49 protein-coding genes and 3 pseudogenes (2 of these 52 cut by a window edge) are annotated in these 57,671 nt (G+C 27.6%); 19 read left to right on the forward strand and 33 right to left on the reverse strand.

Annotated elements, in window-relative coordinates; all coding sequences use genetic code 11:
• From B5D11_RS04145 to B5D11_RS04165, 5 genes are all read left to right on the forward strand, one after another.
• Nucleotides 1-155, forward strand: partial view of a sensor histidine kinase gene (locus B5D11_RS04145; RefSeq protein ID WP_078681797.1) — the end only. The gene continues 1,612 nt to the left of window position 1, outside the view; only the last 155 of its 1,767 coding nucleotides appear in the window; its start codon lies off the left edge, out of view; it ends in the stop codon at nt 153-155.
• 52 nt (nt 156-207) lie between these two features.
• Nucleotides 208-1,281 (forward strand): response regulator transcription factor, encoded by a 1,074-nt coding sequence (locus B5D11_RS04150; protein ID WP_164850168.1) that lies wholly within the window; start codon nt 208-210, stop codon nt 1,279-1,281.
• Between the two features lie 613 nt (nt 1,282-1,894).
• Entirely contained in the window at nt 1,895-2,785 is an 891-nt protein-coding gene (locus B5D11_RS04155; protein ID WP_078681799.1) for an ABC transporter permease, read from the forward strand.
• A 15-nt stretch (nt 2,786-2,800) separates the two neighbouring features.
• On the forward strand, nt 2,801-3,694 hold the full coding sequence (locus B5D11_RS04160) for a carbohydrate ABC transporter permease (RefSeq protein ID WP_228201977.1): 894 nt from the start codon (nt 2,801-2,803) through the stop codon (nt 3,692-3,694).
• A gap of 87 nt (nt 3,695-3,781) precedes the next feature.
• Nucleotides 3,782-5,479, forward strand: coding sequence for an extracellular solute-binding protein (locus B5D11_RS04165; protein WP_078681800.1), 1,698 nt, complete (start codon nt 3,782-3,784; stop codon nt 5,477-5,479).
• 239 nt (nt 5,480-5,718) lie between these two features.
• On the opposite strand, the gene B5D11_RS04170 is transcribed toward B5D11_RS04165, so the two are convergent.
• The gene (locus B5D11_RS04170) at nt 5,719-7,428 is read right to left on the reverse strand and encodes a hypothetical protein (protein ID WP_078681801.1); all 1,710 of its coding nucleotides are present in this window, start codon (nt 7,426-7,428) and stop codon (nt 5,719-5,721) included.
• A 318-nt stretch (nt 7,429-7,746) separates the two neighbouring features.
• On the opposite strand from B5D11_RS04170, the gene B5D11_RS04175 reads away from it, so the two are divergent.
• Complete coding sequence (locus tag B5D11_RS04175; RefSeq protein WP_078681802.1) at nt 7,747-8,523, forward strand: alpha/beta hydrolase; 777 nt, start codon at nt 7,747-7,749, stop codon at nt 8,521-8,523.
• Nucleotides 8,524-8,629: 106 nt separating this feature from the next.
• Here B5D11_RS04175 and B5D11_RS04180 read toward each other — a convergent pair whose 3' ends face one another.
• From B5D11_RS04180 to B5D11_RS04195, 4 genes are all read right to left on the reverse strand, one after another.
• The gene (locus tag B5D11_RS04180) at nt 8,630-10,138 is read right to left on the reverse strand and encodes a DUF1846 domain-containing protein (protein WP_078681803.1); all 1,509 of its coding nucleotides are present in this window, start codon (nt 10,136-10,138) and stop codon (nt 8,630-8,632) included.
• Between the two features lie 89 nt (nt 10,139-10,227).
• Nucleotides 10,228-11,499: a hypothetical protein gene (locus B5D11_RS04185; protein ID WP_078681804.1), complete on the reverse strand. Its 1,272-nt coding sequence runs from the start codon at nt 11,497-11,499 to the stop codon at nt 10,228-10,230.
• A gap of 434 nt (nt 11,500-11,933) precedes the next feature.
• Nucleotides 11,934-12,302: a phage holin family protein gene (locus tag B5D11_RS04190; RefSeq protein ID WP_078681805.1), complete on the reverse strand. Its 369-nt coding sequence runs from the start codon at nt 12,300-12,302 to the stop codon at nt 11,934-11,936.
• A 176-nt stretch (nt 12,303-12,478) separates the two neighbouring features.
• Nucleotides 12,479-13,243, reverse strand: a complete 765-nt coding sequence (locus B5D11_RS04195) for a putative ABC transporter permease (RefSeq protein WP_078681806.1) — start codon at nt 13,241-13,243, stop codon at nt 12,479-12,481.
• A 471-nt stretch (nt 13,244-13,714) separates the two neighbouring features.
• On the opposite strand from B5D11_RS04195, the gene B5D11_RS04200 reads away from it, so the two are divergent.
• Nucleotides 13,715-14,866: a GerMN domain-containing protein gene (locus B5D11_RS04200; RefSeq protein WP_242942243.1), complete on the forward strand. Its 1,152-nt coding sequence runs from the start codon at nt 13,715-13,717 to the stop codon at nt 14,864-14,866.
• A 175-nt stretch (nt 14,867-15,041) separates the two neighbouring features.
• Entirely contained in the window at nt 15,042-15,500 is a 459-nt protein-coding gene (locus B5D11_RS04205) for a DUF3231 family protein (RefSeq protein ID WP_078681807.1), read from the forward strand.
• Between the two features lie 54 nt (nt 15,501-15,554).
• Here B5D11_RS04205 and B5D11_RS04210 read toward each other — a convergent pair whose 3' ends face one another.
• The gene (locus tag B5D11_RS04210; RefSeq protein WP_078681808.1) at nt 15,555-17,111 is read right to left on the reverse strand and encodes an ABC-F family ATP-binding cassette domain-containing protein; all 1,557 of its coding nucleotides are present in this window, start codon (nt 17,109-17,111) and stop codon (nt 15,555-15,557) included.
• 247 nt (nt 17,112-17,358) lie between these two features.
• Here B5D11_RS04210 and B5D11_RS04215 point away from each other — a divergent pair, with 247 nt between their 5' ends.
• Nucleotides 17,359-18,705: a DUF346 domain-containing protein gene (locus B5D11_RS04215; RefSeq protein ID WP_078681809.1), complete on the forward strand. Its 1,347-nt coding sequence runs from the start codon at nt 17,359-17,361 to the stop codon at nt 18,703-18,705.
• 246 nt (nt 18,706-18,951) lie between these two features.
• Here the strand turns inward: B5D11_RS04215 and B5D11_RS04220 are convergent, their stop codons facing one another.
• Nucleotides 18,952-19,923: a 2-hydroxyacid dehydrogenase gene (locus tag B5D11_RS04220; protein WP_078681810.1), complete on the reverse strand. Its 972-nt coding sequence runs from the start codon at nt 19,921-19,923 to the stop codon at nt 18,952-18,954.
• A 184-nt stretch (nt 19,924-20,107) separates the two neighbouring features.
• Here B5D11_RS04220 and pdxS point away from each other — a divergent pair, with 184 nt between their 5' ends.
• The 5 genes from pdxS to B5D11_RS04245 all read left to right on the forward strand — a co-directional run bounded on the left by pdxS (nt 20,108) and on the right by B5D11_RS04245 (nt 24,542).
• The gene (gene pdxS / locus B5D11_RS04225) at nt 20,108-20,977 is read left to right on the forward strand and encodes a pyridoxal 5'-phosphate synthase lyase subunit PdxS (RefSeq protein ID WP_078681811.1); all 870 of its coding nucleotides are present in this window, start codon (nt 20,108-20,110) and stop codon (nt 20,975-20,977) included.
• 1 nt (nt 20,978) lies between these two features.
• Entirely contained in the window at nt 20,979-21,557 is a 579-nt protein-coding gene (gene pdxT / locus B5D11_RS04230) for a pyridoxal 5'-phosphate synthase glutaminase subunit PdxT (protein ID WP_078681812.1), read from the forward strand.
• A gap of 153 nt (nt 21,558-21,710) precedes the next feature.
• Nucleotides 21,711-22,394 (forward strand): ABC transporter ATP-binding protein, encoded by a 684-nt coding sequence (locus B5D11_RS04235; protein WP_078681813.1) that lies wholly within the window; start codon nt 21,711-21,713, stop codon nt 22,392-22,394.
• Nucleotides 22,391-23,254 carry a hypothetical protein gene (locus tag B5D11_RS04240; protein ID WP_078681814.1) on the forward strand — a complete coding sequence of 288 codons (864 nt, stop codon included), beginning with the start codon at nt 22,391-22,393 and terminating at the stop codon, nt 23,252-23,254. Before B5D11_RS04235 ends, B5D11_RS04240 begins: the two co-directional genes overlap by 4 nt.
• A 1-nt stretch (nt 23,255) precedes the next feature.
• Nucleotides 23,256-24,542: an ABC transporter permease gene (locus B5D11_RS04245; RefSeq protein ID WP_242942244.1), complete on the forward strand. Its 1,287-nt coding sequence runs from the start codon at nt 23,256-23,258 to the stop codon at nt 24,540-24,542.
• An 83-nt stretch (nt 24,543-24,625) separates the two neighbouring features.
• Here B5D11_RS04245 and B5D11_RS04250 read toward each other — a convergent pair whose 3' ends face one another.
• The 4 genes from B5D11_RS04250 to B5D11_RS04265 all read right to left on the reverse strand — a co-directional run bounded on the left by B5D11_RS04250 (nt 24,626) and on the right by B5D11_RS04265 (nt 28,253).
• Nucleotides 24,626-25,318, reverse strand: coding sequence for a Yip1 family protein (locus B5D11_RS04250; protein ID WP_078681815.1), 693 nt, complete (start codon nt 25,316-25,318; stop codon nt 24,626-24,628).
• A 220-nt stretch (nt 25,319-25,538) separates the two neighbouring features.
• The gene (locus tag B5D11_RS04255; RefSeq protein WP_078681816.1) at nt 25,539-26,609 is read right to left on the reverse strand and encodes a lactonase family protein; all 1,071 of its coding nucleotides are present in this window, start codon (nt 26,607-26,609) and stop codon (nt 25,539-25,541) included.
• A 20-nt stretch (nt 26,610-26,629) separates the two neighbouring features.
• Entirely contained in the window at nt 26,630-27,007 is a 378-nt protein-coding gene (crcB, locus tag B5D11_RS04260) for a fluoride efflux transporter CrcB (RefSeq protein ID WP_078681817.1), read from the reverse strand.
• A gap of 58 nt (nt 27,008-27,065) precedes the next feature.
• The gene (locus B5D11_RS04265; protein WP_078681818.1) at nt 27,066-28,253 is read right to left on the reverse strand and encodes an anaerobic nitric oxide reductase flavorubredoxin; all 1,188 of its coding nucleotides are present in this window, start codon (nt 28,251-28,253) and stop codon (nt 27,066-27,068) included.
• Between the two features lie 367 nt (nt 28,254-28,620).
• Between B5D11_RS04265 and B5D11_RS04270 the strand changes: the two genes are divergently transcribed.
• Complete coding sequence (locus B5D11_RS04270; protein ID WP_164850170.1) at nt 28,621-29,391, forward strand: N-acetylmuramoyl-L-alanine amidase; 771 nt, start codon at nt 28,621-28,623, stop codon at nt 29,389-29,391.
• Between the two features lie 102 nt (nt 29,392-29,493).
• On the opposite strand, the gene asnA is transcribed toward B5D11_RS04270, so the two are convergent.
• The 4 genes from asnA to gltB all read right to left on the reverse strand — a co-directional run bounded on the left by asnA (nt 29,494) and on the right by gltB (nt 38,517).
• Nucleotides 29,494-30,501 carry an aspartate--ammonia ligase gene (gene asnA, locus B5D11_RS04275; protein ID WP_078681820.1) on the reverse strand — a complete coding sequence of 336 codons (1,008 nt, stop codon included), beginning with the start codon at nt 30,499-30,501 and terminating at the stop codon, nt 29,494-29,496.
• Nucleotides 30,502-30,568: 67 nt separating this feature from the next.
• A complete protein-coding gene (locus B5D11_RS04280; RefSeq protein WP_078681821.1) occupies nt 30,569-32,476 on the reverse strand; it encodes a glutamine synthetase in 1,908 nt (635 codons plus the stop codon).
• Between the two features lie 38 nt (nt 32,477-32,514).
• On the reverse strand, nt 32,515-33,933 hold the full coding sequence (locus B5D11_RS04285) for a glutamate synthase subunit beta (RefSeq protein ID WP_078681822.1): 1,419 nt from the start codon (nt 33,931-33,933) through the stop codon (nt 32,515-32,517).
• Nucleotides 33,934-34,005: 72 nt separating this feature from the next.
• A complete protein-coding gene (gene gltB / locus B5D11_RS04290; protein ID WP_078681823.1) occupies nt 34,006-38,517 on the reverse strand; it encodes a glutamate synthase large subunit in 4,512 nt (1,503 codons plus the stop codon).
• 429 nt (nt 38,518-38,946) lie between these two features.
• On the opposite strand from gltB, the gene glnA reads away from it, so the two are divergent.
• Together glnA and B5D11_RS04300 are read left to right on the forward strand one after the other, a co-directional pair.
• Nucleotides 38,947-40,266, forward strand: coding sequence for a type I glutamate--ammonia ligase (gene glnA, locus B5D11_RS04295; RefSeq protein WP_078681824.1), 1,320 nt, complete (start codon nt 38,947-38,949; stop codon nt 40,264-40,266).
• A gap of 35 nt (nt 40,267-40,301) precedes the next feature.
• Entirely contained in the window at nt 40,302-40,871 is a 570-nt protein-coding gene (locus B5D11_RS04300; protein ID WP_078681825.1) for an ANTAR domain-containing response regulator, read from the forward strand.
• Nucleotides 40,872-41,027: 156 nt separating this feature from the next.
• On the opposite strand, the gene cutA is transcribed toward B5D11_RS04300, so the two are convergent.
• The 4 genes from cutA to B5D11_RS04320 form a co-directional block, all read right to left on the reverse strand.
• A complete protein-coding gene (gene cutA / locus B5D11_RS04305; RefSeq protein ID WP_078681826.1) occupies nt 41,028-41,363 on the reverse strand; it encodes a divalent cation tolerance protein CutA in 336 nt (111 codons plus the stop codon).
• 308 nt (nt 41,364-41,671) lie between these two features.
• Nucleotides 41,672-42,349 carry an ATP-binding cassette domain-containing protein gene (locus B5D11_RS04310; RefSeq protein ID WP_078681827.1) on the reverse strand — a complete coding sequence of 226 codons (678 nt, stop codon included), beginning with the start codon at nt 42,347-42,349 and terminating at the stop codon, nt 41,672-41,674.
• Nucleotides 42,336-43,832 (reverse strand): hypothetical protein, encoded by a 1,497-nt coding sequence (locus tag B5D11_RS04315; protein ID WP_078681828.1) that lies wholly within the window; start codon nt 43,830-43,832, stop codon nt 42,336-42,338. Before B5D11_RS04315 ends, B5D11_RS04310 begins: the two co-directional genes overlap by 14 nt.
• Complete coding sequence (locus B5D11_RS04320; protein ID WP_078681829.1) at nt 43,816-44,568, reverse strand: hypothetical protein; 753 nt, start codon at nt 44,566-44,568, stop codon at nt 43,816-43,818. Before B5D11_RS04320 ends, B5D11_RS04315 begins: the two co-directional genes overlap by 17 nt.
• 583 nt (nt 44,569-45,151) lie before the next feature.
• Here B5D11_RS04320 and B5D11_RS12795 point away from each other — a divergent pair.
• Nucleotides 45,152-45,319: pseudogene (locus B5D11_RS12795) on the forward strand (IS3 family transposase); the annotation flags it as partial.
• Between the two features lie 145 nt (nt 45,320-45,464).
• On the opposite strand, the pseudogene B5D11_RS04325 reads toward B5D11_RS12795, so the two are convergent.
• From B5D11_RS04325 to B5D11_RS04355, 8 genes and pseudogenes are all read right to left on the reverse strand, one after another.
• Nucleotides 45,465-45,575: pseudogene (locus tag B5D11_RS04325) on the reverse strand (transposase); the annotation flags it as partial.
• Nucleotides 45,557-45,730, reverse strand: coding sequence for a hypothetical protein (locus B5D11_RS12525; protein ID WP_180376948.1), 174 nt, complete (start codon nt 45,728-45,730; stop codon nt 45,557-45,559). The gene B5D11_RS12525 and the pseudogene B5D11_RS04325, both read right to left, overlap by 19 nt.
• Nucleotides 45,693-46,340: a family 4 glycosyl hydrolase gene (locus B5D11_RS04330; RefSeq protein ID WP_242942245.1), complete on the reverse strand. Its 648-nt coding sequence runs from the start codon at nt 46,338-46,340 to the stop codon at nt 45,693-45,695. Before B5D11_RS04330 ends, B5D11_RS12525 begins: the two co-directional genes overlap by 38 nt.
• Before the next feature lie 4 nt (nt 46,341-46,344).
• Nucleotides 46,345-46,635, reverse strand: a pseudogene (locus B5D11_RS04335) (PTS transporter subunit EIIC); the annotation flags it as partial.
• A 133-nt stretch (nt 46,636-46,768) separates the two neighbouring features.
• Nucleotides 46,769-47,533, reverse strand: coding sequence for a MurR/RpiR family transcriptional regulator (locus B5D11_RS04340; protein ID WP_078681832.1), 765 nt, complete (start codon nt 47,531-47,533; stop codon nt 46,769-46,771).
• A 188-nt stretch (nt 47,534-47,721) separates the two neighbouring features.
• On the reverse strand, nt 47,722-48,216 hold the full coding sequence (locus B5D11_RS04345) for a dihydrofolate reductase (protein WP_078681833.1): 495 nt from the start codon (nt 48,214-48,216) through the stop codon (nt 47,722-47,724).
• Nucleotides 48,217-49,011 (reverse strand): thymidylate synthase, encoded by a 795-nt coding sequence (locus B5D11_RS04350; RefSeq protein WP_078681834.1) that lies wholly within the window; start codon nt 49,009-49,011, stop codon nt 48,217-48,219. It lies immediately after the preceding gene.
• Between the two features lie 62 nt (nt 49,012-49,073).
• A complete protein-coding gene (locus B5D11_RS04355; RefSeq protein WP_078681835.1) occupies nt 49,074-49,475 on the reverse strand; it encodes a bacteriohemerythrin in 402 nt (133 codons plus the stop codon).
• Nucleotides 49,476-49,848: 373 nt separating this feature from the next.
• Here B5D11_RS04355 and B5D11_RS04360 point away from each other — a divergent pair, with 373 nt between their 5' ends.
• Nucleotides 49,849-50,796, forward strand: a complete 948-nt coding sequence (locus B5D11_RS04360) for an L-lactate dehydrogenase (protein ID WP_078681836.1) — start codon at nt 49,849-49,851, stop codon at nt 50,794-50,796.
• A 108-nt stretch (nt 50,797-50,904) separates the two neighbouring features.
• On the opposite strand, the gene B5D11_RS04365 is transcribed toward B5D11_RS04360, so the two are convergent.
• The 6 genes from B5D11_RS04365 to gtfA form a co-directional block, all read right to left on the reverse strand.
• Nucleotides 50,905-51,741, reverse strand: a complete 837-nt coding sequence (locus B5D11_RS04365; RefSeq protein WP_078681837.1) for a carbohydrate ABC transporter permease — start codon at nt 51,739-51,741, stop codon at nt 50,905-50,907.
• Complete coding sequence (locus B5D11_RS04370) at nt 51,741-52,625, reverse strand: carbohydrate ABC transporter permease (protein ID WP_078681838.1); 885 nt, start codon at nt 52,623-52,625, stop codon at nt 51,741-51,743. The genes B5D11_RS04365 and B5D11_RS04370 overlap by 1 nt, the downstream gene beginning before the upstream one ends.
• A 115-nt stretch (nt 52,626-52,740) precedes the next feature.
• Nucleotides 52,741-54,030 (reverse strand): ABC transporter substrate-binding protein, encoded by a 1,290-nt coding sequence (locus tag B5D11_RS04375; protein WP_078681839.1) that lies wholly within the window; start codon nt 54,028-54,030, stop codon nt 52,741-52,743.
• Nucleotides 54,031-54,160: 130 nt separating this feature from the next.
• Nucleotides 54,161-55,825 (reverse strand): glycoside hydrolase family 13 protein, encoded by a 1,665-nt coding sequence (locus B5D11_RS04380; protein ID WP_078681840.1) that lies wholly within the window; start codon nt 55,823-55,825, stop codon nt 54,161-54,163.
• Nucleotides 55,826-56,060: 235 nt separating this feature from the next.
• Nucleotides 56,061-57,035, reverse strand: coding sequence for a LacI family DNA-binding transcriptional regulator (locus B5D11_RS04385; protein ID WP_078681841.1), 975 nt, complete (start codon nt 57,033-57,035; stop codon nt 56,061-56,063).
• Between the two features lie 13 nt (nt 57,036-57,048).
• Nucleotides 57,049-57,671, reverse strand: partial view of a sucrose phosphorylase gene (gtfA, locus tag B5D11_RS04390; protein ID WP_078681842.1) — the 3' end only. The gene runs 847 nt beyond the window's last position; 623 of the gene's 1,470 nt are visible here — the last part of the coding sequence; its start codon lies off the right edge, out of view — the gene reads right to left on this strand; it ends in the stop codon at nt 57,049-57,051.

Below are 57,671 nucleotides of genomic sequence, written 5' to 3' on the forward strand. Positions count from 1 at the left end.
CTGAAAAAGATAATACACTGGGCGGAATTGGGCTTAAATATGTATGTTATATGCTAGAGTCGTTTTATAAAGATAAAGCTAAAATTACTATTGAAAGTGAATTAAGCCATGGAACTAAAGTAACTTTGATTATGCCAATTTATTATGAAAAATAAATTATTTAATTTATTAACATTAAAATGCATTACTAAAGGAGGTTTTATAAATATGTACAAAGTATTAATTGTAGATGATGATAGGCTAGCACGGCAAGGAATTATTTCAATGATGCCATGGGAAAAATATGGAATGGTAGTTGCAGGAGAAGCACAAAATGGTGAAAAAGCATTAGAATTTTTACAAAAAACACCAGTAGATTTATTATTCGTAGATTTGTCTATGCCAGTTATGGATGGAATTTCTTTAATGGAAAAAAGTCATATTATTAATCCAAATTTACTTTTTGTTGTATTAACATTTCATGAAGATTTTCATTATGTACAAGCAGCTTTAAGAATTGGAGCTATAGATTATATTTCTAAATTAGAAATGGAAAGCACAAATTGTGATGAACTTCTTAAACGAATAAGTGAAAAAGTTGAAAACATTATGCTAAGAAGAAATATTAATTTTAATTATAAAGAAAATATTTTAAAACCTTCTTCAAATACTATTCCTCCTAAAAATAATTTTGATGAAAATAAATGGCAGTATCTTGTTAAAAAATGGAATGAAATGTATTGGATTTACGATGATGACATTTTTGAAGAACTTATTTATCGTACAAAAGAAATTAATGTTTCTATTTGGAGAGTAGCACAAGTATTACTTCATTTAACCAGTGAAGCTGAAAAAAATATAGTTAGCATTAAAAAAAATATTCCTGAATATGAAAATATTGATGATTTCTTTAAGTGGCTTATTTCATTTAGAGAATCATTATATAAAAAAGCTTCTAAAGAAACTAATCTTGATAAAATTCAGCTTTGTATACTTAAAGCTGTAATTTATATAAAAGAAAATTTAAAAAGTTCACTTAGTACAGAAAAGACTGCTCAAATCATAAACCTTAGCAGAAGTTATTTTTCTATTAATTTTAAAAAATATACTGGAATGTCATTTAAAGAGTTCATACGCAGAGAACGTATAAGATATGCCAAAACTTTGCTTGTAAAAAAAGATGCTTTAGTATCCGATATTGCACATGATATAGGCTATGAAGATGTTAATTATTTTATAAGAGTCTTTTATGAATTAACAGGAACCACTCCTGGGGAATATAAAAAACAACTTTACCATTAAATTTTAAAATTTAATATAGTAAAAATAATAATCCTACCAGCTGATATATTTTATTTAGCCAGGGAGGATTATTATTTTTACTACACTTTAACACCATTTTAATACTTAGTCTAAGAAAATAATAATACGATAAGAAAATATCTTTTATTTGACCAGGGAGGATTATTATTTTTACTAGACTTTAACACCATTTTTAATACTTAGTCTAAGAAAATAATAATACGATAAGGGAATATCTTTTATTTGACCAGGGAGGATTATTATTTTTACTAGACTTTAACACCATTTTTAATATTTAGTCTAGGAAAATAATAATCCGATAAGGGAATATCTTTTATTTGACCAGGGAGGATTATTATTTTCCTAGACTTTAACATTAAACTTTAAATTAATAAATATAACCAATACCATCATGTTTAATATTCTCAAAATCAAAAACATTAGTGCTATTTTTATATAATCTATCAATATTAACCTAATTATATAACAAAATACCAATAATTAAACAACATATATCTATATGTACAAAAATTTAATGATGTTATACTTTAAATGTAAACGAAAACATAACTGTAATTTAATTAAACTTATATAGAAAGGAGAAAATTAATAAATGTATAATAAAAAAAATATAAAACATTATTGGATAATGATGGCCCCTGGTTATATTTGGCTGATACTATTTAGTATAGTACCTATGTTTGGAGTTATAATGGCATTTCAAGATTTTAACCCAAGTTTAGGAATTTTCAAATCCCCATTTGTAGGTTTAGAAAATTTTAAATATATGTTCAGTATGAATGATATTAAGCAGGTATTTATTAATACAGTAGTTATAGCAGTAGGTAAATTAATAGGAAATTTAATAATACCATTAATTTTTGCATTACTTCTTAACGAATTAACTGTAAAAAAATTAGTTAGACCTATTCAAACCATAGTATATTTACCTTATTTCTTATCTTGGGTTATTTTAGCAAATATTGTTTTAAACATTTTTGGAGTAACAGGTCCAATTAATAATTTACTAACATCTTTGGGAATGAAACCTATTGTATTTTTTGGTAGGCCAGATTTATTTAGGCCTTTAGTAATAGGTTCTGATATATGGAAATGCTTTGGATATAATGCAGTTATTTATCTTGCAGCTTTAACAGGAATTGATCCCGCACTTCATGAAGCTGCAGCTATTGATGGTGCTGGAAGATTTAAAAGACTATTACATGTTACTTTACCTGGAATAAAAACTACTATAATACTTTTGGCAATTCTTTCACTTGGTAATGTTCTTAATGCTGGATTTGATCAAATTTATAATTTATATAATCCTTTAGTTTATTCAACTGGAGATATTATTGATACATGGGTATATCGTGCAGGTCTTGTAGATTTACAGTTTAGCCTTGCTACTGCAGTTGGTCTTTTAAAATCTGTTGTGAGCTTTATACTTATTATACTAAGCTATATACTTGCAGATAAGTTTACTGGATATAAGATTTTTTAAAATCTAAAACGGGGGGTGAATTCTTTGGTTGAAAATAAATCTTTATCTTCTAAAATATTTAACGTTGTAAACATAGTTTTACTAATTTCAATTTCTCTTTTATGCCTAGTACCTCTTTGGTACATTTTAATGGTTTCACTTAGTGAAAAATCAGCCGTTAATGCTGGTGCTGTTACATTTTGGCCAGTAGGATTTAATCTTCTATCTTACAGCAAAATACTTAGTGAATCAGCTTTTTTCGTATCCTTTTGGGTATCAATAAAAAGAGTTGTACTTGGCACAATAGTAAGTGTTGGAACTACTTTATTAATGGCTTATCCTTTGTCTAAAACATCTAAACAATTACCTCATCGTAATGTTTATATGTGGATATTAATATTCTGTATGCTATTTAATGGCGGTACAATACCTTGGTACTTAACAGTCCGAAGTTATGGTTTAATTGACAATATATGGGGATTGGTTCTTTCAGGAAGTCTTCCAATATTTAATGTTATATTAGTAATAAACTTTTTCAAAAATATACCTTCAGCATTAGAAGAAGCAGCATATATAGATGGCGCAGGTCCTTGGCGTACTTTTATCCAAATATTTATTCCTCTTTCAGGACCAGTAATTGCAACTATTACTTTGTTTACTATAGTTGGACATTGGAATGAGTTCTTTCAAGGGCTAGTTTTAAATACTAAACAATCAAATTATCCATTGCAAACTTATATACAGCAATTAGTTGTAAATTTAGATTTTAACACCATGGATGTAGAACAGATTAAACTTGCATCACAGCTTAATAATAAATCTTTAAACGCAGCTAAAATATTTATAGCTATGATACCAGTTTTAGCAATTTATCCATTCTTACAAAAATACTTTATAACTGGAATTACTTTAGGTTCCGTAAAAGAATAATTTATATAAAATTTGCCTTGATTTTAATTGCATAATTATTTGTGCAAATAAAATATATTAAAATATGTTTAATGAGGGGGATAATAAATGAAAAAAACAAAACTTTTAACTTCTTTTTTAACTTTAACTATGCTAGCTGCAACTTTGACTTCATGTAATAAAGCTGATACAAAAGATGTGCAAAATACAGTTTCTAAAAAAACATCTTCCGAACCAGGTCCATTTGGTAAATATAATGAACCTGTTACCTTAAGACTTGTTCGTACCCTTGATCCTAATGTAAAATTTGATGAAGGACAATCCATTGAAAAAAATGGATATATTGATGAAATTAAAAAGAATTTAAACATTGATATTAAATTTGATTGGATTTGTGCACCTGGTGATTGGGATCAAAAAATCAGCTTGGCAATTTCATCAAACAATCTGCCAGATGCTGTTATTGTAGATACTACAAAATTTAATGCTATGCTTAAATTTGATCAAATTGCAGATTTAACAAGTGTATATAATGATTATGCTTGTGATTTACTTAAAAGTTTTTATAATAGCGGCGGAGAATCTCTAAAAAAACTAACAGAGAGAGACGGTAAAATTATGGGTATTCCTGCTACTTCTCCAAAGGCAAATGGTTTTAATGAAATGTGGATTCGTCAAGATTGGTTAAAAAAATTAAATTTAAAGGTTCCTACAAATATGGAAGAATTAAAAGCTACTGCTAAAGCTTTTGTTGAACAAGATCCAGACGGGAATGGTAAAAAAGACACAATAGGTATTGTTGGCCCAGCTAAATCTGGTACTTTAGCAGGAACAGATGGTAATCAATTTGGACTAGATCCTATTTTTAGTGCACATCAATCTTATCCAGGTTACTGGTTAAAAGACAGTAACGGTAAAGTTGTATATGGTTCTACTCAACCTGAAACAAAAAAAGCTTTAGAAGCATTATCAAATATGTATAAAGAAGGATTAATTGATAAAGAATTACTAGTACGTGATGACAGCATGCAGCCAGTTCTTGATGGTAAAGCTGGTATATTCTTCGGGCCTTGGTGGGAAGGTTATAACATTGCTGATGTTTATAAGCAAAATCCTGCTCCAGATTGGCAAGCTTATGCATCTCCAAGAGCTGAAGATGGAAATTACTATGTTCATTTATCTTCTCCAGCTACTAATTTCTTAGTTGTAAATAAAAATTGTAAAAACCCTGAAGCTGCTGTAAAAGTTATTAATCTTCTTTTAAGAGATGAAGCAAAATGGATAGAAAACGGCTTAAGTAAAAATACAGGTACAGGAGCTGCTTATCCTTTATTCGCTGTATTTGATAATGTAGATGAACTTGAATCCTCTTATAATATACTTAATAAATACATGAAAGGTGAAACTACTATTGAAGATGTAGATTTTAGTACTCATAAACTTCTTAAAGGAGATATGGAAGCAATTAAAAAACTTAAAAAAGAACCACTAGATGATTATTCTATAAATAATTGGGATTTAAAGAGTGATCTTGTATCTAGCAATCTACCTCGTCTTGTATCTATCATGGTTGGAGATAGACCTCTTTCAACAGAAAAGAACATTAAAGAAGTATATAGCCTTTATTACGGTCAAACAGATACTATGACTTCCAGATGGTCTAATCTTCAAAAACTAGAAAAAGAAACTTTCGCTAAAATAATTATGGGTACTGCTCCTATAGATTCTTTCGATGATTTTGTTAATAAATGGAACGCACAAGGAGGAGAAAAAATATTAAAAGAAATTGCTGAAATAAGTAAATAATATTATATACATTAAAATTATAAAATAATAGTTCATTATTCAAAATAACTATTATTAACTCACAAAATGTCTTTTATTAAATATTGACCATTATATATAATATAATAGAAATTTAAAAACACTATAAATTGTATAGTAGAAATTAATTTAAAGCTTATTGTGAGTTAATAATACTATAAAAAAGTAAAATTAGAGGATATGATTTCCTCTAATTTTATTTTAACTGTAAATATTCTTTTTTATTTTATATTATTATTTTTAAAACTTGTTGTTGAAACTATGTTATTATCTTTAATATCTAAATATTTTATTTCAACCATATCTCCTTCTTTAGTTAAAACTATATCAACTCCGGCAGATTTATTTACCATATAAATAGTTTCTAATCCATCAAGTTTAAGATAAAAAATTGTATTTCCGTCTTCAGTTATTGCATTTATTCTTGAAACTTTTCCTGTAATAGTCTTTTCCTCAGCTTTAATACTATTTGCATTTTTATCTCCTACTTCATTTATTTTGCCATAAGCAATAGCATTTTTAAATGAATCAAGGGCTGCAGTTTTATTATCTTCAAGCACTACATAACTATTTTTAGCAGAAACTATCCCTACCTTTACTAAAGCTCCATCAGTTTTATTTACCACTGGAACTACCCATGCTTCAGCACCGAAAATATTATAAAACAAAGGCTGTACAGGAGTCCAATTTGCTTTATTAGCTCCTATAGTTTTATCTACAGCATTCATAGCTCCTTTGCCATTTATATAGCCTGATGTTTTATAATAAATCATATCTCCATTTCTCATATCCATAAGAGTATATCCTGTCATAGTTGTTGAATTTTCTGATGTATTTGTATGGTCAGTAAACCACTTCATTCTTCCATCACTATCTATGACTCCAGTAACTTCAGTAGAATTTACATCAAGTCCTCCTATACTTGTTTGAGAAACCCAATTTGTAGGTACATGAACTCCTATCTTTGCAAAAATTTTATTGAAAAATCCTTTAGAAAGTGTACCAAAATATCTATTATAATCTTCAGAAATATCAGAAGGATAAACTTCATCTACCCATTCAGGAGCTTTATCTTTACTATAATCAGTAATTTTTCCATCCTTAAAAGACACTAAAAGTACACCATCAACAACTGCACCTTTACGTCCATATTTATAATGTCCATAACTTCCTACATAATAAGGATTTCCTTCTTCATCAAGTTCAGCATTTGCTTGAAACAGTATTGCTCCAGGTTTAGCTCTTCTAAGTGCCCTATAAAGATTATGCCCAAAAGATAAAGATTCTGCTTTATTAATAGGCATATTAATAATTTTTGCCTCTTCCTGCTTTTCTGCTGAAACAACCATAACTCCAGGTATTTCTTTATTTGTAAGTGATCTAAAAAATCCATCTACCTCAATTGGTGCTACATAAAAAGCCTCTCCTTTAGCCATAGTTATTCCAAGTTCACCTACTTTATAAACACTAGGATTAGGAAGTGTTCCAAGCATTTTCTGCATTTCATAATAAGCTGTTTCTGGTGATATAATAATGACATGTTCAGCATCTATTTGAGAAATTTTTTCTGTACTTTCTTTAACTGGTACCATTTGTGCAAGTTTTTTAGCATTACCTGTTATATAAGGCAGAGTATTATATAATATACTTAAAATAAAAAATAAAATCATAACTGGTACAAAGAAAGATTTAGATTTAGATTTATTCTTATATTTGTTTTTCTCGCTTGATATAGTATAAAATATAATTTGAATAATAATTGGAATATAAAGCATAGAAAAAATAAAAGAAATACTTTTATCGTATTTACAAATATAAAACACAAAAAATGATATTATCCCTCCTAAAATTCCCCTTATAATTTGTTCTTGTAAATCTTCTTTTTTAATACTAGGTTTTAAAAACAATAAAATAAGTAATAAATAATACATTTTTATCCCCCTCATATTTAATACATTTTGTATTCTGAAACACAAAATGCAATATTAATAAAATTATTATAAGTTATACAATACCATATTGCAAATAACTTTTTTATCATTTTTATCCTAATACATTTGCCTTACATCTTTAAAGCTTTATATATATTATTAAATTCTGTAATCTTATTTTTTCTTTATATTTCTCTATATTTATAATATAATCGTTAATTTTAAAGTTTTCTTTAATAAGCCGCTATTATTATCCACTTTTTTCTATTAATATGATATAATTGAAGAAAATCTATAATTTTAAAGGAGATAATAATCATGGCTTTAATTCATTGTGATTTTTTTTCTGAAGTATTAGGTTTTTCAACTTCAATGTGTGTAATACTGCCTCAAAATACAATTTCTCAAATTGGAATGAAAGGTTCTATAAAAAAGGAAAAATATCCAACTTTATATTTACTTCATGGACTATCTGATGATCATACTATTTGGCAAAGGCGAACTTCTATTGAAAGATATGTTTCTGAACTGGGAATTGCTGTTGTAATGCCAAACGCTGGAAGAAGTTTTTATACAAATATGAAGCATGGATATAATTATTTTACATTTATATCAGAAGAACTTCCTAATATAGCAAGGCAATTTTTCCCTCTTTCTGAAAAAAGAGAAGATAATTTTATTGCAGGATTATCTATGGGAGGATATGGTGCTTTTAAAATAGCTTTAAGCTGTCCTGAAAAATATGCTGCTGCAGCAAGTCTTTCTGGAGTTTTAGATATAAATAGCCGCGTAAAAAGTGATGATATTATAAGTAATAATGAATTATATAATATTTTTGGCGAGTTAGATTCTGTACCTAATAGTGAACATGATTTATTTTATTTAGCTCAAAATTTAATAAATTCAGGTTCAATTAAGCCAAAACTTTTTCAATGCTGCGGCACTGAAGACTTTCTATATGAAAATAATCAAAATTTTAAGAATTTTATAGTAAAAACTGATTTTGATTATACATATATTGAAGGACCTGGAAGTCATACATGGGATTACTGGGATAAAAATATTCAAAACGTTTTAAACTGGCTTCCATTATAATTCAAATCAATTATTAATTAATTCATATATTTAAATATAAATTAAAGGTGATTAAGCAAATTTAAATATATAATTAAATTTGTTTAATCACCTCTTCTATTTATTCTTAATTTATATAATAAAGATTTTCTGAAGGATATTGAGCATCACTAGTAACATCTATATCAAGTCTTCTAAATATTTCTTCATCTGATCTGCTTAATATTGTAGTTGAATGTGCTTGACATCCTTTTAACAGTGGAAGTTTTTGAAGTGCTACTTCTGCTATGGGATTTGTAGCAGCACATATGCTAAGTGCAATCAAAATTTCTTCACAGTTTAATGCTGTACTCTTACTTTTTAAATTTTGTGATTTTAAATTTATAATAGGCTCAAGTATTAATGGTGATATAAGATAAATATCATCATCTATATTAGCAAGATATTTAACAGCATTTAAAATTACAGCCGCAGTTGCATTCATAACATCTGAGCTTTTACCTGTTAAAATAGTACCATCTTCTAATTCAAGAGCTACAACAGAACACACTTCACTTCCATTAATTTCTCCTTTTAATTTAGATGCACGTTCTCTTGCAGGTATAACAACCTTTCTATCTTCTGGCTTAAGTTTAAGTTCTTCCATAATAATTTTAATTCTTTGAAAAGTTTCTAAATCAACATATCCTTTTTTATATTCACATGCTGTTTCGAAATATCTTCTTATAATTTCTTGTTTTGAAGCCTCTTTAACAACTTCATCATCAATAATTCCAAAACCAACTCTATTAACTCCCATATCAGTTGGTGATTTATATATAGATTCTTTACCTGTTATTTTTTCTATAATTCTTTTAAGAACCGGAAAAGTTTCTATATCGCGATTATAATTTACAGCTAATTCATTATATGCATCAAGATGAAAAGAATCAATCATATTAACATCTTTAAGGTCTACTGTAGCTGCTTCATAAGCTATATTTAAAGGATGCTTTAAAGGAATATTCCAAACTGGGAATGTTTCAAATTTTGAATATCCTGCAACTTTGCCTCTTTTATATTCATGATAAAGCTGACTTAAACAAGTAGCTAATTTTCCGCTGCCTGGTCCTGGAGCAGTTACTACTACTATAGGTTTTGTTGTTTCAATATATGGGTTTGAGCCATAACCTTTATCACTTACAATATTGTCCACATCTGTTGGATACCCTTCAATAGCTTTATGCTTATATACCTTAATCCCTCTTCGTTCAAGTTTATTTATAAAAACATTAGTAGCAGGCTGCCCATTATACCTTGTTATAACTACACTATTTATATCAAGGTCATATTCTCTTAAGTCGTCTATAAGCCTTAAAACATCCATATCATAGGTTATTCCAAAATCTCCTCTTATCTTATTTCTTTCTATATCTCCTGCATAAACGCAAATAATTACCTCAAGCTTGTCTTTAAGTTCATGAAGTACCTTTATTTTAGCATTTTCATCAAATCCAGGTAATACTCTTTTAGCATGCATGTCAAAAAGAAGCTTACCTCCAAATTCAATATAAAGCTTGTCATAATTATTAACTCTCTCTAATATATATTTTGATTGTTCTTTAAGATATTTTTCATGATCAAATCCTTTTTTCATTTTACCCACCACCAAATTATCATAAGTTTTTCTATATATAATGCTGCAATTTTCAACTTTATTATTATATCACATAGTACAAATCTAATTTACTCTTTTTTGTGTGCATTTTCAATTTCTTTTTTTAATGCTTTAAAATCTTCAAAGTTTAAAACCTCTGCATAATCATCTTCAAAATCATCTATACTTACTTCAGGTTCAACATAGTTTATAATTTCTTCATAAATATTTTTAAAATCAATTGTACCTATAAGCCTTTGAAATTCGTTTTTAGGGCTATTTCCATCTAATAATATTTCTTTACCTAAAGGAGTTATATCAAATCCATTTGCCATAATAAAATAAAGCTTAATCAAAGGAATGTTAGAAATATCTGCCTGAATAAGCTGTTCAAAACTAAATAAAAAATCAAATCTATTATTATAAATAGGCTGTATAAATTGTAAATAATGCCCAAGTGGAGTCAATAAATAAGCATCCATAATAAATGAAAACTCTACACTTAAAGCAATGCCAAAAAATCTTTCTTCAGGTATTTTATATATTTCGCTTTCACTTATAGGTTTAAAAAGTAATTCACTTAAAGATGATATATCAATATCAATATTAAATTTTTTAAATATTTTATAACTATATTCATTAAGATTTTGAGAATTACTAAACAATTCAAATAAAGCTTTCTTTGAAAAAGTACTTCTATCAAAATTAAAAGATTGCAATAAAATTTTTGAGGCATTAGAAATTATTGCAGCTACTATTTTTTTTAGTTGTTCTATTTTAGAAAGGCTGAAAAATTCATTAACATTATTTAAATTTTGCATAGCTCTATATGTACCAATTGAAGGCATTTTTTTTATTAAATTAAGTTCATAGGCAATATTAGTTAAAAAAGTTACATAAAATATTTCTTTAAAAGTTAATTTATTAATTATTTTATTTCTTTCTTCTTCTAAAAGTAATCCTGACTCATCTATACCTACATCTGGAGAACAATATTCTAAAAATAACTTAATGTCTTCTAAAACAGGATGGTTATCAATAGTAAACAATTTATATTCATATTTAAATTCCTTTAAAGTTCTGTTTTTATAAATAGGATTAATTATTGGAACTACTCTAAATTTCTCCCCAAATTTATCTTGAACTTGAAGATTTATAAAATTTGAAGGAGACAATGGAGTGTTATCTACAAGAGAAGAATAATACCATATTCTATAAAAATAAGGTATTGCTTTTACTATAATTCGTTTCTCTTTTGGAGAAAATTCATTATATTCAAAGAAAAAATCTTCTGTAAAAAGTTTGAGTATATTATTCATATATTCATTGTTATTGCAAAATTTTAATATATCCTTATTCAATTTTTACATCCTTTCTTACATCCACAAAAATGAACTTTTTTTAAAAACTATAACTTATATTATAAACTATATATAATGATAATATAAAGACTAGCATTTATATTTTTTATATTTTTATTATGTGAATATTTTTGTTATATATAATGATTGCACTATATGATTGCACTATAAAAAGTATTTTTATTGAAAATTAACTGTTATATAACTATATAGGTACAATAGTAAACTTTAAATGCTATAATAAATACTAATAATATAATAAATACTATAAATTATATAAAAATTTAATTTAAAGATTATTAAAGCTTAATCATATAATTTTATTTTATATATAAATTTAAAGTTTAAAGAAATAAAATTTGAGGCAGTTAGTAATTTTAGTTAATATTCACTGAAATTACTAACTGCCATTTATTTTTTATCATTACTAAAAATTATAAAACTTTTCTTCCTGGGAGTATCATATTTATAACTCCTATAATTAATGCGGCTATTATTGCGCTTAACATACTTATATTAAATCCTGATACAATGTAACTTGTTAAGTAAATTATAGCTGCCGATACTAAAAAACCTGTTATACCTCTTCCAAAAGGAGTTGCATCAAATCCTGTAAGCTTTTCTATAAGATAATCTATGACACCTATTACTGCAGAAGCTATAAGAAGCGGCCAAATACCACTAATAGTAAAGCCTGGTGTAAGAAAAGCTACTACAGCTAATGTAATTGCAGAAACAATTATTCTTGCAATCATATGACCTATACCAAATTCCTTATCAGCTTCCTTTTTTTTGCCTTCCATAGAAAAACCTCCTTTTTATTTTATATTATGATTATTTAACTTAATCATATATATTATTATTTAAACATAACTTGAATCTTATGTATTATTTTATAATGCAATTTTTTACTTTTTTAAAAGTAATTTTATAAATTTTTAATTTCAAAGTAAAATCAACTTATATTAAATATTTATTTTTATTTTTTCTTAATTTTTTTCTTTATCTCTTCTATAGCACTTTCAAATTTTTTTGAGTTTAAACGTGGATACGCCTTTAATAATCTTCTTTGTCTTAAATTTATTTTAAGAAGTAATTTTTCTTTTGATTCTTTAAGAGCATTTATTCTCTTATCTATAATTAGAATACTTTCTTTACTTATTTTTTCATTCATAAGTTTATCTACATTATTTTTAATCTCCATTAATATGTCTTGAATTTCAGCAAATAATCTCTTAAAAGCAATTAAATTATTTATAGTAAAAATTATATCTAATAACAAAATAATTAATACTGTAATAAATACCAATTTATTGTTTTTATCTACTATCCAATACACAATTTTTGATACTTTAGGATTTATAATTTTAGCAAAAAATACTGAAATAATTCCCCAAAATATTGAAAATCTTAAACAAACATACCCCTTTATATTGAATTTTAAATTAGAATAATCCCACCATCTTGTATTAAAAGCTGCTTCAAGAACATAGCCTGTAACTAACTCAATAATTGAAGCTATTAATGCTCCTGCAACAAATATATAAATATAATTATTGCTTATTATATCTATCAAGATAATAAGTAATACAGCTGTTGTACCATATATAGGACAAACAGGTCCTCTTAAAAATCCTCTATTAATAAACCTTTTTTCCCTTAATAAATGATAAATAACTTCTAAAACCCATCCTAAAAAAGAATAAATTATAAAAGAATAAAATAAATAATAAAATTTTTCCATATATCTACCTCTTCATAATATATTTTTATATACTAACAATCTATGTTTAAGTTTTATCTTTTATTAGAAATTATTTGAATTTTATATCATATTAATAATTACAATTGTTTATTACTTTTATTTTTATAATTATCATATTTTCTATTTTATCATTTAAATTTTTAAAATAATAGTATAATTCTAATTTTTATAATATAGCTAAAATAAGAACTTAATATATACTAAAATAAATAATACATTTTTATCTATATATATGTTATCAATATTTTAAAAATATTTTTATAAGAAATTAGAATATATAGAATATATTTTTTAAAATAATTAGATATTATAATAATTAAATTTTATTATTGTTTATATTTACCTGATTTTGGTTTATAATTAAAATAACATATTAATTATTTTTCATGAGAAACTAAATATATGTAAAATTTTAAAATTTTACATTATAATCTCAGGGAGGTGTTTTTAGTGAAAATAAAAAAAATAACATTTACTCTTTTAATTTCAACTTTTTTAATTTTTTCTTACGGATGTAAAAAAGACAATATTAAAAATAATGAAAATAATACCCAAAATTCACAAAATGGATCTATTTTAAATGAAAATAAAAATAATAATCCAGCAGTTGATCCAAAAGATAATAATGCAAATATAGGAGTTAATGAAAATACTTCTAACAATGCTAAATATACTATAAAAGACATATATCCTTTTAATTTAAATACATTATACACTTATGAAGGAAAAGGCAATGAATATGCCTCTTTCACAGTTTGGGTGGACTATATTAAAAACGACAAGATACAACTTAGAAAAAATAATGGCGGCACTGAAATTGCAAATGTCTTAGAATATAAAAACGGCGAACTTAAACTTATCTATTCTAAGGAAGAAGCTTATTATAGGGAAGATTTTACTTCTAAAAAACCCAATACTGATGAAATACTTTTAAAAGAACCCATAGTAAAAGGCACTTCTTGGAATATTTCAAATGACAGAAAAAGATATATTTCTAATATAGATATAGATGTTGATACACCTTTAGGAACATTTAAAGCTGTTGAGGTAACTACAGAAGGTAAAGATTTTAAAGATATAGATTACTATGTACCTCAAAAGGGACTTGTAAAATCTTTATATACTTCAAAAGATATGGAAGTTATTTCATCATTAAAAAAACTCCAAAACAATGCATCTCTTGTTCAAACTATTAAATTTTATTATCCTAATATAAATGATGATAAATTATATTATATAGATAAAAATTTAACTTTTAAAACTAATGATATAACTAAATTTGCATTTGAAAAAGCATTTAAAGAATCTCCAAATGCAAGTCTCGGAAAACCTTTAAGTCCAAATGCAAAAATTAACAGTCTTTATTTAAATAATGATACAGTTTATGTAGATTTTAATAAAAATTTTGTTACAGAAATGAATGCTGGATCTGGTTATGAATCATTAATTCTTCAAAGTATAGTAAATACTTTAGGCGGCTACTATGGAGTAGACAAAGTTTATATAACTATTGAAAATAAGCCTTATAGCTCTGGACATATTGAAATGAAAAAAGGCGAAGTATTCAAAGTAGATAATAAAAATTCAGTAAAGCTTAAATAAAGCTTTAAAACTCCTTTTTTAATTTTATAGGTATTTTATATATCATAATAAGCCATACTATAAAAGGATTAAAAAGATTAAGCAGAATTATAAATTTTAATTACAATGCAAAATAAAATATAATTAACACCAAAATATATTCTGTCTTAATCAAAAAAGAAAGGAGTTTTATATAATGGCATTAACAAACAAAGAAAAAACTTTAATAGAGGATAATTTAAATCAAGAATATATTTGCATAAGAAAATATGAGCAATATGCTTCTTTAGCTTCAGATCAAAATATAAAAAAAGTGTTTACAGACATTGCAGATAAAGAACGTCAGCATGCTGATACATTAAAAGGAATGCTTCAAGGTTCTAATATAACCAGTCAAAATATTTTTGAAACTTATACTAAGCCTGAAAATAATTTATCTAATGTACAGCACGACTTAGGAATTACAGATGCTCAGCTTTTAAATGACGCTTTATCTACTGAAAAACATGTTTCAAGCTCATACAACACAGCTGTTTTAGAATCTGTTGATCCAAATATAAGAAAGCAGCTTCAGCATATCCAGCAGGAAGAACAAAATCATGCTGAAACATTATTTAGAGAAATGCAGTCAAACGGCTGGTATAACCCATCATAGTAAAAAAGCCTAGCAAAAATTTTTGCTAGGCTTTAATAATATTTAATTCTCTCATTATATTATTTTAGTTGTCCAATTTTCACAATTCCAAATTTCAGTTACTATATCTTTGTAAAATTCAGGCTCATGACAAACTAAAAGTATTGAACCTTTATATTCTTTTAATGCCCTTTTAAGCTCAGTTTTTGCATCTACATCTAAGTGATTTGTTGGCTCATCAAGTATTAGTATATTTGTTTCTTTATTTATTAATTTTGCAAGTCTTACCTTAGCAGCCTCTCCTCCGGATAAAACCATAATCATACTTTCAATGTGTTTTGTAGTTAATCCACACTTTGCAAGTGCAGAACGAACTTCATACTGAGTATATCCAGGAAAATCACTCCAAAATTCTTCAATACATGTATTAGTATTTCCTTCCCTGCTCTCTTGCTCAAAATATCCAATATATTGATAATCTCCAAGTTCAACTTTCCCGCTTATTGGTTTAATTTGTCCAATTAAACTTTTAAGAAGTGTTGTCTTACCTAATCCATTAGCTCCAACTAATGCAATTTTCTGCCCTCTTTCCATATAAAGATTAAGAGGTTTTGTAAGAGGATGATCATAGCCTATAACTAGATCTTTTGTTTCAAATATAACTTTTCCCGAAGCTCTAGCTTGTTTAAAATTAAAAACAGGTTTTGGTTTATCAGAAACAAGTTCAATTTTATTAATTTTATCTAATTTCTTTTGTCTTGATTTAGCCATATTTGCAGTAGCTACATTAGCTTTATTCCTTGCAACAAAATCTTCCAGTCTTGCAATTTCTGCCTGTTGTCTTTCATATGCTTGCTCTAATTGTTTCTTTTTAGCCTCATATACTCTTTTAAATTCATCATAATTTCCAACATATCTTGTAAGACCTTTATTCTCCACATGATATATAATATTAATTACTGAATTTAAAAATGGAATATCATGAGAAATTAATATAAATGCATTTTCATAAGAATTTAAAAATTTTTTAAGCCATTCAATATGAACTTCATCTAAATAATTAGTAGGTTCGTCTAAAAGTAATATATCAGGAGTTTCGAGCAAAAGTTTAGCAAGTAAAACCTTTGTTCTTTGTCCACCACTTAAATCTTTAACATCTTTATCTAACCCCACATCTAAAAGCCCTAATCCTCTTGCTGTTTCTTCTATTTTAGCATCAATAACATAAAATCCATTATGATCAAGCATATCTTGAATTACTGCTGTCCTTTCAAGCATTTTTTCAAGTTCTTCTTCTGAAGCATCACCCATTTTTTCATATAGTTTATTCATTTCAGCTTCCGCATCAAACAAATACTTAAAAGCTTCTTTTAAAATATCTCTTATAGTTTTACCACTCTCAAGTGAAGAATGTTGATCCATATATCCTACCCTAACTTTATTAGACCATTCAATTTGACCTTCGTCTGGAACAAGCTTTCCTGTGATTATATTCATAAAAGTTGATTTTCCTTCTCCATTAGCACCTATAAGCCCAACATGTTCGCCTTTTAAAAGTCTAAATGATATATCTTCAAATATAGCTCTATCTCCAAAACCATGGCTTACATTCTTTACAGTTAATATACTCATTAATTTCTCTCCTTGCTTTTTAATTGGAATATATTTATCTTTTATTCTTAACAGATACAACTATTATTTTGCCACACTGCTACAATAAACTTTAAAATTTAACATATATAGTTTAAATTATATAAACTTATTCTGTCAATTAAAGTTGTGAACTTAAAAATTTATAATATTACTACATATAGTCACCATTTTAATAACAATATCATAAATTATAATTGATAATAGCTTTTTAACCTTAGGAGGTAAAATGTATAATAATTCACCTTTTTATTGTCCTTATTCTATGAATCAAATTATTTGTCCATATTCAATTAATAACAGAAGTGTTAATGATTTTGAAAAATTTGAGGAATTTGATGACTTTGAAAAATTTGAGGAATTTAATAGTTGTTTTAATAATGACTTTGACGGTTTAAATTATTTTAACATGGATGACTTCAATTTAGAAAGAGCACCACAAAAAGAAGTTACTCGAATTTTTAAACTTCTCAGCCAGCAAAGACCTGATCTTTTTAAAGAACTTCAAAAATTTGGAGTAAAAAAAGCAACTATTGATATTCAATTTAGATTAGCTATAGCTTATACTTTAGATAACGAGGCAAAATATACTGGAAATATAGATCAAAAAACTAACTCAATATTTAATAATTTTATGAAATATCAAAGCTGGATTTTTATTTCTCTTCGTGCTTTAGGTGTTCCAAGTAACGTAATTAATAATGTTTTTAAAGATGTAATAAAATTTACTTTAAAAAATATATCTTCTTCTACAAAACCTCCAAGCAGCAAATGGAGTAAATGGGAAAATCTTGGAGGTATATTAAATTCTGCTCCTGCCGCTTCTTCTTGGGGACCAAATAGAATTGATACATTTGCAGCTGGTACTGATAATGCATTATATCAAAAATTTTGGAATGGTTCTAAATGGAGCGATTGGATTAGAATAGGTGGAGTTTTAACTTCAGCTCCTGCTGCTGTTTCATGGGGATTTAATAGAATTGATGTTTTTACAAGAGGTACAAATAATTCTATGTGGCATATATTCTGGAATGGCTCTAAATGGAGCATGTGGGAAGATTTAGGTGGAACATTAACTTCAGCTCCTGCCGCTTCTTCTTGGGGACCAAATAGAATTGATACATTTGTAAGAGGAACTGATAATGCATTATACCACAAATGGTGGGATGGTTCTAAATGGAGTATGTGGGAAAATTTAGGTGGAGAATTAACTTCTTCTCCTGCTGCTGTTTCATGGGGATTTAATAGAATTGATGTTTTTGCAAGGGGAAAAGGAAATCATCTATATCATAAATGGTGGAATGGATCTAACTGGAGTAATTGGGAAGACCTAGGTGGAAATATAACTTCTTCTCCTGCAGTTTCTTCACGTTCAGCTAATAGACTTGAAGTTTTTGCTAGAGATAGTAATAATCAGCTTATTACTAAGAGTTGGAGTGGATCTAGCTGGAGTGGATGGAGTAATCTTGGTGGTGTTTTAACCTCTGATCCAGCTGCTGTATCCTGGGGATTAAATAGAACAGATGTTTTTGTTAGAGGAACTGATAATGCTATGTGGCATATTTGGAAAAATTAAATAATACAAAATAAATTTATTAATCAATAATGAAATTATAGAAGTCGTAAAGCAATAAGCTTTACGACTTCTATTTATTAAAAAATAATCTTATCTTCTATTATATTACCATTGCACGAATTTTGAAATGTTTTCCACATCACTATTATCATTCTCCAAAATTCCCATAATAAGATCAAAATAATTTTGGAAATGATAACTTAGGAATCATAATTAATATGGATTGACTTAAAGAATTACCATATTCTATAAAAGCTCTGGTACTATATTAGGCACTTTTTCTCCAAGTACCCCCTTAACTAAATTTTCTGCTGCTAACATAGCCATATCAAACCTAGTTTTTTCTGTTGCAGAACCTATATGGGGAAGAGTAATAACATTAGGCATATTAAGAAGTTCATTATCTTTTTTAACTGGCTCTATTTCAAAAACATCAAGACCTGCTCCAAAAATTTTTTTATTTTTAAGTGCTTCAATTAATGCTTTTTCATTAACCGTTTGTCCTCTGGACGCATTTATAAATATTGCAGTACTTTTCATAAGATTAAATTCTTCAGCATCAATTAAGTGATATGTTTCTTTTGTAAGTGGTGTCATAAGAACTATAAAATCTGAAATTTTTAAAAGTGTATTCATGTCACAATATTTTGCTCCTATTTTTTCTTCTGCTTCTTTTTTTCTATTTCTGTTATAATAAAAAACTTCCATATCAAATCCAAGCTTTGCTCTTTTAGCTACCTTCTCCCCTATTCTTCCCATTCCAATTATACCTAAATTTTTATGATGAACATCTATTCCAAAAAGATTATCTGAATCTTTAGATTCCCATTTTCCTTCTTTTACATATCTATCTAATTCTGGAATTCTCCTTGCTGAAGATAATATTAATCCAAAAATTAAATCAGCAACAGTGTCATCTAAAACATAAGGTGTATTTGTACCTATAATTTTTCTTTTTTTCATAGCCTCCAAATCAAAATTATTATACCCAACAGAAACATTGCTTACAACTTTAAGCTTTGGTGCAGCATTTAAAAATTCTTCATCTACTCTTCTTCCCATTAAAATTATGCCATCTTTATCTGAAATTTTCTGCAAAAGCTCTTTTCTCGAGATTTTTCCATCTCCCTGCCACATTTCATACTCACAATAAGTTCCAATGTAATCTAAAACTTTTTTAGGAAGTTTTTCTTCTATATATACTTTGGGTTTAATCATAACATTCTACCTCTTTTTTTAAAATTTATATAATTTTATTATATAATACAGCCTTTTAAAAATGCAAATATTTTACATAAATTTATTTTTAAGCTCTCCTTTAAGTGTATGGGTACATTTGAAATTTAATTTATACGTCCTATAATTAATCTTAATAATAAAATAAATTTGGAGGGAATGTTATATGGCAAAATATGAATTAAACAAAAACTTAGCTCAAATGCTAAAAGGTGGAGTAATAATGGATGTAGTAAATGCCAAGCAGGCTATAATTGCTGAAAAAGCAGGAGCATGTGCAGTTATGGCACTTGAAAAAGTACCAGCAGATATAAGAAAACAAGGTGGAGTCGCAAGAATGTCTGATCCTAAAATGATAAAAGAGATAAAAAGTGCTGTATCTATTCCAGTTATGGCAAAAGTTAGAATAGGTCATTTTGTTGAAGCTGAAATATTACAAGCTATTGGGATTGATTTTATAGACGAAAGTGAAGTTTTAACTTATGCAGATGATAAATATCACATAGATAAAAAAAGTTTTGAAGTTCCTTTTGTATGTGGTGCAAGAAATTTAGGAGAAGCTTTAAGAAGAATCGGAGAAGGAGCATCTATGATAAGAACTAAAGGTGAAGCTGGTACTGGAGATGTAGTTCAGGCTGTTAAACACATGAGATGTATCATGGATGATATTAGAAGAGTAAAAAATTCACCTAAAGATGAATTAATGACTTTAGCAAAAGAATTTGAAGCACCTTACGATCTTGTAGAATATATTTGGGAAAATGGTAAACTTCCAGTAGTTAATTTTGCAGCAGGTGGAATTGCTACTCCAGCAGATGCTGCACTTATGATGAAACTCGGTGCAGAAGGTGTTTTTGTAGGTTCAGGAATATTTAAATCAGGAAATCCAGAAAAAAGAGCTAAAGCCATAGTCATGGCAACAACTTATTATAATGATCCTAAAATTCTTGCAGAAATATCCGAAGATTTAGGAGAGCCAATGGTTGGTATAAACTGCAGTGAATTAGAAACTAAGTTTGAAGAAAGAGGCTGGTAGAGTGAAAATAGGAGTATTGTCCCTTCAAGGTGGTGTAACAGAGCATATTAACCATTTAAAATCTCTTAATTGTGAAGCTATAGAAGTAAAAATGGCTGAAGATTTAGATGACTTAGATGGAATTATTCTTCCTGGTGGAGAAAGTACAACTATTGGCAATTTACTAAATAAAACAGGCATTTTTAATAAACTTAAAGAAAAAATATTAAATGGGCTATGTGTTTGGGGAACTTGTGCCGGAATGATATTACTTGCAAAAGAAATTGCCAATGATAATAACAGATATTTACAGGTAATGGATATAACTGTTGTTAGAAATGCTTATGGCACTCAAATTAATAGTTTTTCTACTGAAAAAATAATAGAAGAAGTTTCTAAAGAGCCAATACCATTAGTATTTATAAGAGCACCATATATAAAAAATGTAGGAGATAATGTAAAAATATTATGCAAAGTAAATGATAATATAGTTGCAGCAAGACAGAATAATATTTTAGCAACATCTTTTCATCCTGAATTAACAGATAACCTAAAAATGCATGAGTATTTTATAGAAATGTGTAAAAATTTTAAAAAATAGTTTTTAAAATTCACCTTTTCAATACTAAAATATGTAATAAAAATACAGTAAAGAATTTGTATTAAATTTGTGTAAAAACTTGTTAAATATGTATTTATACTGTATAATAATGGTATGTTTTATTTTTAACAATATATTGAAAGGGGTGAATAAATGCCCATTGTAGAGTGTAAAAATGTAATTAAAAACTTTAATTTAGGTAAAGTTAAAGTAGAAGTTCTTAAAGGAATAACACTTGAAATTAATGCTGGTCAATTCACTGCTATTGTAGGAGAATCTGGTTCTGGCAAATCTACTTTTTTAAATGTATTAGGCGGACTTATGCCTTATGATTTTGGTGAGATTATAGTATCTGGAACAAAAATAAAAAACTTGAACGAAAACCAATTAGCTTTATTTAGAAGAAATCATCTAGGTTTTATATTCCAATCATATAATCTTCTGCCTCAACTTACGGCACTAGAAAATGTTGAAATGCCTTTAATTTTTTTAGGTGTCCCTAAAAAGCAAAGAGAAAAAAAAGCCTTAGAAATACTTGAAAAAGTAGGACTTAAAGATAGAATTAATCATAAACCTAGCGAACTTTCAGGTGGGCAGCAGCAAAGGGTGTCTATTGCAAGAGCTTTAGTAAACAGCCCTGAACTTATTTTAGCAGATGAACCTACTGGTAATCTTGATAGTAAAACAAGCATTGAAATTTTAGATTTATTAAAAGAGTTAAATAAAAGTCTGAATATGACTTTTGTAGTTGTAACTCATTCCAGTCAGGTTTATAACTATGCTGATCGAATTATCAAAATGAAAGATGGCTATTTAGAAAGTGGGGATAATTTATGAAAAAAAAATATATAGCTTTAAGTTTAGCTTGTGCTTTAGTATTAAGTGTACAAGTTACTGCAAAAGCCGAAGATATTACAAATGCAGCTGAATTAAATCAACCTGTTTCTATAAATAATATACAGTCTAAAAAAATATTGATTACAAATGTCTCAAGCAGCGTTAATGAAGTAACTCCAGGTCAAATCTTTGAACTTAAATTTAAACTTGAAAACAATAGTAATAATAAACTTGAAAATGTATCTTTAAAAATTGCAGGTGTTGAAGGCAAAAATTTATTAACGGGTTTTTCTCCTGTGGGAACTACTAATGAAATATATGGTGGAACTATAAACAAAAAAGGAAGCAAAGAACTTTCCATAAAACTTATAAGTGATCCTTCTTTAAAGGTTGGTCTTTATAATTTTATAGTAAGTGTAACTTTTAATTCTCCTGGGAAACCTCAAGAAGAGATAAATAAAATTATAGGTGTTGTTATAAAAAATACTCCAAAGTTAATTATTACTTCTCTTGATATAAACGATAATAAAATCTATTCAAATTTTATTAATGCAGGAAAAGGTCCTCTTAGTAATGTTTTAATAAATTTTAAAGTTAATGATAAAACCTATTCTAAGTATTATGGTACTTTAGATTCAGAGGTTGAAGATAGTTTTGAGGAAAATATAGAACCTGTTTCTTCAGATACTAAAGGTGTCTTAGAAATATCTTATATTGACGAAATGGGTGTTGAGGGAAAAGTTACTAAAGAAATTGATATAAAGTCTTCTGAAACTCAAAAAACTGCTGTTTCTTCAAAGGAAGAAAACAAAAACTCTTTTTGGTCATTTATAAAGAAACTTTTTGGAATTGGTGGTTAAAATGAGATTTAATGACTTATTTCAGCTTATATGGAAAAACCTTTGGAAGAGAAAAAGCAGAACAATATTTACTATGATTGGTGTAATTATCGGATGCATTGCAATATTTACAATAATTTCTTTAGGAAATGGTTTTGAAAAATACATAACGCAAGAGCTTGGAACTGTATTTGATACTTCTGTTATATCAATATCTCCTGCTATTCCACCTTCTATGTTTGGTGCTCCAGTTAGCTCTGAAGAGAAAAAACTTAAAACAAAACTCGATGATAAAGTTTTAAAAGATCTTAAAAATTATGATTTTGTTAAGTATGTTGTGCCTAAATTAAATGATTATGGAATTTTAGAATATAAAAAAATATCTACAGGTGTAAGCGTAACTGGTATGCCTATGAAAAATATGTCAAAAGATGATAAACTTCAATTGGGAAGATTTGCCGTAGACAATAAAAATGAATGTGTAATTGGATATAAAATAGCTTTAACGCTTCTTGGATATAAAACTACTGATAAACCTGAAGAAAGTCAATTAAATAAGATACTTAGAAAATCAGTAAAACTAAAATTTTCTAATGAAGCAGATCCTTCCTCTAATGAAAAAATAGTAAATCTTATGATTGTAGGTATATCTAAAGAAAGTGCTATGGATGATTTTGTTATAAAAACTCCTTTAAAAGTACTTGAAGATGTTCAAAAATGGAAATCTCAAGATGCTCCAAATAAAGAAGATAAAGGATATGATAATGTAGAAATTATTCTTAAAGATATAAACAAAATAGATGAAGCTGAAAAAATTTTAAAAGACAATGGATATCAAGTAAATTCTTTTAAAGAAATTCAAAAAAGTATAGGAAGTTTATTAAATGGCGTAAAGATTGTACTTGCATCACTTGGTGGAATATCACTTCTTGTTGCATCCTTTGGTATAACAAATACTATGAATATGGCTATATATGAAAGAAAAAAAGAAATTGGAGTTATGAAGGTTATAGGTGGAAGTGTAAATGATATTAAAAAAATATTCGTAGGGGAAGCTTGCACTATTGGACTTATGGGGGGAATTGCAGCATTAATTATAGGTTTTATTATAAACTTTATAATTAATATTTTAATGAATTTTTATATGAAACAAAATGGAGGGCTAACAAATGTAAAAATAGCCTCAGCAAATATTGGCTTAATAATGTTTATACTTTTATTTAGTACATTTATAGGTTTTATATCAGGAATACTTCCTGCATCAAAAGCAGCAAAACTTGATGTAATAAGTTCTATTAAAGATGAATAAAAAAGGCTTTACTAAGTAAGCCTTTTTTTATTTAAGTTAATTATAAAAATCTACTTTAATGTGATAGTAAAATAATTATTTCCTTAAGGTGCCATGTTTTGCATTGTTTGCGTAAAGCCTACACTAATAAGTGAAAAAATCAAAAGTACTGCCCATATTATTATTACTATAATAGCAGCTTTTTTCCTGCTTAGTTTAAACACAACCGAAATGCCTATGGCAAGTAAAACTATTCTCCAAAGCCCAAATATATTAAAAGCCTTTATAAGTGCATCTCCTATGGTTACATTAGCTGTTATACTATTAGTATTTAATTTAGAAATTGCAGATATTAAATTTCCAACTGCCACAGGATAATAAGCAAGTACATATGTTGATACCATTTGTTTATATGTTCCATTACCGCCAAAGATTTTAGCTAATGCAAAATAAATTGCAGAAGATAGATAAATTAATATAAGCAAACTTATTATTCCTGTTATAATTACAACTACAGGTGATGTCATAACATCTGTAATACCTTTTGCCATTTGAGCAGCCGAAGGATCAATTCCCTGAATCTGCTGATCCATGGTTTCTTGTACTATTTTTTTTGAAACTTTAGATGAAACTACACTTGTTATACTTGATATTATAGCTATAATAATAAGGTTAATTAAATACTTTGGTTTTTCAATAAACTGCTCAAAAAGCTTCTGTGGTTTAATAAAAAAGAATTTAATCTTTTCTACTAAAGTTAAACTTTTTTCTTGATTTGACATTTCATTTGACTCCATAAATACATCCCCCCAAATATATGCGTTCGTTTTTATTTTAACATAGTTTTTACGAAAATACTATAATTTTTTGTAAAATATAAAAATATTTAACACTAATTGCAATTGTTAGTTTTTATTTTAAGTTTTTTAAAAATAGACTGTTAAAAAACTACTAGCATAAATTTGAGGTAATGTAAAAAATTTTTGTTATATTCTTACTATTATTTTAAAATATTAATTATAAATTATAATTTAAAAATTTTATGCATACAGGGTTTGGAACAAAAATTTCATTTAAGCCTTTTGTTAATTTACCTGTATTTTTATCTCTATCAAAAATTAAAATATTGCTGGAATTTTGATTAGCAGCTAAAATAAAATCTCCATTAGGAGCAATTTCAAAATCTCGTGGAAATGAACCTTCTGTACTTATATGTGATATAAGTTTTAACCTTCCTGTAACACTATCTATGCTAAAAATTGCAATGCTATCATGACCACGATTGCCAGCATACAAATATTTCCCATCACAAGATATATGTATTGCACTCGCAATACTTTCCCCTCTATAATTTTCAGGAAGTGTACTAATATATTCAATTTCATTAAGTGTATTATCCTTTAAAGAATATTCAAAAGTTATAATCTCACTTGTAAGTTCCGTAATTACATAAGCAAATTTTCCATTTGGATGGAATTCCATATGCCTTGGACCACAACCAGGTTTTAATTTTTTAGAAAGTCTCTCTTCTTCTTTTAATTTTCCATTATCAAATGCATACAAAGCCACTTTATCTATACCTAGATCAACAGCACAAAGATATTTTTGATCAGGAGTTAAAGATGAATAATGTATATGTGCCTTTTCTTGCCTTTCTTTATTAGGTCCTGAACCTTCATGTTTAATTACAAAAGAATTAGGTTTGATTTCTCCATTTTCACCTATTGGGAAAACTTCTACAATACCTCTATGATAATTTGCAGAAAATAAAAATTTATTTTCCTTATCTAAACTGACATGACAAGGCGAACTTCCTTTTGATAATTGATAATTTATAAGATTTAATTTACCCGTTGAAGTATCAATTGAATAGGCAGCCACACCACCCATATCATCCTTTTTCATAACAGAATAAAGATATTTATTATCCGAACTTATAGCTAAATATGTAGGATTTTCAATTTCTGCTGCAAGTTCTGCATTTTCTATTTTTTTATCTTTTGTATCTACTGTAACTTTATATATCCCTTTACTTTCACCAGTTGTATAAGTGCCAATGTAAGATATAAATTTAAAATTATTTTCCATAATATATCCCTCTTTCTTTATTACTTAAAAAAATGAGCGGCAGACTTTCCTGCCACAACACCACCAAGACTTAAAAATAAATTTAAACAAATGTTTAAAACACCTAAAATATATTTCCCGCTACTAAAAAAGTTAATAGTTTCATAACTGAAAGTTGAAAATGTAGTAAGCCCTCCCATAATACCTGTTGTAAGAAATAATTTTAAATTAGGTGGAATTAAGTCTGATATAAGACTTAATTCCATTATAAATCCAATCAATATACCTCCTGATATATTAACTATTAATGTCCCATATGGAAATTGATTCCCACAGCTTTTAGCTAAATTAGAAGATACAATATATCGTACACAAGCACCAATAAAGCCGCCTATTCCTACATAAAACAATTTCTGCATATTTTTTTCATTCTCCATACAATAAATTATATAATAAAAATTTAACTTTAATTATACTTTAAACCATAGATGCAATTTCTCTTCCATATTGTCTGCATCTTTCTAAAGCTTCTTCATCAGGTACCCATTTTTCTTTTATTCCATCATTTAATATTTCAAATCCACCTTTTTTAAGCTCTTCAGTAATCATTTTTACACTTTCTCCGCCCCAGCCATAGCTTCCAAAAGCTGCTGCTTTTTTCCCTTTAAATCTAAGTCCTCTCATCATTTCTAAAATACCTGCTGTAGAAGATAAAATACCATTATTTATAGTACATGAACCTACAAGTACAGCTTTTGATTTAAATACTTCTGTTATAATATCATTTTTATCAGATTTGCCAGAGTTAAATAATTTAATATTAACATTATTATCTGCTGATTTAATACCCTCTGCAATTGCTTCAGCCATCCTTCTTGTACTATTCCACATTGTATCATATATTATAGTTATTTGATTTTCTTGATAATTTTGAGACCATTCCATATATTTATTTATTATCTGAGCAGGATTCTCTCTCCATATAATCCCATGACTTGGGCATATCATATCAATTGGTAAATTAAGTCCCATAACTTCTTCAATCTTTTTTGTTACAAAAGAACTATAAGGTGTTAATATATTAGAATAATATTTTATAGCCTCCTGCATAAGTTCAGCATAATCCACTTTATCATTATACATAAATTCTGACGCGTAATGCTGTCCAAAAGCATCATTACTAAAAAGTATATTTTCACCATTATAATATGTAAACATAGTATCAGGCCAATGAAGCATTCTTGCTTCTATAAATGTTAATTTATTTTTACCAATATCTAAAGTATCTCCAGTTTTAACAGTTACAAAATTCCAATCTTTATGATAATGCCCTTTTATTATGTCTTTACCATTTTTAGTGCAATATATTGGAGTATCCGGTATTTCTTTAAGCAATTCATCTAAAGCTCCGCTATGATCTATTTCAGCATGATTTACTATTATATAGTCTATTTCATTTAAGTCTATTTCATTTTTAAGATTTGAAACAAATTCTTTAGAAAATGGTGCCCACACTGTATCTATTAAAACAGTTTTTTCATCTCTTATTAAATATGAATTATATGAGCTTCCTCTATGTGTAGAATATTCTTCTCCATGAAAAGTTCTTAATTCCCAATCAATTTTACCTACCCATGTAACTTTATCATTAATTTTAAAACTCATAAAAATACCTCCCTAATTTCAATAAATTTATTATATTTTTCTAAATATAATTATAAATACCAATTTGAAAGCTTAAATTGCCTTCTAATAAAATAAATCTGTATAATATTATAACTCTAATGTAATGTATTATTTATATTAAGTCAATAAACTATATTAATTTTAAAAATATATTAACTAATAAATATAAAAAATCTTTAGTAAAATAAGTTATTTACAAATATAATTTTTAAATAACGTCAATAAATAGTAGCAATAAATATTTATTTTTAATAATATATAATACAAATATTTAACTTTATTTTATAAATAGCAAAATTTAATTAATTAAATGAATATATTATATTGTAAAGGAGTTGAGATGTTTATGATAAAAATATATATTAGTCCAAGTACTCAAGAAAATAATGTTGGAGTATTAAATTATGGAACAGAAAAAAAACGAATGAATGAACTAGCTGATATAGTTGTACCTCTTTTGGAATATAATAATTTTACAGTTTATAGAAACAATCCAAATATGTCTTTGCAGAAAGTGGTTGAAGATAGTAATAATAAAAATGTAGATGCTCATGTAGCTTTACATTCAAATGCTGGTGGTGGGAGTGGATCTGAAATTTATTATACAAGTAATGCTGGGAAATTATTAGCTTCAAGTTTATATAAGTATATAGAGCCTCTTACCCCTTCTAAAGATAGAGGCATAAAAAATACTAATAAACTGTATGAATTAAATAATACAAAGGCTCCAGCAGTTTTAATAGAAATATCTTTTCATGATAATAGAGATGATGCTCGATTTATTATAAATAATATGCCTTTAATAGCTGAAGCTATTGTAAAAGGTATTTGTGATTATTTTAATGTAACATTTAAAAAACCACAACCTCAAAAATCTCAGCAAAGCAGTAAAACAGGAAAATTATATAAAGTTCAAGTAGGTGCTTTTTCTAAAAAAGAAAATGCTGAAAATTTAACAAATAAACTTAAATCTCAAGGATATAGTGTATATATGTATAAAGATACTGATAGCTTATATAAAGTTCAAGTAGGCGCTTTTTCTAAAAAAGAAAATGCTGATAAATTAGCGTCAAAATTAAAAGCAGATGGCTACAATACATTCGTATATGAAGATTAAACTTATAATAAAAAGACTAAGCCAATTTTATATTGATTTAGTCTTTTTGATTTATACAAAATAAAATTTACTCTTAAATTTTAATAATAAAATATTTTTTATTTATAAAAGATTTATACCTGCATTTTTGCACTTCTCAATTGTATCGCTATCCCAAAGAGATACTTGCACTTCGCCTATATGAGCTTTTGCAAGCAATAGCATACATAGCCTTGATTGTCCTATGCCTCCCCCCATTGTTAATGGAAGTTCTCCATTTAAAAGCATTTTATGAAACGGAAACTTACGTCTATCATCACAATTTGCTTTTGTCAACTGTTCATCTAAAGCCTTTGCATCAACTCTTATTCCCATAGATGAAACTTCAAATGCTCTTTGTAAAATATCATTCCAAAATAGAATATCTCCATTTAAAGACCAATCATCATAATCAGGAGAACGTCCATCATGTTTTTCTCCTGATTTTAATTTATCTCCTATCTGCATAATAAAAGCTGTTTTATGTTCTTTTAAATAAGCATTTTCACGTTCTTTAGGAGATAATAAAGGATACATATCTTCAAGTTCATAAGTTGTTACATAACTTATATTTCTATCTAAGACAACTGGAATTTGTGGAAATTCTTCTTTTAGTTTATCTAATGTATCACAAATTGCATTTACAATTAATTCCACAGTTTTCTTTAAATACTCTATATTGCGATCTTCTTTTCTAATAACCTTTTCCCAATCCCATTGATCTACATAAATTGAATGTAATTCATCTAATTCTTCATCTCTTCGAATTGCATTCATATCTGTATATAATCCTTCCCCAGCACTAAATCCATATTTATATAAAGCCATTCTTTTCCATTTAGCTAGAGAGTGTACTATTTCTGCTTCAGTTTTAATTTCCATAATATCAAAACTTACTGGGCGTTCTATTCCATTTAAATTATCATTTAGTCCTGTTGAAGGATCTACAAATAAAGGTGCTGACACTCTTTTAAGATTTAAAGCTTCTTTAAAATTATCTTCAAAAATTCTTTTAAGTTTTCCTATTGCAGTTTGTGTTTCATAAAGGTTAAGCACAGATTTATAACCTTTGGGAATTATTAATTTACTCATTATTTCAACTCCTTTGAAAATTTTATAAATATACTTGCTCTTTAAATATTTAAATAATATTTATTATTTAAATATCAACAAGATTTTTCTTATAAGAATAATAAAGCTCTCTTAACACTTTCATTTTCATATCTAATTCAAGTTGAAGATTTGATAATTTATCATAATCCTCTGAAGCTGAAGCTTCTTTTATTCTTGTAAATAAACTTTTACTTGTATAAGTATCTTTCATAAGATACATTCTTAATTCATTAATAGCCATCCAATTGCTTATATCAAGATCCAATGCTTTTTCTGGATTATGAAGCATCTTAAAACTTCTTATTTCGTCCATATAATTGGATATAATTCTATTATTTATTTCAGTTACCCATCTCTTAATTACTGCCATTTTATAACTTTCAATTATTTTAGAATTAAGAATTTCACCTTGATTTAAAACAGCAAGTTTTTCAGGATATTTAGAAAAAGCAGAGATATTTTCAAATACTGTTGCCGGAGCTTTACCAAATATAGCTTCTCTTTCTTTTTCTGAATAATGTTCAAATACATCTTCCTCTGACCTATAAGCTCTTCCTTTTTCTAAATAATCTGCATCCTCCTCTGGAGCTTTAGAAATCTCTTTAAGAAGATCATCTTCATTTTTAGAATTTTCTAATGCATACTTTATACCATCTATCATTGTTAAATACATAGTAGCAAGTGATAAATAAGTATTTGTATGAGGATTTGGGGCTCTTAGTTCAAAACGTGTAGCTAAAGGGCTTTGAATATCTCTTACTAAACCAATCAATACAGTTCTATTTCTAGATGGTTCTTCAACAGCATGACCTAAAGATGTAACTATACAAATTGGAGCTTCAAAACCAGGTTTTAGCCTTCTTAAAGAATCATTAGTTGCAGATACAAATGGATTAATTACTTCATAATTTTTTAATATTCCCATTAATGAAGCATAACCAAATACACTTAAATAATGTTTTTTAGTAGCAGTAAACAAATTAATTCTTTTCCCATTTTTAAGTTTTAATGCCATTCCTATATGAGTATGCTTTCCACTTCCTGCAACCCCTTCTATAGGTTTTGCTTGAAATGTAACATCCAGACCATTTCTTCTAAATACTTCTTTTACTAATGTTCTAACAAGTAAATCATTATCTGCAGCTTGAATGGCATCTGAATATTTCCAGTCAATCTCAAGCTGTTCCATTATATGGTTAAATTTACCTGATTCATCTATTTTGCCTTTAACTCCTCCAACTTCTTTATGTCCCATTTCAGGATCAAGTCCATATTTATTCATAAACATCAAACATTGTTCAAGAGAAGTTCTTACAGCTCCTTTTGTTCTTTTCCAATATTGTTCTTGAAGTGCTTGTGATGTAGATAATGCTTCTATTTCTTCCATTTCAGCTATATCATTAGGTGTCTTTACCCAAAATTCAAGTTCTGTAGCTGATGTAGCAACTACATCTTCTATATCATCAACAGATATACCATAATCTTTTAAAGTATGAGGATATTTTTTTAAAAGTGAAAAAAGCGTAGTTTTAAAATATTCAATAGATTTTTTTAATATATTTCTTGAATCAACAGCCTTTCCTTCATGAATAAGAAAGCATGGAATTCTTAGTGTACCTACTGGTTTCCCTGTTTCTTCGTCAATATTTTCAAAATTGTAATCAACATACCAATTAACATCTAAATCTGCAACCATATCTATTTTAGCGTTATTTATTGTTGCTATTCCTGGAAGAACAACAGATGAACCGTCAGTTTGAACAGAACCTTTTAAAAATGTAGTTATGTCATCAAGAAATATTTTTACAGGTATTTTTTCATCTGTATCATTCCCAGATAAATCTATTCCTACTAAAGAAACAAATTGTATTTCAGGATGAGATTTTAATATATTTGTAATTGTATCTTCTGAATGATTTTCTTTAGGAATTGTAAATATTAAATCTTTTAACATTATAAAACCTCCAATATATTATTAAAATATAAATATATTTATTTCATAAGATATTTGTCTACTGATTCTGCTGCCTTTAATCCATCACTTATTGCTCTTACTACAAGTGATTGTCCAGTTCTCATATCCCCTGCTGCAAAAATACCTTTTACAGATGTCATATAATTTTCATCTGTATATACATTACCTCTGTTATCAAGTTTTATATCAAGTTCTTTTAGCATACCTTCATATATTGGGTTGCTAAATCCCATAGCTATAAGCACTAAATCAACATCTTGTTCAAATTCGCTGCCTTGGATTTCTGTCATAATAAATTTCCCATTTTCATCTTTATCCCATCTTACCTCTGCTCCATAAAGCTTAGTTAATTTACCGTTTTTACCTTCAAATCTCTTTGTTGTAATACACCATTTTCTTATGCATCCTTCTTCATGAGAAGTAGATGTTTTTAATGTTCTTGGAAATTCAGGCCATGGCATAGAATCATCTCTACTTATAGGAGGTTTAGGGAGTATTTCATATTGATAAATTTCCTTTGCACCTTGCCTTCTAGCAGTTCCTATACAATCAGAACCTGTATCTCCTCCTCCTATAACAACTACAACTTTCCCTTTCGCATCTATATATTTATCTTTTAATTCTTTTCCGGCATTTTTTCTGTTTTGTGCTGTAAGATATTCCATTGCATAATATATTCCATCAAGTTCCCTTCCTTCTATATTAAGGTTTCTCGGAACTTGACAGCCTCCAGTAAGAATAACAGCATCAAAATTATGTCTTATACTATCTAAAGAATAGTCTTTACCTATTTCACAATTAGTTTTAAAAATTATACCTTCTTCTTCCATAATAGAAATTCTTCTATCAATTATATTTTTTTCAAGTTTAAAATCAGGAATTCCATATCTTAATAAACCACCAGGAGCATCATCTTTTTCAAATACCGTTACTTTATGTCCATAAGAATTAAGCTTTACAGAAACCGCCAATCCTGAAGGTCCAGACCCTATTACTGCAACTTTTTTACCAGTTCTTACTCTTGGAATATTTGGTTTAACCCAGCCTTTTTCATAAGCTTTTTCTATAATTGCTAGTTCTATATCTTCAATAGCTACAGCTTCCCTGTTAATACCTAAAGTACAAGAACCTTCGCAAAGAGCTGGGCAAACTCTTCCAGTAAATTCTGGGAAAGGATGAGTAATAGATAATCTTTTATAAGCTTTTTCCCATTGTCCTAAATATACCATGTTGTTATAATCTGGTATAAGATTTCCCAAAGGACAGCCATAATTGCAAAACGGTGTACCACAATTCATACATCTAGCCCCTTGAATTTTGAGTTTATCTTCGGGAAGCATTACTTTAACTTCTTTATAGTCTTTTATTCTTTCTTCTATAGGGCGTTTATAGGATGTTTCTCTTTTATATTCCTTAAATCCAGTTACTTTTCCCATATGACAACCATTCCTTTCGCTATGCTCAAGACACAAAATTTATAAATATATACTTCATCATTAAAATATAAACTACTTTTTTAGTTTTTTAGAAGCAAGTATTTCTTTATAAACTGTTGGAATAACTTTTTTAAACTTAACTATATACTCATCCCAATTATCCAATATTTTTTTAGCTTTTTTGCTATTTGTATATTCATAGTGCTCTATTATTATTTTATTAAGAGTATCTATGTCTTCATCTTCATGAAGTTTTTCTATTTCTATAAATTCCATATTGCATTTTTCTGAGAAATCTCCATTTTCATCAAGAATATAAGCTATGCCTCCGCTCATTCCTGCTGCAAAATTTTTCCCTGTATTACCAATAACAACTACAATTCCTCCAGTCATATATTCGCAGCAGTGATCTCCTACGCCCTCTACAACAGCTTGAGCTCCACTATTTCTTACGGCAAATCTTTCACCAGCAGAACCATTTATAAATACTTTGCCACTAGTTGCACCATATAATATGGTATTTCCTGCTATAGTATTTAAATCCTGATCAAAATCTGCATTTTTAGGAGTTTTTATTATTATTTTAGCTCCTGAAAGACCTTTAGCAACATAATCATTGGCATCTCCTTCTAATATTAAAGTTAGTCCTTTAGCTCCAAATGCTCCAAAACTTTGTCCTGCTGAACCTTTGAAATTAAAAACAATAGTATCTTCTAAAAGTCCTTCATGTCCATATTCTTTAGCAATTTTACCGCTAATCATAGCTCCTACTGAGCGATCTGTATTTCTAATTTCAAAATCTCCTTTTACAGGAATTTTCTCTTTAAGAGATTTTTCTGCAACCTGAATTAACTTATAATCTATTGTATTATGCAAATTATTATTTTGAGACATAACACAATAAGGTTTAATTCTAGTAGGCACATCAGGTCTATAAAGTATTGCCGAAAGATCTAAATATTTAGCTTTCCAATGATCAATTTCTGTGTTTATTTCAAGTTTATCGACTCTTCCAACCATTTCATTTATACTTCTAAATCCAAGTTCTGCCATAATTTCTCTTACTTCCATAGCAAGATAAGTAAAAAGATTTATAATATATTCAGGTTTGCCTTTAAAGTTTTTTCTAAGTTCAGGATCTTGAGTTGCTATACCCATTTCACATGTATTCATATGGCAATTTCTAAGCATAGTACATCCCATAGCTACCAATACTGATGTAGCAAATCCAAATTCTTCTGCCCCAAGAAGTGCAGCAATTACTATATCACGTCCAGTTTTTAACTGACCATCTGTTTGTATTCTAACTCTGCTTCTAAGATTATTCATAAGAAGCACTTGATGAGTTTCTGAAAGTCCCAGCTCCCAAGGTATTCCTGCATGTTTTATAGATGATATTGGAGATGCACCAGTTCCTCCATCATATCCACTTATGAGAATAGCATCTGCATGAGCCTTAGCAACACCTGCTGCAATTGTTCCAACTCCTACTTCTGAAACAAGCTTTACACTTACTCTTGCTGATGGATTAACATTTTTAAGATCATATATAAGCTGTGCTAAGTCTTCTATTGAATAAATATCATGATGAGGTGGAGGTGATATAAGATCAATTCCTGGAGTTGAATGTCTTACTTTTGCTATTACTTCATCTACCTTTTTACCTGGAAGCTGCCCTCCTTCTCCAGGTTTAGCTCCTTGTGCCATCTTTATTTGAAGTTCATTTGCATTTACAAGATATTCTGTAGTTACTCCAAAACGTGCTGAAGCTATTTGTTTAATAGCACTTCTTCTGCTATCACCATTTTCATCTTCTATATATCTTGTACGGTCTTCTCCACCTTCTCCAGAATTACTCTTCCCACCTAATCTATTCATTGCTATAGCTATTGTTTCATGAGCCTCTTTACTTATAGAACCAAATGACATTGCTCCTGTACAAAATCTCTTTACTATTTCACTTACAGGTTCAACCTCATCAATTGGAATAGGTGAATTATTTTTCTTAAATCTCAAAAGAGATCTTAAAGTGCAAAGATTTTTAGATTGTTCATTAACAAGACTAGTGTATTCTTTAAATATATCGTATCTGCCTTGTCTTACTGCTATTTGAAGTTTTGATATAGTATCTGGATTAAATAAATGAAATTCTCCATTTTTCCTCCAAGCATACTGTCCACCTGTTTCTAATTCTTTCATTGGTTTTCTTATATTGTTATAAGCATTTTTATGTCTTATAAGCACCTCTTGTGCTATTACATCTATTCCTATTCCTCCTATTCTAGAAGGAGTACCTTCAAAATAATTATCTATTAGTTCTTTATTAAGCCCAATAGCTTCAAATATTTGAGCTCCATGATAACTTTGAAGTGTACATATACCCATTTTAGATAATATTTTAAGTAATCCATGATTTAAAGCATTTATATAATTTTCTTTAGCTTTTTCAGCAGTAATTCCTGTAATATCACCTTCTTTAACCATATGTTCAATAGTTTCAAAAGCTAAATAAGGATTTACTGCAGTAGCACCATAGCCTATAAGCAATGCAAGATGCATTGTTTCTCTCATCTCTCCAGTTTCAACTATTATAGATACTTTTGTTCTTGTTTTTTCTCTTATAAGATGATGCTGTACAGCTCCTACAGCAAGTAAGCTAGGTATAGCTGCATCATAAGCATCTACTTTTTTATCGCTAAGAATAATTATGTTATACCCTTCACTTACTCTCTTAGATGCTCTTTCACAAATCTTTGTTAAAGCTTTTTTAAACCCTTCAACTCCTGTATCATATTTAAATGTTATTGGAATAACTGTACTTTTAAAATTTTTATCTTTTAAATTTTTTATTTTTGCCATATCTTTATTAGTGAGTACAGGACTTTCTATTTCAATAAATGGATTTTCATAAGTTCCCTTATTTAATAAATTTCCTTGAGATCCAATATAATTCATAAGAGACATAACTAATTCTTCTCTTATTGGATCTATTGGGGGATTGGTAACTTGTGCAAAAAGTTGTTTGAAGTAAGAAAATAAAAGCTGAGGTTTATTGGATAACACTGCAAGAGGAGTATCATTCCCCATAGAACCTATAGGTTCTGCTCCTGTTTTTGCCATTGTTCCTAAAATAATATTTAAGTCTTCTAATGTATATCCAAAAGCTCCTTGTTTTTCCATCAAACATTCAGTATTTACTATACAGTCATCTTCGGTTTCTTTATAATCTTCTAATCTTATTTTATTTTTAGCAATCATTTCAGCATAAGGTTTTTCCATACAAACTTTTTTCTTTATTTCATAATCTTCTATAATTCTTCCTTCCTTTGTATCAACGAGGAACATTTTCCCTGGTTTAAGCTTTCCTTTTCTTTCTACTTCTTCAGGTTTAATATTAAGTACTCCAACTTCTGATGCAACTATTACCAATCCATCTTTTGTAACAATATATCTAGCTGGTCTTAACCCATTTCTATCTACAACTGCTCCAACTTGAGCACCATCAGAAAAAATTATTGCAGCAGGGCCATCCCATGGTTCAATTAAAGAAGCATGATATTCATAAAAAGCTCTTTTGTAATCTTCCATTTTTTTATCATGTTTCCATGCTTCAGGTATAAGCATCATCATTGCATGAGCCATACTTCTACCATCACATTCTAAAAGTTCAAATATATTATCTAAAGACTCTGAATCACTACCGCTATTTTTAACTATTGGAAATATTTTTTTAATATCGTCTCCTATTATATCTGACTTAAGAACTCCTTCACGTGCATGCATCCAATTTCTATTTCCTCTTATGGTATTTATTTCACCATTATGAGCTAAAAATCTAAAAGGCTGTGCTAATCCCCAAGTTGGGAAAGTGTTTGTACTATATCTTTGATGCACAACTGCTATTGCACTTTTAAAATTAATATCCTCAAGATCTATATAGTAATTTCCAATTTGTTGAGCTACAAATAACCCTTTATAAACAATTGTTCTGCTTGATAAACTACATACATAAAAATACTCAGAGCCTCTTTTTACAAGCTTGCTTACTTCATTTTCAGTTCTCTTTCTAATAATATAAAGTGTTTTTTCAAATTCTTTTTTACTTTTGCAGTTACTTTCTATAAAAATCTGCCTTATTGCAGGTTCTGTTCCTTTAGCAGTTTCTCCTATTACTCCGTTGTTAACAGGTACATCTCTCCAACCAAGAACCTTTTGACCTTCTTCATATATAATCCTTTCAAAAATGCCCTCACACTGTAATCTTGCAGCAGGTTCTCGTGGTAAAAATACCATTCCAACAGCATATTGATTATCTTTTGGAAGTTTAATACCTAAATTTTCACAACATATTCTAAAAAACTCATCAGGAATTTGAGTAAGAATTCCTGCTCCATCGCCGGTATTTGGATCAGAGCCTACTGCTCCTCTATGAGTAAGATTATTAAGAACTTTTAATGCTTTTTTTATAATACCATGGCTTTTTTCACCTTTAATATTTGCTACAAATCCAACTCCACAACTATCTTTTTCATTACTTGGATCATAAAGTCCCTGTGGTTTTGGTAGACCCATTTCATAATTCATATATTGTCCCCCTATCTATATAACTTCATTAAAAACAACTGAAATTTTTATTTTATAAATGAAATTTATATAAAACAAAAAAACAGCAAAGACACCTAAGGTATAAACCCTACAGCGCCTTTGCTGTTTATGAAAATATTGTATCATTAAATTTTATATCTGTAAATATTAATTTTAAAAAAAATGAAATAATTATATTTAAAAATTTCAAAACAAATTCAATTTTGTATGTCTTATATAAAAACAAATATTGTAGTGAAAGTTTACAGTTTAATTCTTTCATGGATTTTGTTGACAAATTTATGTTTATATTATATTATAATTATAATGAACAAAGGCGTTCACGAAATAATTTATACTATTTCGTGAACGCTATTATTTTATATTGTAATATTATAACATAATCCTTTAAAGGAGGTTTATAAAAATATGACTTATACAATGAAAGAGATTTTACAATTTGTAAAAGAAAATGATGTTAAATTCATTCGTCTTGCCTTTTGTGATATTTTAGGCAATCAAAAGAATATATCTATAATGCCTCAAGAACTTGAAAGAGCCTTTGAAAGCGGCATATCTTTTGATGCTTCTGCGATTTCAGGATTTATGAATGTTGAAAAATCGGATTTATTTTTGCATCCTGATCCTTCAACTTTAAATGTTTTACCATGGAGACCGCAGCAAGGAAGTGTAATTCGTTTCTTTTGTGATATAAAACACCCTGATGATACTGAATATGAAGGGGATACAAGAAATGTTTTAAAACAAGCTATAAAACGTGCTGCAGATATGGGGTATACTTGCAAATTAGGAGCTGAATGTGAATTTTATCTTTTTAAAGAAGATGAAAATGGAAATCCTACAGATACTCCTTATGATGAGGGCAGCTATTTAGATATTTCACCCCTTGATAAATGTGAAAATGTTAGAAGGGAAATTTGCTTAACTTTAGAACAAATGGGAATAATGCCAGAAACATCTCATCATGAAGAAGGCCCCGGTCAAAATGAAATTGATTTTAAATATAGTGATGCACTTACAGCTGCAGATAATTTAATTACATTTAAATCAGTTGTAAAAGCTATTGCCTCTAGAAATGGACTTTTTGCTTCATTTATGCCTAAGCCAATAAAAAATAAAAGCGGAAGTGGACTTCATATTAATTTATCGCTTTTAAAAAATGGAGTTAATATTTTTAAAGATATTAATACCAAAAATAATTCTGAAGCCAAAAGTTTCATAGCTGGTATACTTGAAAGAATATCAGAAATAACAGCATTTTCTAATCCAATTACAAATTCATATGCACGCTTAGGAAGCTTTAAAGCTCCAAAATATATATCTTGGTCACAGCAAAACCGCTCTCAGCTTATAAGAATTCCTGCTGCCAAAAATGAATATTCAAGAATAGAATTACGCTCTCCAGATCCAGTTTGCAATCCTTATATAACATTTGCTCTTATTTTACACGCTGGACTTGATGGAATAGAAAAAGGACTTAAACTTTCTGAGCCAACTGACTTTAATATATACACAGCAGAACACACTAAACTTAACAATTTAAAAATTCTTCCTGAAAATTTAAAAGAAGCACTAGATATATTATCCCAAAGCAATTTTGTAAAAAATTTTTTAGATAAAAAAATGCTTGATAAATACTTAGCTATAAAGCTTGATGAATGGGAAAAATATATAACAAATATAGAAAATGAATATATAGAAAAACAAATGTATTTCAAATTTATTTAAGGCAGAATAAATAGGTAAAGTTGGTGAATGGGGATATGAATAGTGTACTTATTGTTTCAAGTTCAAAAAATACTAAAGTATTTTTTGATGAGCTTTTAAAAAATTCATATGAAGAAATGATAATAGCTAAAAATGGCAGCGAAGCTAGACGAGTTTTAATTGAAAGGACATTTGATTTATGCATTATCAATGCCCCATTATCTGATGAATTTGGAACGGATCTTGCAATAAATATAATAAATACAAATTTAATGCAGGTAATGTTAATTGTAAAAAGTGAAATTGCAGATGAAGTTTCTGCAAAGGTAGAAGATTTTGGTGTATTTGTTATATCAAAGCCTATTAATCGTCAAATCTTTTGGAATGCTTTAAAATTAATGACAGCTGCTCATAACAGAATACGTGGTTTAAAAGATGAAAATACTAAGCTGCAAAAGAAAATCGAAGATATAAAGTTCGTTGATAGAGCTAAATGTGTTCTTATTGAATATTTAAACATGTCAGAAGCACAAGCACATAAATTTATTGAAAAACAAGCTATGGATAGACGAATTACAAAAAAAGACTTAGCAATAGAAATTTTAAAATTTTACGGAAATTATTAAAATTTTTATCTTTATTTTAATATTGTTCATCATAATATTAAGGGAAATCATTAACTTCCCTTAATATTTATTTTTTAAATTAAGTTTTTAATAAATATTAAATTTTTTAGTTTTTTAATCACTATATTAGCATATTAGTATATAAAACTTTTCTAATTAAAACTCATCAATTGTAATTACAGGCATAACATTAATCACAGGTTTTTCATAAGGATGTACCTTTTTTATAGTTTCTACAGCTTTTTTGTAAATCTCTTTCTTGCAAGTAAATTCTACTTTTACCTCTTCAACTTCACATATTTCCCCTCTTTCTCCTTTAAAAGGATTTGCATCTTTAAGAGGTCTCCAAGAACCTTTTACCTTTGAAACTGCCATACAGTAATCATAAATACCGTCAACTGTTAAAGCATCTATTTTGTTTAATTCTTCACGAAGGTTATTAACATATTCCTCCGGTATAAAAGTTTCTATTTTTACTAAACTAAATTCCATATTTTAACCCCTTTCAAACATTTTCTATAATTTACTTAATTATAGCATTTATGTATAATTAATTTATATTAAATTTTTAAAATATAAATTAACCTGTTGTGCTAAATAAAAAATAATTCCTACTTATGCATATTTAGGTTTATTATTCCATGTTTTTAGTGCGTAGCACACTTAGATAGTCCAAATTAAATATTATGGATACATTATCTAAATATTAAAAGAGCCATCTGTTAAAAAGGTTCCAAAGATTGGAATCAGTTTTTTGCTGTATTCCAATTCTTAATTGTTTTTTGTTTATTGTATTATTGTTATTTAGTAAAAATAGAAAAATATGTATTTTTCAATTTATCATCAAAATGAACTAATTTCTTGTTCAAAATCATATAAATCTCGTCACATACTTTTTCTAAATACTCATGTTGATGTGAAGTTAATAAAATTGTTTTACCTTCTTTTTTTAAGTTTGATAATATTGACAAAACTTCAACATTGGTTTGAAAATCAAGTGCGTTAAATGGTTCATCTAGCATTATTATATCTTGATGTTCCATTATTGCTTGCGTAATACCTAATTTTTGTTTCATTCCAGAAGAATAGTTTTTTACTCTTGTCTTATCATTTGGATCTAATCCAACTTTTTTCATACATGTTTTTATATCATTATCAGATATCTTCCCTTGTATATCAGCTAATAATTTTAAATTTGTAAACCCATCATAAAAGTCAATGTATCCAGGTTGATTAACAAATAGTCCAACGTCTTCAGGGAAATTTAAGTCCTTACCTACTCTTCTTCCTCTAACATATACTTCCCCTTCATCTGCATATTCTAAACCTGCTATTATTTTAAATAGAACGCTCTTTCCTGTTCCATTACCTCCAACAATGCCTATAGTTTTTCCAGCTTCAATTCGCAATGATGCATCATCATATAAGACATTTTGCTTGTATTTTTTACATATATTCTTGATCTCAATTATTGACATGTTTTACCCTCCTCACATACAAAAAGATATAATATGCCAAAATAGCTACTATTAAAATGCTCGTTTTGAAGCACAATTTTCCGATTGAATTAACATTATCATACAAGTTAATGATACCAAAATTAATATTTAAATAGTTTATTTGTGGTGCAAGGAAAAAGATAAACTTAACTAACAACATCAAAATAACAGTTCCTACATCATTTATAAAGTTATTTAAAATTTCAAAAATAACAAACTCAAAAAGTAAATTTATAAAGAAAATACTAAGGTAAATATTTAATATTTTATTAGTAAATGCAATTCCAAATGTTTCAAATAGGTAATCACCAACATTTGTGGATCCTCCTAAATGAAATGTCAGATTTCCTATAATGAATAAGCTCAATGTATACAAACAAATGTATTTAATATATTCCTTTGAAAATGCATATTCAAAGGATGCTTTATTCTTAAATCTAATTAAAATTGGCGCTTGACTATATCTTTCCACCCTACTATCTGCAATTCCAATAAAAAACAGAGGTAGCATATACATAATCGTTAATCTCATCCAACCTATAAAAGATATAGAGTTTTCACTTATTCCAAACATAGTGGTCAACATTACATCTCTTATATTAAAACTACGAAATATTTCTAATAATATCAAAACAAGCACAATGCTTAAGGTTATTATTTTTTCTTTTCTTGTAATGATAAATGAATTAAACCCAGAATGCTTTATTTTTTTACCAAAGCAAAACATTACTACTCCTAAGCCAAACAAAATCACTAATATAAATTTTGCAATACCGTTTACAAACAATCCATGGTGAAGCAGTATAAAATTATTAAAACAAACTACAGGTAATATTGTTTTAAGTTCTGTTTTAAAACCTATGAATGTCATAACATAAACAATAACGGAAACAACTATTACTTTCTTATATCCAAATCTATAATTAACATAAGAGAGCAACGACAATAATACCATAAATCCAAAAATATAATATAAAATAATGGAAATTATAGCGATATACGGGCTGTGAAAATTTTCTATATACTTGTTTAAAAGCAAAATCAATTCATTATAACCTGTTAAATCAATGGCTTTTAATTGAAAGTTCAATCCAAATGTTCCAATTCCAATAACAAATAATATTAACAAGTGTAAAATAAAATATACAAATAACCACTGAATGTATTCATTAACAGTACTTCTGATTTGGTGGAATGAATTTCTATATCTTATGATTTCTATCTGACTAATACCTTTTATATGTTTTGCAATAACAATAAATAGAATTGGTAGTACACAGTATAATACATAATAATGGTTTGTGAGAATTATCATTATATAACCCCAAACTCCCATGTTTATATTTTTAAAATATTTTAATTCACGCCCACAAATAAAACACAAAACAAAAAAATTTATAAGGAGCAAAATTTTATTTTCACTAAATATTCTAAAAATGAATCTCTTATTTTTCCCTTTCATAACTACCTCTTAACACCACCCAAGTAATTATGATAATTGTTATGAAAACAAGGATACCCATACATATGTTACTAAATTTCATTGCATCAGGTTTTAGACGGTTTAGAACAAATGTTGTTGTTAGACTGTATTTTGATAAACCTAATATTGAAGTAAAGAAATTTTCTAAAAGAACATATACAAATGGCGTAAGTAAAGCTAAAAATAAATTTTCTATATAAAGTGCCGATATCTGCGCAAATAAGCAAATCAATATTCCTATAAACGCTTTTTGTAATGACCATATTATTCCAAAAGCAATGGGATTCACCATTTGCATTTCTCCAAGAAGATAGCCCATTAAAGTTGGTTTATCCCCTACCTCTATCACATCTGCAATTACATTAGAGAATGTCACACCAACAACATTTACTAAAAATACCATAGTAAAACACATTATAATTGAAGAAGTTATTTGTATAAATAAATATTTACCCTTGGACATTCGCAGAGGTACATATTCTAAAAAATTATCTTTTTTCATAAAAAATATGCCAAAGGCGAATGGTAAACTTACAATCAATCCAAAGAAAAAGTCTATTGGTTCTGAAGCATATTCATATGGGCTTATTTTATAATATATCATGCTATTAGAGTTATAATACGCTATTAATAGCAATAAAGCAGCAACATATATTACACTCGTAATTAGCACAGGCATCATTTGTCTTTTTATAGAATTCAAGTATAGCCTCATCGTATTCCTCCAAGTCTCAATATTTAAAATAGGAGACTATTTATTATAGAATAGTCTCCTATGACTGCTAGTTGCTTTTGTTTGATAACTTATGTAACCTTTACCATTAACTCTACCAACTGTAGTGCTATGATTCAGAGAATGCTTGGGTTGCCTATTGCAAAAAGAATTTAAAAGAATTATTTTCAAGCTTCTGTAGTCAAACTAAATTCAACAGAACCCGTAGGCCATTGCATAAAACCATAGAACTAATAAGACATAAACTCACAAAATGTTTTGGATATCATTATGATTATTTTAGAATCGTAGACAGAATGCCTATATATGCTTGTAAGTTTGGTAGAGCAAGATTTCACAAGACATATAGAGGATGTGTATCATATGAATGTACTATCATAGTAATATAAATAACTTGTCTACATTTATAATGTTACCCCCCCTATTACAAAAATGTCAATAATTTTCATATTCTATATTTTTACAATATTCGTCATATATTTATCAAATGATCTATTTATTGAAATCTATTTTCATCTTATTCAACCACTGCTTCAACCTCCATTTCATTGTTAATGTTGCTGGTAAATGGCATTATAATTATATATGTTTATTAATCAACCTCTTTAACAGAGAAATAATAGGTTATTCAGTAGGTGATAAAAAAGATGCTGAGTTAGTTTATGAATCATTTATGAGCACTAATATAAATTTAACTAAAGTAAAAGTATTCAATACTGATAGAGGATTAGAAGAATAAAAAAAAGATTTAAGAGGTTACGTGTTATGGTATAGCTATAAACGTATTCATAGTTCATTAAATTATATGACTTCTGTAGAATATAGTCTAGCAAAAATGACCGAATAATAATTGTACAAAAAAAGTGTTGATAATCCACTCCTATATCAGCTTTGATTTTTCCATAAATTATTTGTATTTTATACTTTGGGGCAAAAACTATATGATATTTACAATTCCATTTGCTATGTGCTAAACTACTATTATCCATATTGGATATACCTCCTTTGTATCTTTAGTTGTGGTCGGCGAACCTACTACTAATTTTACATCGGAGGTTTTGTTTTTTCTATTTATAACTAAAAGCTTTATTATATAACTTAATTTATTATTGAAGTTTTGGCCAATAATCTTTATTTGCTTCAATAAGGTCATCAAGTATATGTTTGGCTTGAAAAGCAGATTTAACTGTTTTGTTCATTGTTAAAGCCATTAATGCTTTCATATATGAACCTTCAATTGCTGCATCTACAAGTAACTTTTCTGATGCTAATTGCTGCTCAATTAAACCTTTATAAAAAGTCGGTATTTCTCCAATTCTTACTACTTCTGGTCCATTTGAAGTAATATATGCTGGTACTTCAACCATTGCATCACTTTGTATATTAGATATTGCTCCTTTATTTTCAACTATAACTAAAAATCTTTTTCTTAAATTGAAAGCTAATGACATAGCAACATCAACTATAAATTGGCCATGTACACCTACATAAAAAGCATTTTTATCTAATTTCCCAGTTGCAATATATTTATCAACTGCATCAAATAATTTTTTTTCCCTTCCTTCCATAACTTCATTCGCTCTTGTTTTCACCTTATTAGCATGACCAACTATATAGTCAGATAATAAATAATACTGCATATATGGGTTAGGTAAATATTCTGGAAACATTTCAACTAAGTATTTAATATTTCCCCAAGTCTTTAGCCATGATGGATCAGAGTGTTGTGAATCTACTTTTGACATATCTTGCATAAGATAATATTGCTGTGAATGCTGCATGAGACTTTTTCTCTTTAGCTAGTCCTATTGAAAGACCAACACAAAATATGAGCCCTAAATTTGTTAATATGGATACTAAAGAACCTGACAACATCTTTCCAAATCCGTATATTATAGGATTTTTCATAAATGGTAATAATGCTGCAAGCTTTACATTTGTAAGTACATTACCCAAAGCAATTAAAAGACCTGCAATTGGAAGAATAAGAATAGGTACAAACATACCTTTTGAAAACTGTTGCATTGCATCTAAAACTTTTTTTTTCATAAATTAGCCTCCTCATTAATTTATTTTTTAATTGTTAATATAACTTTTATAGTTTTATTATATTAACATCGTTTTCATAAAAAAATAGTTTTCAAACATAAAAAAACATGTTATCTCATAAAACAACATGTTATCATTTACATTTATCTGATTTTTTAAAATATTTAAATATAATATATTCTATAAACATATATACGTTTGGAAAAAAAGTATTTGGATAATAATTTTTATCATCTAACTTATTCATATCAAAAATTTTAAAACTTATGTCTGCTAATCTAGCGATACTATTTTCGATTTCTCTTGTAATTGAAATCACTTTAATTCCTCTTTTTTTAGCTGAATTTACTTTATCAAGAACAAGCTTAGTTTCTCCAGATTTTGATACTACAACTAAAACCTGCATGTCTTCTAAATGATTTTCAAAAATTCCTATAGAATCTCCACCACTTGAAAATATACTTTTTTTCCCTATTATAAGAAGTCTATTACTTAAATATTCAGCTGGTAACCTTGAAAATCCAGTTCCGTAAACAAATATAACTTTATTTTTTACATTCATCAATATATCTACAAAATCATCTACATCTTCATCAGATATATACTGAAGAAGATTATCTAAATCTATACCTTTAATAACATCTACTTCTTTACGAACAGATTTAATTTCATTACTTATCATAGGCATAAAATTATATACCATATCTATAAAGCCATCATATCCAAGTTTTTTAGCAAGTCGCATGACTGTTGATGTTGATGTAAAGTTTTCTTTTGCAACTCCTCTAACCCCAAGCTTTATAACATTATTTATATTATTTACTATATATTCTAATACTTGATATTCTAATTTAGTTATATCTTTATTATTAATAATCTTATCTAAATCTGGTTTCATAAGATTCCATCCTCACTAATTAATTTAATTATTATGTATCCTTAATATAAACAATACTTAACAATTTTAATAAAATTATATGTTGCAAATAGTAAAGAAAAAGATGCCATATAGGCAGCTTTCTTTTATAATTTAAATTTGTATTAATATATGAAAAATATTGATAAAAAATAACAAAACATTTTAATTCAAGCTCTTTCTAAGGTTAAAAAAGTATGTTTATATTTATTTTTTTCATCAATCATGCCTTCTTTTCTTTCTATAATATTCCACTTTGATTTATCATATTGTGGAAAAAAGGCATCTCCTTCAAAGTTTTCATAGATTTCTGTTAAATATATCTTTTTTGCATAAGGAAAAAGACTATTAAAAATTTGAGCTCCCCCTATGACAAAATACTCTTCATTAGAATCTACATATTTCATAATATCATCAATACTATATATAACTTCTACATTTTCATTTTCAATTTTATAATTTTTGTTTTGTGTAAGAACTATATGTTTTCTTCCTGGAAGAATTTTTTTTAAAGATTCAAAAGTTTTTCTTCCCATAATTATAGTTTTGCTTTTAGAAAGAGTTATCTCTTTAAACCTTTTTAAATCATTAGGAAGGTGCCAAGGCATTTCTTCATTTTTACCTATAACATTATTATTTGCAATAGCAACTACAAAGCTCAGCACTTAAACTGCCACCTCCATTTTTATAGCTGGATGATATTTATAATCAATAAGCTTTATATCATCTATAGTAAAATCATAAAAATTTTTAATTTCTGGATTTATCCAAAGTTTAGGTGCATCGTAAGCTTCATTTTCTCTTGTAAGCTGAAGTCTCATTCCTTCTACTTGATTTTCATAAATATGAGCATTATTTATAACGTGAGTAAATAATCCTGGTTTTAAACCTGTTACTTGAGCTATTAAATGAACCAAAACTGCATATTGAGTCATATTAAAAGGTCCTCCAAGAGGTACATCCATAGAACGCTGAACAAGCATACAGTTTAATCTTCCATCTGTTACATCCCACATGGTCATAAAGGCACAAGGATGAAGCGTTCCACCATCAAGATGTGGTATTTGCCAAAGACTCATAATATGTCTTCTGCCTTGAGGATCTTTTTTTAAACCTTCAATAAGTTTATCTATTTGATTATATTCTTTAACTACCCATCCATAAGCAGTACCTATAGTTCCATCTTCCTTCATCCATTCATCCCATATATGTACATTTTGCTCCTGAAGTTTTCTAACATCATTAGATTGATCTTTATATATCCATAGAAGCTCTTTTACAGCAGTCTTAAAAGCAACAAATTTTGTTGTAAGTATAGGGAATTCTTTTTCTAAATTGAATTGAAACATTTTATGAGGAAGCTTATATGTTGGTATACCTGTCCTATTTTCTTTTTCATAATATCCATTATCTAATATATCTCTAACTAAACTTAAATACTGTTTATCTGCAATGCTCATGGTTTTAATCATCCTTTCTATATATTAAAAATTAATATATATATTCAACGTAAAAAATAAATTTAATCTTTTTTGTAAAGTGCTATTAATTTATCATGTTCTAATATATGTTCACTTATCCAATTTACTATAAAATTAAGTATTTCCATAATAGATTCATCTTGATTAGTATCAATGCTATTTAAGTCTATATTGTTTATAGTATTAACAAAATCTTCATGATAAACTTTATGAGATAAGTATTTTTTATATCCTATACTAATCATATATTGTTCTTCAAAATTAAAATGAAATACAGTATAATCTTTAAGTTCTTTTAATATATCTACAATGTCGTCGTATTTGTCTATTTTAAATTCATTTTTTAATAAATTATAAGCTCTTTCTGCTATTTCAAATAATTTCTTATGTTGCTCATCTATCATTTCAATACCTAAAGCATATTTTTCATCCCATTTTATCATAAAGCACCACCCATTTTTATTTATTACTATGATATAAACTATATCAATTAAGATATTAAATATCAATATAAACATAAAATAATTTTCTTTATAAAAGGGTAAACTCTTCAATGAAAACTAAATTTTTATTATTTATAATTTGATTATAATCACAGTATTTATAGCATTATAACTTTATAATTTAATTTGTAATATAGATATTAATTAATAGATATTATTAATTATATCTATTACATGAAAACTAAATAGAAAACAATAATTCAAGACTGAAATATTTTTATAAAATATAATTATTGTTTTACTATATAGCTAAATTAAATTTAAAATTTTATATTTGTAATTTATTAATAAATAATTTTAGGAGGGTTTGTTTATGAGATATAAAGGTACTAAGATATCAATTATAGGTTCCGGTTTTGTAGGTTCAACTACTGCTTTTGCTTTAATGATGAGTGGAACTGCTTCGGAAATAGTTATAGTTGATATAAATAAAGATAAGGCTGAGGGAGAAGCTATGGATTTATCTCATGGTGTATCCTTTGTTAAACCTGTTGATATAAAAGCTGGCGATTATAAAGATACTAAAGATTCAGATATAGTTATTATTACTGCAGGTGCTGCCCAGAAGATTGGCGAAACAAGATTAGATTTAGTAGGAAGAAATTTATCTATATTTAAATCTATTGTTCCTGAAGTAGTAAAATATAGTCCTAATTCAATACTTCTTGTAGTCTCAAATCCTGTTGATATTTTAACTTATATAACTTATAAGCTTTCAGGTTTTCCCAAAGAAAGAGTTATTGGTTCAGGTACTGTTTTAGATACTTCAAGGCTTAAATATATTCTTAGTGAAAATTCAGGAATTGATGCAAGAAATATTCATACTTATATAATAGGTGAACATGGAGATTCCGAAATAGCTACTTGGAGCCTTACAAATATAGCTGGCATGAGTATGGATGAATTTTGCAAAAATATATGCAAAAAATGCGGCGGTGAAAGGAAAGAGGATATTCATAAATCAGTAAAAAATGCAGCTTACGAAATTATTGAAAAAAAGGGTGCTACCTACTATGCAGTTGCATTAGCAATAAGACGTATAGTTGAAGCAATTATAAGAGATGAGAATTCTATTTTAACTGTTTCTACTCTTTTAAAAGGAGAATATGGAATAGATGATATTTATCTTGGAATACCCTCTATCGTTGGTTTATCGGGTGTAAAAAAAGTATTAGAAGTACCTTTAAATAAAGAAGAGCTTAATAAGCTAAAATATTCTGCTAAAACTTTAAAAGAATTATTAAATAGTGCAAAAATATAATTTAATAAAACTAACATATAATTAAGTTTTTTATATAGCATATAAAAATACTGCAGTCTAAATAAATTTTATTTTAGGCTGCAGCTTTTTTATTATTATATTTTAAAATTATTTTATTGATCCTTGCATTACACCTTCAATAATTTGTTTTTGTGCAATAAAGTATCCTATAAGTATAGGTAAAATTGTAAGCAATAATGCTGGTATTAATAACTCCCAGTTGTTCATATACGTACCATTAAATACTTTCATTTGTATTGGCATAGTATATAATTCTGGTTTATTTAATATAAGAGAAGGAAGTAAATAGTCGTTCCATATCCACATTACATTTAGTATAGCAATAGTAACTGCTGTTGGTTTTAACATAGGAAGTACTATACTAAAGAAAGTTCTCTTACGTCCACATCCATCAATTAATGCAGCTTCCTCAAGTTCAAGAGGAATAGATTTAATAAATCCATGAAATATAAAAACTGAAAGTGCACTTCCAAATCCTGCATAGAAAACTATTAATAAAGGAATTGGTATAGTATCAATTAAATTTAATCTAGCTCCATATATATACATCAAAGGTATCATTATAGATTGAAAAGGTATTATCATAGAAGCTACTAATATTGAAAAAAATATATTATTAAACTTATTATTATTTCTTACTAAGTAATAAGCTGTCATAGCTGAAAATAATAGTATTAATGCAGTACTTATAACAGTAATTATAAGACTGTTTGTAAATGTGGTAAGAAAATTCATTTTTTGTATTACTTCTGCAAAGTGATCAAAATTGTAAGTTTGAGGCAAAGCAAATGGATTTTCTAATATTTCTCCATTACTTTTAAATGAGTTTACAATCATTAAAAAGAATGGAAATACAAATGTTATAAAAGAAATTATTAGAATTATATAAGTTAAAATTTTAGATAATAATTTTCTATTTGCCATTATGCTTCCAGCTCTCCTCTCTTACCAAGATAAACTTGAATTCCAGAAATTATAGCTACTATTACAAATAAAATAATTGCTTCAGCCTGTCCCATACCATAATTATTTTCAATAAAAGCTTTATTAACTATATTCATGGTTACCATCATAGTACTGTTAAAAGGACCGCCGCCAGTTAAAGAATAGTTTATATCATATACCATAAATGTATTTTTTAATGTCATAAACATAGTTATTACAAAAGCCGGTCTCATTAATGGTATTGTAATTTTTATAAGTCTTTGCCAGCCATTAGCCCCATCAATAGTTGAAGCTTCTATAACATCTTTTGGAATATTTACTAATCCTGCAATAAAAATAATCATCATATAGCCAGCCATCTGCCATACTGTAACAATAACTATGGCCCAAAATGCTAATTTTTCATCTCCAAGCCATCCAAGCCTTAACATCTCAATTCCTAACTTCTCCCCAATGCTTGGTAAACTTTGGACAAAAATAAACTGCCATATATATCCAAGTACTAATCCTCCTATAAGATTAGGAGTAAAAAGAGAAGTTCTAAAAAAGTTTTGCCCCTTTACTCCTGAAGTAACAAGATATGCAAGAAGAAATCCAAGAGCATTAACAAGTATTATTGAAATTATAACATATTTAACAGTTAATCTCATTGAACTCCAAAAAAGAGGATCTTTAATTGCTGCTTTATAGTTAATAAGTCCTCCAAATTCAGGAGTGCTTATAACTGTTTCCATTTTCATAAATGTTAGATAAATACCATATATAAAAGGAATTAATACTGTAATAGTAAAAACAAACATCGTAGGAAATGTAAAAAACATTTGCTCACCAAGTTTTTTTAACGGTTTTTTTTCTGAAATCATAGGCTACCTCCACTTCTATATTTAGTAAAACTTATGTGCTGCAAAAATAATTTTTTATAAAACTGATGGGTGAATTTTAGACTCACCCATCTAATTAAAGTTATTATAACTTATTTTATTGTTTTTTTGTCTTATAGTAGTCTGCAAAATTCTTTGCTAATTCTGCACGAGTTTCTTTTTTATCAATATATTTTTGAACATGAGGTCCAAGTATATTTTGATATTCAGAAGTTACTACATAGTTTGTGCTAAAAGGCATTGTTTTACCCTTTTCTATAGCATTTGCAATAGCTACGCCTAAAGGATTAGTTACTTTATTAGGATTATTCTTAAATGCAGAAATTATTTGACATTTATTTACTACAAAATCTTGACCAGCCTTATCATATACTAACCAATTAAGGAATTTCTTTGCTGCCTCTTGTTGAGCTGCAGTAGCTTTTTTGTTTATTAAAAATACTTGAGTTGGTCCAGCAGTAATTTTATTGTTTAAAGGATTATCTGGGTTATTATCTACAGGTACAGGTATAAATCCAAATTTTTCATCTGCAACTGCTTTAAGTGAATCATAAGCCCAGTTTCCATTGAATAATATAGCGGATTCTCCTTTACCTACTGATAAATGTGCGTCATCATAGTATTTTCCAAGAGGACGTTCTCCATATTTATTGTATTCTTTTGAAGTTAAAAGGTCTAATGTATCATAATATCCATTCCATACTGGATTTGATGCAAAGTCAAATTTACCTTCTATAATATCTGATACCAATTTATTTGGATCTTCAGCTTGATTGAGAAACTGTGAGCTATAATGATTAGCTACTGACCAATCTTCTGTTTGATAAGCTACTGGATATTTAACTCCTGAAGCTTTAATTTTATCAAGAAGATCTTTAAGTTTATCACGTGTATTTATTGTAAATGGATCAAAAGTACCTCCAACTGCTTTATCAAGTACTTTTTGATTATAAACAAGTCCGAAACCTTCAATTGCAAATGGGAATCCTACAACTTTACCCTCTGCATTTTTAAATCCATAAACTGTATCTTGGTTCCATTTTTGATCTGAAAGATCTATACCAAAATCTTTATATTTACCTAATACAGAACTTGGTTCTACCATTGCAAGTGTAACAGTTTTACCTGATGATGTAAGCTTATCAAGTATATTTACAGGATCTCCAACAGCTACTGAATGTACTTCAACATTTATATCTGGATTTGATGCCATAAAATCTTTTGCTGCTTGTGTAAATTGGTTTGCAATTTCTCCTTTACCATTTGTTATGATAATTGAAACTTTACCATTGGATTTATCTTCTTCAGCAGTTTTTTGTTTTGGAGTACAAGCTGCTAATGATGTTGTAAGTGCTAATGCTAAACTAATTGATAAGAACTTTTTCATATTTTTCCCTCCGTTAATTTTGAATTTGGGTTTTATACGTTTACCATGATTTGATTATACATTCTTTTTCATAATATGTCAAGCGTTTCACATATTTTTTTCTATATTTTTTTAAATATTAAAAAAATTTTTATCTTTTTAAATAAATTCTTGTTTCATAGGGGTTTAATATTAATTTAGTAGTTTTTTTATGCTCTTTAACAGGATAATTATTTAATATTAATTCTTCATAAAACAATTCAATATCATTGTAATCGTAAATAGCTTCTTTTTCTGTTAAATTACATATAATAACAGCTTTTTCTTTATTTAAAGTGCGAGTATATGCATAAATTTGTTCATCTTCTTCTAAAATTAAATCATAAGTGCCATATATAAATAATGGATTTTGTTTTTTTAATGAAATCATTTTTTTATAAAAATTAAGTATTGAATCAGGATCTTTTTCTTGAGATTCTACATTAATTTTTAAATAATTAGGATTTACCTTAAGCCAAGGTTTTCCTGTGGAAAATCCAGCATTAAGCGAACTATTCCATTGCATTGGAGTACGAGAATTATCTCTTGAAGATGCCCATATAATTTCCATTATTTTTTCATGTGGTACACCTTCTTCTCTTTTTAAAACATACATATTTTTAGTACTTACACAATTATAATCTTCTATATTTTCAAATTTAACATTAGTCATACCAATTTCCTGACCTTGATATATAAAAGGTGTACCTTGCATCATAAAATACATGGCTGCTAAAGAAGTTGCACTTTCTCTCCAATACTTTTTATCATCTCCCCAAGTAGAAACCGCACGAGGCAAATCATGATTTTCAATAAATAAAGCATTCCATCCTTTATTTTCAAGTCCTTTTTGCCATTTTGATAAAATATTTTTTAATGCTTTAATATCAGGTTTTTTATTGCCTTCATTATCCCATAATTTTAAATGTTCAAATTGAAATATCATATTAAATTTGCCTTTTTCTTCTCCTACCCAAAGGGGTGCCTCATCAACATTAACTCCGCTTGCTTCTCCAACTGTCATAATGTCATATTTAGAAAATGTATTCTTTTTTATATCTTCTAAATATTCATGTATGCCTTCTACATTCATATGCTTATCAAAACTTGGTACATATTTTAATCCTTTTTCATTGGGTATATCTTTTAAACCTTCTTCTTTTTTTAAATGACTAATAGCATCTATTCTAAAACCATCAATTCCTTTATCAAGCCACCAATTAATCATATTATATACAGCTTTACGCATATCTTTATTTTCCCAATTTAAATCAGGCTGTTTTTTGGAAAATATATGTAAATAGTATTGATCAGTTTTTTCATCATATTCCCAAGCAGAACCACCAAAAATACTTTCCCAATTATTAGGTTCTTTCCCATTTTTGCCATCTCTCCAAATATACCAATCACGCTTATCGTTATCTTTTGAAGAGCGAGATTCTAAAAACCATGGATGTTCATCACTTGTATGGTTAATAACTAAATCTAATATTATTTTCATATTACGTTTATGAGCTTCATCTAAAAGAAAATCAAAATCTTTCATTGTTCCAAATTCATCCATTATATCTTGATAATCGCTAATATCATAGCCATTATCATCATTAGGTGATTTATATATAGGGCAAATCCAAATTACATCTACTCCTAAATCTTTTATATAATCTAATTTAGAAATAATACCTTTTAAATCACCTATTCCATCTCCATTAGAATCCATAAAACTTCGAGGATATATTTGGTAACATATCGCTTCCTTCCACCATTTTTTATTCATTATCTGCACTCCTTTATTGTCAATAAAATAAAATTTTTATATGTTTTATATGTTAATATCCCCAAATTAAATATTAAATATTAAATTATATTATATTTAGATTTTAAGTTTAATTTTACTTTACAGAATTATATTACACCTTGTTTAAATCTTTGTCAATCGTTTGCACAAAATTTTTAATAAGCAAAAGCATTATAAAAGCTTTTGCTTATTAAATTAAACTTTTTAAATTTATTTATGTGGTTTTTCTTTCTACTAAACTTATAGGAAGAATATTTTCTATAGCAGTTTTTTTCTTTTCTTCTATTTGTTCAATTAAAAGCTTTACTGATAGCTCTCCCATTTCTTTAATTGGCTGTTTTATAGTTGTTAATGGAGGAACTATTAAATAAGAAAGGTTAATATCATCATAACCTACTATTTTTAAGTCATCAGGTATCTTTTTCCCAATTGAATTAGCCACATGTATTATAGATGCAGCTATCATATCACTACTTGCAAAAATCCCATCTATATCAGGATGCTCATTTAATAAACTATATGCTAACTTTTCATAACTTTCAAATATATCAAGCTTTGCTTCTTTTATAATATAATCAACACCTTTAGAATTTACTACATCTATAAAGGCTTGATAACGTTTATTAGCTGGAGTACTAAGCTCTAGCGGCCCGCTTATATGTGCAAGTTTTTTGCAGCCTTTATCTATTAAGAGGTTCGTAGCTAATAATCCCCCTTGATAATTATCCGATGTAACAAAAGGTATATTATTCCCAAAATTTCTATCAAGGGCTACTATGGGAAGTTCTGGAATTAAATATTCTGAAGTTTCTAAAGTATGACTTCCCATTATTATTCCATCTACCTGATTTCTTTTAATCATTTCAACATAATCTTTTTCTTTAACGCTGTCTTGATAAGAATTACATATAAGAACCTTATATCCAGCTTCATATGCATAGTATTCTACATAATTTGCAAATTCTGCAAAGAATGGATGAGATACATTAGGTACTATAAGCCCTAAAATATTAGATTTTCTTCTAAACAAAGAACGAGCTATCTCATTAGGCTGATAATTTAATTCTTCCATTGCATCATATACTTTTTTCCTAGTTGCTTCACTTATATATCCTCTATTATTTAAAACTCTTGAAACTGTTGTTACCGTTACTCCTGCTATTCGTGCAACATCTTTTATAGTAGCCATAAAAATCCTCACCCTATATAAAATATTTTACCACATTATTGTTTTCATCAACATAATCTACTACAGATTTATTAGTTCTTAAATCTATAAATAGTATACAATATTTTTCATCCTTTTGCCAAGAAAGACGAATTTCATTATTTTTAGAATCTAAAACTTTAAACTCTCCGTCAAAAGCTGGATATTCATTTCTAAATCTTATAAGTTTTAATAATCTTTGTACAACTTGCTTTTCAAGTGATTTTTCAATTTCTTCTAAAGTAAAATTATGACGGTTAATTTCACGTCCTTCACCAGTTTTTTCTACAGCTTTAAAGTCATTTTCTCCAGCAAGTAACCCTACATAATATATTTGAGGAATTCCTGGTACAAATAATTGTATAGCTCTAGCTGCTAAATATGCATCATCATCACAGTTAAGCATTGAATAATATGTTCCTCTAATTTGATGAACATCAAAACCATCTGGATCTTTATGTTCATCAGATACAATATAACTTAAATTTGAACCTCTTTTAAGGCATATATCAACTACTTTTCTAGCTTCTTTTGTATCTATTAAATCATCCATATCGGGTTTAACAGGAACACCATCATGACAGTCAAGCATTGTAAACTGTTTACTTGGTCTTGTTT

Source organism: Clostridium sp. USBA 49 (assembly GCF_900167505.1).
GTDB lineage: Bacteria > Bacillota > Clostridia > Clostridiales > Clostridiaceae > Clostridium_AT > Clostridium_AT prolinivorans.

What these genes read in the sequence shown, in the direction of transcription:
- B5D11_RS04150 (WP_164850168.1), top strand. Translation starts at nt 208, where the DNA reads ATGTACAAAGTATTAATTGTAGATGATGATAGGCTAGCACGGCAAGGA.
- B5D11_RS04330 (WP_242942245.1), bottom strand. Translation starts at nt 46,340, where the DNA reads ATGCAAGATATGTCAAAAGTAGATTCACAACACTCTGATCCATCATGG.
- B5D11_RS04235 (WP_078681813.1), top strand. Translation starts at nt 21,711, where the DNA reads ATGCCCATTGTAGAGTGTAAAAATGTAATTAAAAACTTTAATTTAGGT.
- B5D11_RS04380 (WP_078681840.1), bottom strand. Translation starts at nt 55,825, where the DNA reads ATGAATAAAAAATGGTGGAAGGAAGCGATATGTTACCAAATATATCCT.
- B5D11_RS04205 (WP_078681807.1), top strand. Translation starts at nt 15,042, where the DNA reads ATGGCATTAACAAACAAAGAAAAAACTTTAATAGAGGATAATTTAAAT.
- cutA (WP_078681826.1), bottom strand. Translation starts at nt 41,363, where the DNA reads ATGGAATTTAGTTTAGTAAAAATAGAAACTTTTATACCGGAGGAATAT.
- B5D11_RS04175 (WP_078681802.1), top strand. Translation starts at nt 7,747, where the DNA reads ATGGCTTTAATTCATTGTGATTTTTTTTCTGAAGTATTAGGTTTTTCA.
- B5D11_RS04315 (WP_078681828.1), bottom strand. Translation starts at nt 43,832, where the DNA reads ATGAAAGGGAAAAATAAGAGATTCATTTTTAGAATATTTAGTGAAAAT.
- B5D11_RS04215 (WP_078681809.1), top strand. Translation starts at nt 17,359, where the DNA reads ATGTATAATAATTCACCTTTTTATTGTCCTTATTCTATGAATCAAATT.
- asnA (WP_078681820.1), bottom strand. Translation starts at nt 30,501, where the DNA reads ATGAGTAAATTAATAATTCCCAAAGGTTATAAATCTGTGCTTAACCTT.
- B5D11_RS04165 (WP_078681800.1), top strand. Translation starts at nt 3,782, where the DNA reads ATGAAAAAAACAAAACTTTTAACTTCTTTTTTAACTTTAACTATGCTA.
- B5D11_RS04280 (WP_078681821.1), bottom strand. Translation starts at nt 32,476, where the DNA reads ATGTTAAAAGATTTAATATTTACAATTCCTAAAGAAAATCATTCAGAA.
- B5D11_RS04385 (WP_078681841.1), bottom strand. Translation starts at nt 57,035, where the DNA reads ATGGCTACTATAAAAGATGTTGCACGAATAGCAGGAGTAACGGTAACA.
- B5D11_RS04375 (WP_078681839.1), bottom strand. Translation starts at nt 54,030, where the DNA reads ATGAAAAAGTTCTTATCAATTAGTTTAGCATTAGCACTTACAACATCA.
- B5D11_RS04270 (WP_164850170.1), top strand. Translation starts at nt 28,621, where the DNA reads ATGATAAAAATATATATTAGTCCAAGTACTCAAGAAAATAATGTTGGA.
- pdxS (WP_078681811.1), top strand. Translation starts at nt 20,108, where the DNA reads ATGGCAAAATATGAATTAAACAAAAACTTAGCTCAAATGCTAAAAGGT.
- B5D11_RS04310 (WP_078681827.1), bottom strand. Translation starts at nt 42,349, where the DNA reads ATGTCAATAATTGAGATCAAGAATATATGTAAAAAATACAAGCAAAAT.
- B5D11_RS04210 (WP_078681808.1), bottom strand. Translation starts at nt 17,111, where the DNA reads ATGAGTATATTAACTGTAAAGAATGTAAGCCATGGTTTTGGAGATAGA.
- B5D11_RS04265 (WP_078681818.1), bottom strand. Translation starts at nt 28,253, where the DNA reads ATGAGTTTTAAAATTAATGATAAAGTTACATGGGTAGGTAAAATTGAT.
- B5D11_RS04255 (WP_078681816.1), bottom strand. Translation starts at nt 26,609, where the DNA reads ATGGAAAATAATTTTAAATTTATATCTTACATTGGCACTTATACAACT.
- B5D11_RS04365 (WP_078681837.1), bottom strand. Translation starts at nt 51,741, where the DNA reads ATGGCAAATAGAAAATTATTATCTAAAATTTTAACTTATATAATTCTA.
- B5D11_RS04350 (WP_078681834.1), bottom strand. Translation starts at nt 49,011, where the DNA reads ATGAGCATTGCAGATAAACAGTATTTAAGTTTAGTTAGAGATATATTA.
- B5D11_RS04300 (WP_078681825.1), top strand. Translation starts at nt 40,302, where the DNA reads ATGAATAGTGTACTTATTGTTTCAAGTTCAAAAAATACTAAAGTATTT.
- crcB (WP_078681817.1), bottom strand. Translation starts at nt 27,007, where the DNA reads ATGCAGAAATTGTTTTATGTAGGAATAGGCGGCTTTATTGGTGCTTGT.
- B5D11_RS04370 (WP_078681838.1), bottom strand. Translation starts at nt 52,625, where the DNA reads ATGATTTCAGAAAAAAAACCGTTAAAAAAACTTGGTGAGCAAATGTTT.
- B5D11_RS04360 (WP_078681836.1), top strand. Translation starts at nt 49,849, where the DNA reads ATGAGATATAAAGGTACTAAGATATCAATTATAGGTTCCGGTTTTGTA.
- B5D11_RS04220 (WP_078681810.1), bottom strand. Translation starts at nt 19,923, where the DNA reads ATGATTAAACCCAAAGTATATATAGAAGAAAAACTTCCTAAAAAAGTT.
- B5D11_RS04190 (WP_078681805.1), bottom strand. Translation starts at nt 12,302, where the DNA reads ATGGAAGGCAAAAAAAAGGAAGCTGATAAGGAATTTGGTATAGGTCAT.
- B5D11_RS04180 (WP_078681803.1), bottom strand. Translation starts at nt 10,138, where the DNA reads ATGAAAAAAGGATTTGATCATGAAAAATATCTTAAAGAACAATCAAAA.
- B5D11_RS04195 (WP_078681806.1), bottom strand. Translation starts at nt 13,243, where the DNA reads ATGGAAAAATTTTATTATTTATTTTATTCTTTTATAATTTATTCTTTT.
- B5D11_RS04155 (WP_078681799.1), top strand. Translation starts at nt 1,895, where the DNA reads ATGTATAATAAAAAAAATATAAAACATTATTGGATAATGATGGCCCCT.
- B5D11_RS04170 (WP_078681801.1), bottom strand. Translation starts at nt 7,428, where the DNA reads ATGTATTATTTATTACTTATTTTATTGTTTTTAAAACCTAGTATTAAA.
- B5D11_RS04245 (WP_242942244.1), top strand. Translation starts at nt 23,256, where the DNA reads ATGAGATTTAATGACTTATTTCAGCTTATATGGAAAAACCTTTGGAAG.
- B5D11_RS04285 (WP_078681822.1), bottom strand. Translation starts at nt 33,933, where the DNA reads ATGGGAAAAGTAACTGGATTTAAGGAATATAAAAGAGAAACATCCTAT.
- glnA (WP_078681824.1), top strand. Translation starts at nt 38,947, where the DNA reads ATGACTTATACAATGAAAGAGATTTTACAATTTGTAAAAGAAAATGAT.
- gltB (WP_078681823.1), bottom strand. Translation starts at nt 38,517, where the DNA reads ATGAATTATGAAATGGGTCTACCAAAACCACAGGGACTTTATGATCCA.
- B5D11_RS04355 (WP_078681835.1), bottom strand. Translation starts at nt 49,475, where the DNA reads ATGATAAAATGGGATGAAAAATATGCTTTAGGTATTGAAATGATAGAT.
- B5D11_RS04320 (WP_078681829.1), bottom strand. Translation starts at nt 44,568, where the DNA reads ATGAGGCTATACTTGAATTCTATAAAAAGACAAATGATGCCTGTGCTA.
- B5D11_RS04240 (WP_078681814.1), top strand. Translation starts at nt 22,391, where the DNA reads ATGAAAAAAAAATATATAGCTTTAAGTTTAGCTTGTGCTTTAGTATTA.
- B5D11_RS04250 (WP_078681815.1), bottom strand. Translation starts at nt 25,318, where the DNA reads ATGGAGTCAAATGAAATGTCAAATCAAGAAAAAAGTTTAACTTTAGTA.
- B5D11_RS04340 (WP_078681832.1), bottom strand. Translation starts at nt 47,533, where the DNA reads ATGAAACCAGATTTAGATAAGATTATTAATAATAAAGATATAACTAAA.